The following is a 56,125-nucleotide window of genomic DNA, read 5'->3' on the forward strand; positions in this document are numbered from 1 at the left end:
GCCCAACGGATGGAATCTGTGGCGCCCCCGGGTGAGGTGATGTTGAGCGAATCCACCGCACGTCTCGTTCAGGAAGCCGCCGTGTTGGGCGCCGCCGAGGAGGTGCACATCAAGGGCAGCGATGCCCCGGTGCTGTCCCGTCGCCTGCTCGGCATGACCGGTGGTTGGCAACGAAGCCGGTCCCTGCAGGGCGCCCTGGTCGGACGAGAACTCGAAGTTGCGACGGTCGCGGGCCTCCTGGATCGGTCCTTGAGCGGGCGGGGTTGCGTTATCTGCGTTGCTGGACCACCGGGCATCGGCAAGACGCGCCTCGCTGATGAGGCCATCGCGATGGCGCGGGGGCGCGGTTTCGAGGTGTCAGCAGCCTTCTGTGAGTCGCACACCAGCGACGTCCCCTTTGTCGTGGCGGCACGGCTACTTCGCGAAGCCGCCCGAATAACCGAGCTCGACGACGAGGCGGCGCGCACACAGGTGCGCGCCAGCGTCCCCGATGCGTCCGATGAGGATTTGCTGCTGCTGTATGACTTGATGGGCATTAGAGAACCCGAGACCCTACCCCCCACGATCCGTCCCGATGCGCGGCGCCGGCGGTTGACCGCACTGATCAACTCAATCTCGTTGACGCGCACCCAACCGGTTCTCTACGTCGTCGAGGACGTGCATTGGATCGACGGGGTCAGTGAGTCGCTGCTGGCCGAATTACTCACCGTCATCCCCCGAACGCCGTCGATGGTGCTGATCACATACCGGCCCGAATACCGCGGCGTACTGTCTAATGTCCTTGGTGCACAGGCGATCTCGTTGACGCCGCTGAGTGAGTCGGAAACCGCGACGCTGCTTGACGAGTTGTTGGGCACCGATCCGTCGGTCGCCGGGATCAAGTCGCTTGTTGCCGAACGGGCGGGCGGTAACCCGTTTTTCGCACAGGAGATGGCGCGTGAGCTCGCCGAGCGCGGTGTGCTCGAGGGCGACCGTGGCGGTTTCACCTGCACGACAGACCTGGCCGACGTCACCGTTCCGGCGAGCCTGCAGGCCACCATCTCCGCGCGCATCGACCGCCTGGATCCCGATGCCAAGCAGACGTTGAACGCCGCCGCGGTAATTGGCTCGCGCTTCACGCCCGAGTTGCTCGCCGCGGTGGGCAACGCCCCTGCCCTGGACGGGCTCCTCAGCGCCGCGCTGATCGATCAGGTCCGTTTCACACCGGGGGCCGAGTTCGCGTTCCGCCACCCGCTGATCCGGGCGGTCGCCTATGAATCGCAACTGAAATCCGACCGCGCCCAGATGCACCGGCGCCTGGCAGCTGCTATCGAGGCCCGCGGGCCGGAATCCGCCGACCAGAACGCGGCGCTGATCGCCGAACATCTCGAAGCCGCAGGTGACCTTCAGGATGCTTACGGGTGGCATATGCGCGCCGCAACGTGGGCGACTTACCGCGATATCGCCGCGGCACGTCTGGGTTGGGAATCTGCAAGAAGGATCGCCGACGCATTGCCCGCCGAGGACCCGCACCGAGCAGCCATGCGGATCGCCCCGCGCACCATGCTGTGCGCGACCGCCTGGCGCGTCCGGATGAGCGTGGCCGGTGAGCGTTTTGATGAACTGCGGAGGTTGTGCACCGCCGCTGGGGACAAGGCGTCACTGGCGATCGCTATGGCAGCGCTGGTGGCTGATCACACGCACCAGGACCGCGTTGTCGAGGCTTCGCAGCTAGCTTCGGAGGCCGTGACCCTGGTCGAGTCCATCGGCGATCCCACGCTGACGGTAGCGCTGTCCTTCACGCCGATCCGCGCCAAGATGGCAAGCGGCGAGTGGTCGGAGATGCTCCGGCTGTCCCAGCGGGTCATCGACCTGGCCGCCGGTGACCCCGCCAAGGGCAACCTGCTTTTCGGGTCTCCCCTGGCCCTCGCCTACGCGCAACGGGCCATCGCCCGTTACGCACTGGGTCGCCCGGGATGGCGAGAGGACCTGCGGCGCGGGCTGACCGTGGCGCAGGGCGCCGACTCCCTGTCCTACGTCACCCTCGTGAGCTATGTGTACTCCGCGGGGATACCGGCCGGCGCGCTGCGGCCCGACGAATCCACGGTGCGGGAGATCGAGGATGCGTTAACCATCGCCGAACGATCCGGCGACAACCTCCAGTTGGGTTTCGCCTGGTTGACCCTGGGCCTTGCGCTGGTGCACCGCAACACGGATGCCGAGCGTGATCGCGGGCAGAAGTTGCTGGCGGAGGTCCACGAGGTTTTCCTGCGCGGGGGCCACTTCCTGTGCGATCTACCGCTGCTCGACGCGTATGTGGCCCGTGAGACGGCCCGCCGAGGGGATCGCGATCAAGCGATACCGCAGATGCGCGCCGCGGTCGACCATCTCGCCCGTGGCGGCCAACTCCTGTCTTGGGGAATTCCGGCGACGTCGGTTCTGGTGGAGACCTTGCTAGACCGCGGGACCGAATGTGACGTTGCCGAAGCCGGGGCCGCAATCGAGCGGTTGGCGGACGCACCGGCCGATGAGGGCCTGGCGATACGTGAAATTTGGCTGCAGCGGCTGCGCGCCCTTCTGGCGCGGGCGCGGGGCGATATGGAGGCCTACTCGCGGCTCAGAGATCGCTACCGCGACATGGCGAGAACGCTTGGCTTCGAAGGACACACCGACTGGGCCGAGGCGATGCCATAGGGCCGGCCGTCGTCAGGGGCGCGGCTGCACCTCGACGCTCGGCGGCCGTGACTGCGGCTCCTGGGGTTTCGCACGAACCGATCGCCGCACCAGGCTGAACGCGACCGCGCCGCCGGCGAGGACCACGACGGCCGCGCCCGCGAACACCAACGGACGCCTGCTCCGGCGCTGCGCCCGCCGCGCGTCCTGCAGCGCCTGAGGCAGGTTCGAAACCACCTCCTGCGCGGCGGCCAACTCTTGGGCGAGCGTCTCTTGGGCCGCGGCGAGTTCCTTGGCCAGGCGCCCCTCTTGGTATTTGCGACGGAGCTGCGCTGCGGTCGACTGAGCAGACTGGACGCTCAGGCCGACGACTCCCCTGGTGACGTCCACTGGTCCCACTGTCGAGTAAGTCAGCCCGCGAGCCAGTCGCTCACGCGGGCTCAGCCGGGATTCCGCCTTTGCGCTCATCTGCCGCCTTTCTGTGCGTGCTGAACAGACTGCCAGCATAGGGACGTCGGCGGAACCGTTGTGCGCGCGACGCAGTTTCGGCGGCGGCTCGGCTTGAGCGACACCGGGTGTGGGCATGCCCGCGCGTAATGGCAGACTCTCATGCCGTGACCAACAGCCCCCATCAGACCGCTACCGCCACGCTCCACACCAACCGCGGCGACATCAAAGTCGCCCTGTTCGGCAACCACGCGCCCAAGACCGTCGCCAACTTCGTTGGCCTGGCGCAGGGCACCAAGGAGTACTCGACCCAGAACGCATCGGGCGGGTCCTCCGGTCCGTTCTACGATGGCGCGGTCTTCCACCGGGTGATCCAGGGCTTCATGATCCAGGGCGGCGACCCGACCGGCACCGGTCGCGGCGGCCCCGGCTACAAGTTCGCCGACGAGTTCCACCCCGAACTTCAATTCGACAAGCCGTACCTGCTGGCGATGGCGAATGCGGGCCCGGGCACCAACGGCTCGCAATTCTTCATCACGGTCGGCAAGACACCCCACCTGAACCGGCGGCACACCATCTTCGGCGAAGTGACGGACCCGGAATCGCAGCGAGTGGTCGAGGCGATCGCGACGACGTCCACCGACGCCAACGACCGCCCGACCGAGCCGGTGGTCATCGAGTCGATCACCATCACGTAAGCCGGGCCACCGGCCGCTTTCGATCAGTGCGGGTGACGGCCCGCGTAACCGGCGGCGGTCAGCGCGTCGAGCACCTCGAGCGGGTCCGTCCCGAGGTCCCAGCGAGAGAACAGAACCAGCCCGCCGTCGGCGGTCTCGACCTCAAGTAGCCGGTTTTTGCGTCCGTAGCGCCGGAACTCGGTGATTCGGATGATCTTGATGTCGTCGGGTCGTAATACCTGCGTCCGGAACCATCCCCGGAGCAACAAGCCGTCGGCGGTAATTGCCAGCTTCGGCCGCGCGCGCCACGTCGCGCCCGCAAACAAGATCAGACCCACCGCGGCAATCCCCGTGAGAATCCGCCCCGGCGCGTCTGTGACCACGGTCACACTGGCGATAGCCATCAGAACACCGGCGGCCCCACAACCAGCGATTCCAGGCGTGCGCGGCTCCCACTGTGTTTGCTGCATGCGCCGTTCAGCCCCTCCCACCACGGCCTATGGAGTTATCCACAGACGCTATCAACAGTGGGGATAAATCACACGCGTGTGATTGGGGGGTGGGAATGTTGCTGGCGCGGTAACGGAGCAACCCGAAAATGAATTCATTCCGCGGCTGATGTCGCTCAGTGCCAGCGCATCGTCAGCAACAAACCCGTGATCATGAAAGCGAACGCGATGGCGTAGTTCCATGGACCGAGTTGCGCCATCCAGTTGAGGGCGGTCGGCGCCTGGCTGCCCACGGCGGCCAGCTGAAACACCATCAACCAGACGAGCCCGATCAGCATCAGGCCGACGAACAAGGCAACGAACCAGACGCTGGACGGTCCCACCTTCACCTTCACCGGCGTGCGGCTGACCGCGCCGACGGCGAAGTCGTTCTTCTTGCGGACCTTGGACTTGGGCATGATTACCTCAACAAGACGGTGAGTGGGACGGGTGCAACGATAAAGACCGCAGCTGCACGCACAGCTTGGCTACGAGACTAACTCACCCGGCACGCCGACCAGGAAATTGGAGAGCCGAATGAGCGACGGACGCCGGTCACCATGGCGCTTCGGCGTCCCGGTGGTGTGCCTGTCGGCGGGATTGCTCCTTGCGGCCACCCACGGGGTGTCCGGCGGCGCCGAGATCCGTCGCAGTGACGCCCCCCGGCTGGTCGATCTGGTTCGCGAGGCCCAAGCTTCGGTGAACCATCTCAACGCCCAACGCGACTCGCTGGCCGGCAAGATCGATGCCGCGCACGGACGGTCCTCGGATCTGGCGTTGGCGGCGATGCTGCGCCGCTCCGCCGAGCTGGCCGCCGAGGCGGACATGAACCCGGTCCACGGCCCAGGCCTCGCTGTCACGTTGGACGACGCGCCACGGGACGCCAACGGCCGCTTCCCGCGGGATGCGTCGCCCGACGACCTGGTGGTGCACCAGCAAGACATCGAGGCCGTCCTCAACGCGTTGTGGAGCGCCGGCGCGGAGGCGATCCAGATGCAGGACCAGCGCATCATCGCCACGTCCGTGCCCCGCTGCGTCGGCAACACGCTGCTGCTCAACGGGCGCACCTACAGCCCGCCCTACACGATCACCGCGATCGGCAACGCGGCCGCCATGCAAGCCGCCCTGGCCGCCGCTCCCCTGGTCACCCTGTACCGCCAGTACGTGGTCCGATTCGGGCTCGGCTACCGCGAAGAGGTCAAGCCCGACGTGCAGGTCGTCGGCCACACCGAGCCGGACCGGCTGCATTTCGCGCAGCCCATGGGAACCATCGGCTACTGATTTCCAGCGGACGGTAACCTGGCACGGTGCGGATCCTGGTCGTCGACAACTACGACAGCTTCGTGTTCAACCTGGTGCAGTACCTCGGCCAGCTGGGCGTCGAGGCCGAGGTGTGGCGCAACGACGACCCCCGGCTTACCGACGAGGCAGCCGTCGCCAAGCGGTTCGATGGTGTGCTGCTCAGCCCCGGTCCGGGCACCCCGGAACGTGCGGGCGCTTCGATCGGCCTGGTGGGCGCGTGTGCCGCCGAGCGCACCCCGCTGCTTGGGGTCTGCCTCGGACACCAAGCCATCGGCGTCGCCTTCGGCGCCACCGTGGACCGCGCGCCCGAGCTGCTGCACGGCAAGACCAGCAACGTCTTCCACACCAATACCGGTGTGCTGGAAGGGCTTCCGGATCCGTTCACGGCAACGCGCTACCACTCGCTGACCATCCTGCCGGAGTCGCTGCCCCCGGTGCTGGAGGTGACGGCGCGCACCCGCGGCGGCGTCATCATGGGGGTGCGGCACAGCGAGTTGCCAATTCACGGTGTCCAGTTCCATCCGGAGTCGATCCTGACCGAGGGCGGCCACCGGATGCTGGCGAACTGGCTCGCCTACTGCGGGTGGGCCCGCAACGACACACTGGTCCGCCGGCTCGAGAACGAGGTGCGGGCCGCGGTGCAGCCCTATTTCCCGGCCGAACCGGCGGCTACTGGCCGAACTTCAGCGTGATGATCCCGTCGCGGTTGCACCCGGTGCCGGCCGGCGGGTTCTGATACACCACCCGGTGGGACTGCGAGCCACCCGCGTCCACGTCGGGCCCCTTGTCCAGCACCCCCGTCCAACCCAGCGCCCGTAACCGCGGCTCGGCGTCCGCCCAGAACATGCCGCTCAGGTCGGGCATCACGAACTGGTTGCCTTTGGACACCTGTAGCTCGATCACCGAATCCACCGGAACCACCTGGCCCTTAGGCGGATTGGTGCCGATCACCTCACCGGCCGGCCGGTTGCTGTCCACCTGTGCCTGGGTGACCTTGGTGAAGCCGTAGACGGTGAGATTCTTCTGCGCGACGTCGACGGTTTGACCCGCTACGTCGGGCACCTGCTTGGTCTCCGGCCCAGAGCCGACGATGACGGTGATGACGTTGGTGATCGCCGACGTCTGGTTGGCCGGCGGGTTGGTGCCGATGACCTTGCCAAGCAGCTCCGGGCTCGACGGTGAATTGGCCTGCTTGAACTTGCTGAAGCCGGCGGCCTTGAGCTTGCTGACCGCGTCGGAGTAACCCAACGAGGACACGTCGGGCACTTCGCGTTGCTCGGGGCCGGTCGAGACGTTGATGGTGACCTCGTCGCCCGCGCTCACCGAGGCGTTGGCCCCGGGGTCGGTGCTGATGACGTGGTCGGGCGGGATCGTCGAATCGGGCTTTTGCAGGGTGCGCGTCTTGAAGCCGCGGTTCTGCAGCGCGGCAATGGCATCAGCGGAGACCTGGCCCCGCACGTCGGGCACCTGCACATCGCGGGTGGTGCCGCCGAGGGTGTTGAAGGCGATGACGACGACGATCGTCAACACCGCCAGCGCGGCGACCGCGACGATCCAGCGCCCGACCGAACCGCCGTTGCGGTCGTCGATGCGACGCAGGGGTTGCCGGGGCAGCGCGTCGGTGCGCGGGCCGGGCAGGTTTCCGCCCGTCGCCAGTAGCGAGCTCCGGTCGGCGTCGGTGAGGACCTTGGGCGCCTCGGGCGGTTCGCCGTTGTGCACCCGCACCAGATCGGCGCGCATCTCCGCGGCGGTCTGATAGCGGTTGTCCGGGTTCTTGGCCAGCGCCTTGAGCACGACGGCGTCGAGGTCGGCGGAGATGCCCTCGTGCCGGTGCGACGGCGGAATCGGGTCTTCCCGCACGTGCTGGTAGGCGACGGCGACCGGCGAGTCGCCGGTGAAAGGCGGTTCGCCCGTAAGGATTTCGTAGAGTACGCAACCCAGCGAGTAGACGTCGGACCGGGCGTCCACGGTATCGCCGCGGGCCTGCTCGGGCGACAGATACTGGGCCGTCCCGATCACCGCCGCGGTTTGGGTGACGCTGTTGCCGCTGTCGGCGATCGCGCGCGCGATGCCGAAGTCCATCACCTTGACCGCATTGGTGTTGCTGATCATGATGTTCGCCGGCTTGACGTCGCGGTGGATGATGCCGTTCTGGTGACTGAAGTTCAGCGCCTGGCACGCGTCGGCAATGATCTCGATGGCCCGTCGCGGGGGTAGCGGCCCGTCGGTATGGACGATGTCGCGCAGCGTGACACCGTCGACGTACTCCATGACGATGTACGGCAGGGGGCCCGTCGCTGTCTCCGCCTCGCCGGTGTCGTAGACCGCGACGATCGAGGGGTGATTGAGGGCGGCGGCGTTTTGCGCCTCGCGGCGGAACCGCAGATAGAAGCTCGGATCGCGGGCCAGGTCGGCGCGCAGCACTTTGACCGCGACATCGCGGTGCAACCGGACGTCGCGGGCCAGGTGAACCTCGGACATACCCCCGAATCCGAGGATTTCGCCCAGTTCATAGCGGTCAGACAGGTGTTGAGGGGTGGTCATCGTGGCATCTCGTGTCGGGCCGGTGATGCGCTGAGCGTCGGTGGTTCACCCCGCCCGTACTCGGCCGGCCCTCGTTGCAGTCCAGAATTACTTATCGTCCCGCGATCCGTCCAATTGAGCCGTGGTGCGGAGCCGCTCGGGGTATTGCTCGCCGGCGGCGGGGGCGGACTGCCGGTGTCGGTGACCGTCGGCGGCGGGGGTTGCTGCTGGGTGTCCGCGCGGGAGTTGATGACGATGAGCACCGCGATGATGATGGCCAGCGCTCCGAGCACCCCGGCGGCCCACAGCAATGCCCGCTGACCCGACGAGAAGGTGCGCCGCGCCGGGGGCGGCCGATGACCGCCGGTGGCCGGCCGGGATCGGCGCGGCGCCGCGCTCCGGGTGCTCGGCACGGCGGCCGCCCGGGTCGTCGGGCTGGACGGAATCGCCGCCGGCGATGCCCTACCGGGGGGCGGTGACTGGCTGGGTCGCGGCGGACGGCGGCCGGCGCGCACCGCCGCCACGGCGTCGGCGAACGGGCCGCCGCTGCGGTAGCGCATCGCGGGATTCTTGACCAGCGTGATCTCGATGAGTTCCCGCACGTTGGGCGGCAGCTCCGCGGGCAGCGGCGGCGGGGGCTCCTTGATGTGCTTCATCGCCACGGTCAAGGCGCCGTCACCGGTGAACGGCCGCTTGCCCGACACCACCTCGTAGCCGACGACGCCGAGGGAGTACACGTCGCTGGAGGGGGTCGCGTCGTGGCCGAGGGCCTGTTCGGGGGCGATGTACTGGGCGGTGCCCATCACCATCCCCGTCTGGGTGACGGGCGCGGCGTCGACCGCCTTGGCGATACCGAAGTCGGTGATCTTCACCTGGCCGGTCGGGGTGATCAGGATGTTGCCCGGCTTGACGTCGCGGTGCACCAAGCCGGCGGCGTGCGCGACCTGCAGGGCCCGGCCGGTCTGCTCGAGCATGTCCAGGGCATGCCGCAGCGACAGCCGGGCCGTGCGCTTGAGCACCGAGTTCAGCGGCTCGCCGTTCACCAACTCCATCACCAGGTAGGCGGTGCGGCCCTCCCCGTCCAGCTGGCTCTCGCCGTAGTCGTGGACCTGGGCGATGCCGGGGTGATTGAGCATCGCGGTGGTGCGGGCCTCGGCGCGGAACCGCTCGATGAACTCCGGGTCCTGGGAGAACTCCTGTTTGAGCACCTTGACCGCGACGCGCCGGCCAAGCCGGCTGTCCACCGCCTCCCAGACCTGGCCCATGCCGCCGGTGGCGATCAGGCGCTGCAGGCGGTATCTGCCAGACAGCGTCACACCAACTCGCGGGCTCATGGTCCTCCCTGTAGCGCGGCTTGGATCACAGCCCGTCCGATCGGCGCGGCGAGTGCACCTCCCGTCGCGGACAGGCGGTCGCCGCCATTCTCTACCAACACTGCCACGGCGACTCTTGGCGTCTGCGCGGGCGCGAAGGCGATGTACCACGCGTGCGGCGGCGTATTACGCGGATCGGTGCCATGCTCTGCGGTACCCGTCTTGGATGCGATCTGCACGCCGGGAATGGCCCCTTTCTGCTGTGCGACCTTCTCGGCGCCGACCATCAGCTCTGTCAGCTTAGCGGCGACCTGGGGTGACACCGCGCGGCGCTGCTGATAGGGGACGGTGGTGCTGATGTTGGCCAGGTCCGGGCCCTTGAGGCTGTCGATCAGGTAGGGCTGCATCGTGACGCCGTCGTTCGCGATGGTCGCCGCGACCTGGGCGTTCTCCAGCGGTGTCAGCGCGACGTCCTTCTGGCCGATGCTGGTCATGCCCAGCGCCGCGGCGTCGGGAATGATCCCGACGGTTGACTCGGCCACCTGTAGCGGGATGACGTTGGGGGTGGTGTCCAGGCCGAACGCGCGCGCCATGCTGCGCAGCGCGTCCGATCCGGTGTGCATGCCGAGCTGGACGAACGCGGTGTTGCACGACAGGGCGAACGCTTGCTTGAGCGACACCGTGGGCTCGTTGCCACAGGGCTGGCCGCCGTAGTTCTCCAACGTCGCGGTGCTGTCGGGCAGCACGATGGAGGACGCCGCGGTCAACTGCTCGGCGTCGGTCGCCCCGGCCTGGAGTGCGGCCGCGGTGGTGATCACCTTGAACGTGGACCCGGGCGGGTAGGTCTCCGAGATGGCGCGGTTGGTCAGCGGATTGTCGGGGTCGTCGCGAAGCCGCTGCCATGCTTGCGCCTGCACCTGGGGATCGTGCGACGCCAGCAGATTGGGGTCATAGGACGGCGATGACACCATGGCCAAGATCTTGCCGGTGGAGGGCTCGAGAGCGACGACGGCGCCCTTGCAGGGTCCACCGCACCCCTGCTGCATCGCGTCCCAGCCGGCCTGCTGGACCCGCGGTCTGATGGTGGTGTCGACGTTGCCGCCGCGCGGATCGCGACCGGTGAAGAAATCGGCCAGCCGGCGCCCGAACAGCCGCTCGTCGGAACCGTTCAACAATGGGTCCTCGGCGCGCTCCAGGCCCGTGCTGGAATAGCGCAGCGAGTAGAAGCCGGTGAGCGGCGCGTAGACGGCCGGGTTCGGGTAAACCCGCAGAAAGCGGAAGCGGCTGTCGGTGGCCACCGAATAAGCCAGCAACTGGCCGCCGGCAACGATCTGGCCGCGTTGACGCGAGTACTCGTCGAGCAGGACACGCTGATTGCGCGGGTCGGCGCGCAGCGAGTCGGCGGCGAACACCTGCGTCATCGTGGCGTTGAGCAGCAAGAGCACGATCAGCGCCATGACGGTGATCGAGATGCGGCGCAGAGAGGTGTTCATACCTTCTCGATTACCTCGGTCTTGGCCGCCGCGATCGGCGAGTCCTTGCGCTCACGGCCGCGTAAGGGATGCCGGGCGCTGTTGGAGATGCGCGCGAGGATGGCCAGCAACACATAATTCGCCAGCAACGACGATCCGCCGTAGGACATCCACGGGGTGGTCAGACCGGTCAGCGGGATGAGTTGCGTGACGCCGCCCACGACGATGAACAGCTGGATCGCCAGGGTGGAGGCCAGGCCCGCGGCCAGCAGCTTGCCGAAGCTGTCCCGCGTCGCGATCGCGGTCCGCATGCCGCGCACGATGACGATGGTGTAGAGCATCAAGATGCTGGCGAGCCCGACGAGCCCGAGTTCTTCACCGAACGCGGCGATGATGAAGTCCGTCGACGCGGCAGGCACGGTGTCGGGTTGCCCGTTTCCCAGCCCGGTGCCGAAGATGCCGCCGGTGGCGAAACTGAACAGGGACTGGACGATCTGGTAGCCGCTGCCGTCGGGGTCGGAGAACGGGTCCCACCACATCTGCACCCGGACCCGCACATGCGCGAAGACGAAATACGCGATGACGCTGCCCACCGCGAACAGCACCAGGCCGATCACCACCCAGCTAAAGCGTTGTGTCGCAAGGTAAACCACCACCAGAAAGGACGCATACAGCAGCAGCGAGGTACCGAGGTCCTTTTCGAAGACCATCACGCCGATCGAGGTCACCCAGGCGGCCAGCAGGGGTGCGAGGTCGCGCGGGCGCGGCAGGGTCAGGCCCATGAAATGCTTGCCGACGCTGGTGAACAGGCCCCGCTTGGCGATCAGCACGGCGGAGAAGAAGATGAGCAACAAGATCTTGGAGAATTCTGCGGGCTGAATCGAGAACCCGGGGAAGCGAATCCAGATTTTCGCGCCGTTCTGTTCGGACAGCGATGCCGGCAGCAGCGCGGGAATCACCAACAGCACCAGGCCGGTGATTCCGCAGATGTAGCCGTACCGCGCCAGCTGCCGATGGTCTTTGAGAAACGTGACCACAAGTGCGAACGTGACGACCCCGACCAGGGTCCACAGCATCTGCTGGGTGGCGCTGGGGTGGTGGCGGCCGCTGAGCTGGTTGTCGACCAGGTCGAGCCGATGGATCATCACCAGGCCAAGTCCGTTGAGCAACGCCACAATTGGCAACAGCAGCGGATCGGTATAGGGGGCGAATCGCCTGATGGCCAGGTGCGCCGACCCGAACACGAGCATGAACACCAGCCCGTAGCTGATTACGTTCCAACGCAATTCGCGGTCCTGGTTCGCCTCCACGATCAGCAACGCGGCGACGGTGATCGCTGCGGCGAAGCACAGCAGCAGCAGCTCGGCGTTGCGACGGGTGGGCAGCGGAGGTGTGACCGCGACGGGCGGTTGGAGTTGGGTCGTCATGCCACCGTCCGGCAGTCAATGCCCGGTTGCGGTGGAGGCGCTGGAAGCGCGGTGACCGTTTGGGAAGTGGTCGTGGGGCCCACCGGCGACGTGGTCGCGGGGCCGGCTGTGGTGCTGGTGGGGCCGGAAGAAGCGGTGGTCGGTGCGGTGGTGGGTGCTGGCGATGCCGCGACACTTGATTCGGGGGTGCCGCTCCCGGTGGGCGGGGCGCCCGGCGGCGAAGTCGCGCGCGGCGATGGACAAGTAGGAAGCAGGTATTCGGCCAGCAACTGTCGTAACTGGGACTCGGCCTGGTCCAGGCTTCCACCGGGCAGCCCGGTCTGAACCTGAACCTGTCCGGGCCGGCGAAGGTCGCGCAGCGTCATCAGCTGACAGTTCGGATGACCGGATTCGCCGTAACCGATCAGGGAGAGTTCGTTGCGGGCGCTCAGGCAGGCCACCAGGTACGGCTGCTGCAGGGGCACGCCCAACAGCGACCCCTGAATGCCGCGGACGACCGATACCTTGCCGTCGTATTCGGCGACGTAATAATTGCGCTGGATGACCCACCATCCGATGGCCATGCCCGAGAGAACAACCAACAACGCCAGTGTCACGACGAAGAACATCCGCCGCCTGGGCCATCGCGGTCGGGCGGGTGTTTCCGGTTGTGGCGCAACACGTTTGGCGGCCTCTTCGCGGGGCCTGATGGCGGAGGCGCGGCCCGCGGAGGTGTTGGGCAACGTCATCTGGTCGTCGTCGCCGGAAACCGCGCCTGCCAGAATCGGTTGGGTTTGGCCGTAGTCGTAGTCGACGACGTCGGCGACCACCACCGTCACGTTGTCCGGGCCGCCGCCGCGCAACGCCAGCTCGATGAGGCGGTAGGCGGCTTCGGCCACGTCGGGGATCTGCAGCGCCTCGAGGATGGTTTCGTCACTCACCGGATCGCTGAGCCCATCGGAGCAGAGTAGGTAGCGATCACCGGCCCGCGCCTCGCGCATGGTCAGGGTCGGCTCGACCTCGTGTCCGGTCAGCGCGCGCATGATCAGCGACCGCTGCGGGTGGCTGTGTGCCTCTTCGCGGGTGATTCGGCCCTCGTCAACGAGGGTCTGGACGAACGTGTCGTCCTTGGTGATCTGGGTGAGTTCACCGTCGCGCAGCAGATACCCGCGCGAGTCGCCGATGTGTACCAAGCCAATTCGGTCGCCCGCGAACAGGATTGCGGTGAGCGTCGTGCCCATCCCCTCGAGCTCGGGCTCGGCCTCCACCTGCGCGGCGATGGCCGCGTTACCCGAGCGCACCGCGGTGTCGAGCTTGGCGAGCAGGTCGCCGCCGGGTTCGTCGTCGTCGAGATGGGCCAGCGCGGCGATCACCAGCTGAGAGGCCACTTCGCCGGCGGCGTGACCGCCCATGCCGTCAGCCAGGGCGAGCAGCCGCGCGCCAGCGTAGACGGAGTCTTCGTTATTGGCGCGCACCAGGCCGCGATCGCTGCGCGCGGCATATCGCAGAACCAGGGTCACGGGCGCAACTCAATCGCCGTTTTGCCGATTCGAATCGGCGTTCCTATTGGAACTCGTACCGCAGTGGTCACCTTTGCCCTGTCAAGGTAAGTGCCGTTGGTCGATCCTAGATCCTCGACATACCATTCCGAACCGCGCTGAGATAGCCGGGCGTGCCGCGTCGAGGCGTAGTCGTCGGTGAGCACCAGGGTTGAGTCGTCGGCTCTTCCGATCAACACCGGCTGCCCGCTGAGTGTGATGCGCGCGCCCGCCAACGCCCCCTCGGTCACCACCAGGTAGCGCGCGGCATGGCGCCGCTGCCGCGAAGGCAGCAGGGTGCTGCGCAGCGCCAACCCGCGGCGCACCATGACGGCACCGGTGGGCGCGTAGATATCGGTCCGCAAGATCCGCAGCACGGACCAGATGAATACCCACAACAACATTAAAAATCCGGCACGCGTCAGCTGCAGTACGAGTCCCTGCATCTGGCGTCCTTTCCGTCCTGCGTCGTCCCCCTGGCGCCCGTGACCCCGAGCACATCGGCAACGTCACGATACTTGGACGGCGGTCGACGCGGGGCGAAGCACGGCAGCGTTGAGCCCAGCGCGTTTAGTGGATCCGGACGATGATCTCCGAGTGGCCCAGACGGATGACGTCGCCGTCCGCCAACTGCCACTCCTGCACCGGGGCGTTGTTCACCGTGGTGCCGTTGGTCGAGTTCAGGTCCGAAAGGAGGGCGACCTGCCCGTCCCAGCGGACCTCGAGGTGACGCCGTGACACCCCGGTGTCGGGCAACCGGAATTGCGCGTCTTGTCCACGGCCGACGATGTTGGAGCCCTCACGCAGCTGATAGGTCCGGCCGCTGCCGTCGTCGAGCTGGAGGGTGACCGTCGTTCCGGCCGCGCCATAGCCGCCGCCGTAACCGCCGTAGCCACCGGCCGGCTGCCCGTAGTCGGCCGGCTGGCCATACTCACTCGGCTGGGCGTACTCGGCCTGCTGGCCATATTCGTAGTCGCGTTGGGCGGGCTCGGCGTATCCACCTTGACCGGGGTATCCCCCGCCCGGCACGTTCTCGGCGTACTGCGTGTAATCCCCGGGGCCGTAGTCCTGCCGGCCGTATCCGCCGCCCTGCTGGTAGCCCTGCTCGTAACCGGCGCCCTGCTCGTAGCCGCCACCCTGCTCGTAGCCGCCGCCCTGCTCATACCCGGCACCCTGCTCGGGGTAGGCCGGCCGCTGCTCGGGCGGAGCGTAACCACCCTCCTCGGGGCGGGCCGGTCCGCGCCCGTATTCGCCGTACCCGCCGTAGCCCTGCTGGCCGCCGCCAGGCTGACCGCCGGCAGGAGGTGGGTACCCACCGCCCTGGCGGTAGCCCTGGTCGTACCCTTGGCCGCCGTACCCGCCGGGCGCAGGAGGACGCTGCTCGTACTGGGGCGGGTAACCGCCTTGACCGCCTTGATAGCCGCGCTGTTCGGGGTAGCCGCCTTGGCCGCCCTGGTAGCCGCGTTGCTCGGGGTAGCCGCCGCCGCCAGGGCCTGGGTAACCACCTTGCTCGGGGTAGCCGCCCTGCTGTTCGGGGTAGCCGCCCTGCTCGGGGTGGCGGGGTGGCGGATAGCCCTGCTGCGGCGGATAGCCGCCCTGCTCGGGCGGATACCCACCACGCGGATCAGGTCCCCCCTGCGGTTCCGGGCCACCCTCTTGCGGACGCCCGTAGCGGTCGTCGTAATACTCATCGCTGGGCCGCCCCGGCCCCTGAGCCCCGCGGTAGCTCGAATCGTCAGTCATTGGTGCTACTCCTCGTTCTGCGCCGAACGCACTATTTGATTGTGGCCGGACGGGATCGTTGACCGTCGGGCGGGGCTGCACATCGGGGTTGACAGCACCACGGGCGCGGTACTGGCCGGTTCGCAGGTTCGACGACTGCTCGAACCGGACGACCACCTCACCATACGTTTGCCACCCCTGTTCATGGATGTAGTCGGCCAAGTACCTAGCGAAAGCGCCCGACGTGAGATCGGGGTCGGCGCCCACCTTCTCGAAGTCGTGCCTACCGAGGGTAATGATGTATTCGTTGGGGGCCAAAAGGCGATTGCCCTGCAGCGTCTGAACACCGTCGCGGGCTTCGCGGCGCAGCAGGGCCTCGACCTCCTGCGGAACGATCGAGCCGCCGAAAACCCGGGCGAACGCGTTGTCGACGGTCGCCTCGAGCTTGCGCTCGATCCGCGCCGCCAGCCCCCGTTGGCTACTCATGCGCTGGCGTTCGCCCGCACTTGCCACGGCATGTCGCTGGCGCGCGGCAAACGATTCACGCGGTGCGTTCCCACTCCAGCATGGTATCGGGACAGCGCGATACAGCGGCACCGTCGAAACTCTGAGAACTGCGTCGGCCCTGTTCAGACGCGTTGTCCCCCAGCGCCCCACGGCGCCCAGGCCCGACCAGGCGGGTTGGGGAATGCGGCTATTAGAGTGGTATGGTCCACCGGTTGTTTTCCGGGCGAGTGGCGGAATGGCAGACGCGCTGGCTTCAGGTGCCAGTGTCCTTCGGGACGTGGGGGTTCAAGTCCCCCTTCGCCCACATTTGAGCGGCTCCCCCGAGCCGCATGCGTTGAGGTCACGGGCTCCGCAAGGGGCTCGTGGCCTTTGTGCTTTCCGGACCGTGTTCTTCAGGGCGCAACCACGTCCTCAGCGCAGCCGGCCGTCGCCGTGTTCGTCGTCGCCCTCATCGTCCCGGTAGGCCCACTCGGGAAGCGGTGTATTCGGCATAGCGCCGTGCGCCGAGGCCTCGTAGCCGGGTTGGGCGCCGCCCCCCTTCCACCGCGGATCCGATCTGTTCTCCCGGGAACGCCTAATCGCGCGGGCGATCAGAGCTCCGGTTCCTACGACGATGAAGGCGATCAACGCAACCTTGAGGACGAGCAACAACAGCGCCATATCTCTTTGGCCCCCTAAACCCGCGCCGGCGTAGTGAATTGACGGCCCCGTTCCCGTTAGTAGCGTAATTGCCAGCTCAGGAGGGGTGGCAATGGTTGTCGCGGCTATACGCTCGGGTTCGGCGCGCTCTCAGGCTTCGCGGCCCACGAGGCGAGATCGGCATAACGCCGCGCTGCCACGGGCGGTGCTATGGGCCTGCCGTACATAGACATTGATGCGCTGATCGCTGAGGCCGGCGGTGACCCATGGGCGATCAACCGCAGCCTGCAGGCCGGCGATCCGTTGCAGATCTCCAATCTGGCCGCGGCCTTTCGCGAGGCCGGTCGTTGCACTGCAGAGGCAGACCACGCGTTCGAGCAAGCCCGCAACCGTTTCGACGCCGCCTGGAACCATCAGACCGGCGACCACCCGATCAACGACACCGCCGAAGTGCAGCGGGTGACGAAAACCTTGGGAGCGCAGTCCCTTCAATTACCCAAGATCGGTGCCGACCTGGAGAACATCGCCGCCGCCCTGGCCGAAGCGCAACAAGCCGGCGCCGCACAGATCGCCAAGTTGGACTCCGAGCTGCAGGGGATCTCCAACTTGCTGTGCCAAGCCGCCGCGATGTTGCAAGACAAACACCTCAGCGCTGCGGACGTGGATGCCCTGCACGCCTTCATCAGAACCTGTGAAGAAGATGCCTTGCGGGACACGAAAGCCGCTCTCGCTCAGATGTTGTCGAGCCGCAACGGCTACTCCAATTCTCTGCAGAAATCTCTGGATGGATTGCACACCGATGGCTACGACGGGGCCCCGCTGCATGGCCTCGATAGTGACGGCGTAGCCCCGCCGTCGGAGGAACAGCGCAATGCGCTCGCCAACATTCGGCAGATCACCGACCAGGCGGTGGTGGATCAGATGGGCAAGGTGCGTGCCGCGCAGACTGCCCTGGACAAGGCTATGGCTGACCTCTACACGCACGGGCCCGGCTCTCCGGAAGGAGAAGCAGCCAGTGCCCGACTTCCCAAGCTCAAGGCCGATCTGGCCAAAGCCCTCGACGACCTGGGAAAGATCCCCAACTACAACAGCATCGATCCGGCGTCGGTGAGCACCACTCCCGACGGCCATTTCATGTTCACCTACAAAGTCGACGGCCAGCCTGTGCAGGTTTTCGGCCAGCTCAAGGACGGCACGGGCGAATTCTTCGATCAAGCGACCGGCACGTCCTATGCGTTCAGCGGCGGCAAGTTGACCGGCATGCGCACACCGGATCCCGGGAAGGTGGAAGCCACCCCCGAGCCGCTGTGGAGCGCCATCACGCTGGCCGTCGGCGGGCCTGAACTCAAGGCCGGCGGAGAGGTGGCCTGGCAGGGCCTGAAGACACTCTTCAGTCGTGAAGCGCTGCAGGGCCTTTCCGCCGACAACGTCCTCCCCCGGGCACTAAGCGCGGCCGAGATCCGCGCGGCAATTGCCGAAGCGGACCTTCCCCCGCATGGGTCGCCAATCCCGGACGTCGGCGGGCAGCCCGTGCCGGGCGCCGCCCACCCCGGTCCGCCACCTGTCGTCGAGCATGCGCCGCACCCGGGTGGTGGTGAGGTTCCCGCCGAACATGCCCCCGCGGGTCCGCATGTACCTGTGGCGCCGGACATCCCTCCGCCGCCGGCACCCCTCGAACCACCGCCGCCACTGCCCTCGGACCACGAGTTGTTCCACGGGTACAACCCAATCGATCCCGGCCCGGAGTTCAGACATCCGGACGGGAGCCTGTTCTATCCCGATGACACGCTGCCAAGCAAGCCCTACGCTGTGCCGGGCACCGTCATTCCCGACGCGGCTCTTGAACCGGGGGCCGTCCTCGGCCGTTTCGGCAGTCCTTTTGGGTCGTACTTGGCCCCGGAGGGAACGCCTTTTGCAGAACTGTCGCTTCCCCCCGAGAGCGCTCTTAAACCCTACTATGAGTACATAATCAAGGACCCGACCGCACTACCACCCGGTTACCACATTGAACAATCTCGAGCGGCGCCTTGGTTCCATCAACCCGGTGGAGGGATTCAATACCGAGTGATTGGACCAGATGGAAAAGACGCCCCAGTGCAAGCTCTAGAGGATTCCGGATTCCTAGGAGATATGCGTAGACAATGACCGATTTCTCCCGAATCTCTGCAAGCTGGATTGAGTGGTCTAGCCTCGCGGGCCTGCCCAATGCGGCAGTCTCATTGGAATGTGATGACTGCGAAATCGCCTTCACATCAAGCGATTTCTCGGTACATCTTCGCCACGATGCTGGCTGGTGGATCGTTGATACGGTCGACGATCGTGGACAACGCCGCAATGATACTGCGAAGCTTTCCCCGGTCGAACTCGCTGAAAAGTACCTGATCTGGATCTGGTCCTCGCTTGCCCGAGGAGCCATCGGTGCGCCGCCCCTGGGGCCGAAACTCTATTCTTCGGGATTCAGCCCAGATGTCCGTGCAACGCCCATAACTGAGGGCATCGCAGAACTGAGATCATCGAGTGGAAAAGCGATTCTAATGGAACCGTACGCGACCATTTTTAGCCACCTTATGTCGAAATCGTTCGACGAAATCGAACGGATGGTCAGGGCGGGACTAGCGTGACCGTCCATGAAGACTGGCGGCTCAAGGTCCGTACAAGCGGTAGCAAACTGATCAACATGCACCCGCTGCCGGTCGGCGACGCAATCGGGCTACGACGGCCGCACCCACCGCTGAATTTCCGGCGTAATGGCGTCGGTGATGTCGTCGAATTGGGGGTGCTTCTTGAGCACGGCGCCGATCATCGAGCACACGGGGACGATGCGCTTGCCTTCGCGGCGGGCCTCGTTGAGCGCCTCTTCGACGAGGATGGTCGCCAGGCCGCGCCCGCCATACGCCGGACCGATTTCGGTGTTATAGACGACGGGCTGGTCGCCGTACTTCTGCCGCCGATTGGTGGGGGACGATAATAGTGAGAACATTGCTAGAGTTCTACCCGCAGTTCTTTGACTTCCTTTACTTGGACCCGCGCTATCGTATTATTGACTCGGTGACATCCGGCGATCCGACAATCAATGCTTCGCTAACGCTGGCGGACCCATCACTCAGTTGGGACATTTCCAATGATCGTGGCCAAATTGGCGTTACGTTCGCCCCAACTAAGTCGGCCGCAGTACCCGACAACTGGTTCCGCGCCTCGCTTATTCGTCAGTATGTGGATAACTACGATGAGACAAACACCGTCTCTCCTGGGGCAATCGTGGCTTGGATTCGCGAGAACCTAGAACGCATCGAGGACCTCTTCAGCGATGCGAAGGCAGACGGGTCGTGCGATGAAGTCCTCAACCTTGCAAAGCTGCTCGCAGACAAGTATTTCGGTCCGTCGCAAGGCTAGCCACGAGGTTTGTTGTGGTGAACAGATTGTCCTGCGACATTGGTTCGTTAGATTGAGGTCCCGTCGATGAAGACACTACTAGAGTTCTACCTGAAGTACTTCGATTTCTTGTACCTAGACCCGCGCTACAGGATCACCGATTCGCATGTGGCTGAGTACGCACCCAGCGCTTCCTTAACAATCAGTGGGCCGTGCTCGACATTTTCTCTGATCAACGAGCGAGGCCAGATGGGAATCTCCGTTGCACCGACGCTGCTATTGACATCAGAAAACCATTTCTGGCCTTCGCTAATTAAACAATATATCGACAATGATGCAACCATTTTTTATCTCCCCGCTGCCGATGAAGCGCTCTGGGTGCGTGAGAATCTCGGCCGCATCGAAAAACTGTTTTCCGACACTTCGACACTAGAAGCCACCTGTGACGAGCTGAGGGCGCTGCGCCGTGCAGATGCGGAGCGCTACTGGTCAAGCTGGCGAGAGCAACAGGGGCTTACTTGAGCCGAAGTCCGGCGAGGGCCGACGGGCGGACCGCGGACTGGATTCGAATCCGCACTACGATTCTGCGATCGTGCGGAGCCGGCCGCGTCAACTACCGGCTATGACGACCGCACCCACCGCTGAATCTCCGGCGTGACGGCGTCGGTGATGTCGTCGTATTCGGGGTGCTTCTTGAGCACGGTGCCGATCATCGAGCACACGGGGACAATCCGCTTGCCTTCGCCGCGAGCCTCGTTGAGCGCCTCCTCGACGAGGATGGTCGCCAGGCCGCGTCCGCCATACGCTGGGTCGATTTCGGTGTGGTAGAAGACGCGCTGGTCGCCGCGGTCGGCGAAGTCGGCGAGGCCGACCTGCTTGCCTTCCACGGCAATGGTGTACCGGCCCTCCTCGAGGCTGACGGTCGCTTCTGCTCCGGTCTTATCGGCGGTCATGGTTGCTTTCCTTTCGTTGCGGTACTTGTCGAGGCCGCAGCCGAGTGGTCGGCAACGGCGGGGCGGGCAATCGGGTGAGCGAACCCCGATAGCCGTGGACGGCGCCGAAGCGTTCGTCGCCGTCCTCCCATAGTTCGCGGTAACCCACGATGTCGTCGTGGCTTCGCCCGACGAAGTTCCACCACATCACTATGTCTTCAGTGAACGGTGTGCCGCCGAGCAGGAGTACCCGGGCGGCCCGATCCCCCACGTTGCGCAGATGCAGCGACGAAGCGCCGGGGCTCAGGTAGGCGAGCTCGGCAACCGCCAGCGCGGTCTCCTCCACACGCACGGCGCCCAGATCGCAGAGCACACCGTGCTCGTATGCCGGGTCGACACCGATGTCGAGGCGAGCGGCGGCGTCGAGATCGATCTGCGCGCCCAGTACCGGTGTGAAGGTATGCACCGGCGACCGGCTGCCGGCCAGTCCGCCGAGGAACACCCGCGCCGTCGCGCCGGCCAACGACACCGGCTCGGGCACGTAGTGGGCGAAATCGCGGCCGGTGTCGCGATCGGAATCGGGAAGCGCCACCCAGAGCTGGACACCGTGCAAGGCTGACGGCGACGTCACCGACACCTCGGAATGACAGATACCGGCACCCGCAGTCATGAGGTTGAGCTCGCCTGGCCGCACTGCCGCATGCACCCCGGCGCTGTCGTTGTGCTCCACTTCCCCACTGAACAACCAACTGACCGTTTGTAATCCGGTGTGCGGATGAGGTGGAACGTCCATGCGCGCCGACGTCGGGCCGTAATGGTCGATGAAACACCATGCCCCGATCAGCGAACGGTTCCGTTGCGGAAGCGTGCGCTGCACCCGCATGGCCCGCGGGCCGCCCAGTGGGACCTCCCTGGGCGCCAGCACCTCGGTGCCCGCGCCTGGCGAGGTAGCGCCGGCGAGTTCGACGGGTGTCGACTCAAGGTTGCTCATGGTCCACTCGACCGTACCCAGACCCCGTTACTTGCTTGGCGGTCGGAGCACCTTCATGGCCAGCCGCATGACGGGTTCGGGCACCCGGTCCTGCATGGAAAGCGCTGTATCGGCGACACGGGAGCGTAGCGGGGTGCCGCGACCGAAAACCCGGTTCAGCGGGCCGCCGGACGGCTCGAGCACCACATGCAGTGGCGGCGTGCCGACGGCGGCACCCAGCGCGTTCGCGATCACCATCCGCTGAATCTCGCTCGTGCCCTCAAAAATGGTGTATAGCTTGGCATCTCGATACCACTTCTCCACGGGGTGATCGGTGATGTAGCCCCAGCCGCCCATGGTTTGAATGGCGCGCTCGGTGGCTTTGACGGCGACCTCGCTTGCGGCCATCTTCGACATCGAGCCTTCCCCGCGCTCGAAGGGAACGTTGTTGGCCGCCATCCACGACGCCCGCCAGGTCAAGAGCCGCGCCGCGTCGATCTGGGTGGCCAACTCCGCCAGCGGGAAGGCGATGCCCTGGTTGTCGATGATCGGTCCGCCGAACGCCTCGCGCTCCGTGGCGTACGCCGTCGCGTACTCGAGCGCCGCGCGCGCGATCCCGATGGCCTGGGCGGCAACCATCGGCCGCGTCTGCTCGAACGTGCCCAATGTCGCTGAGCCGGATCGCTTTGCGCCCGCCACCACTTCGCGCGCTTTGGCGAGCTTGTGCTCTAACTTCTCCTGTCCCCCAAGCAAATTGGCGCCCGGTACGCGGACGCCTTCGAATAGCAACTCCGCGGTGTGTGACGCACGGCAGCCGAGCTTGTCCAGCTTGCGCACGAGCTTAAGCCCCGGGGTGCCACCGGGCACCACAAACAGCGCCTGACCACGATGGCCTAGTTCCTCGTCGACCACCGCGTTGACCACGTGCACGTTGGCGATCCCGCCATTGCCGATCCACATCTTGTGGCCGTCGATGATCCAGTCGTCACCGTCGCGGCGCGCGTGAGTGCGCAGATTTCGTACGTCGCTGCCGCCCTCGGGTTCCGAGATTGCCAGTGCGGCAAGCTTGAGATCGCCTGGGGTGCCGAAGCATTCGGGCGCCCATTCCAACATCTGCTCCGGAGATGCTGCCTGTCCGATCGCCGAAAGAGCCAGCGCCGGCATCACGATCGCCAGCCCGATGCCCGCGCAGCCCCAAAACAGCTCCTCCATGAACATCGGCAACGAGAGGCCGGTCGGATCGCCGATCAGGTCGCGGTAGAACAGGGGGCTGTAAAAGCCGCGCTGTGCCGCCTCCTCCAGGACCGGCCACGGAAACTCCTGCCGTTGGTCGTAGTGGAGCGCCACCGGGCGGATCACTTCTTCGGCGAACTCGTGCGTCCGCCGGGCGAGGTCGTGCTGCGCCGCCGTCGGGGTCAGGTCGAACGTCATGGATCCCGCCTCTGGGTCGAATGACTCGTTCGTGCCGAAGCTCTACCCCGTTGGGTGAGTCAGCAAACGGCCATACCCAGGACGGAGCGTCAGGCCGCGGAGCGAGGCCCCACTTGCGCCAGGGGCAGGTGCAAAACCACCGCGGTCACCGGAACGGCCTCATGCTCGTGGTTGGCGAGCAGGGCCGCATTCTCCGGTAGCTGGCGTGAGTTGATCTCGCCGGACGCGATGCGCCGCAGGACGTCGTGGGCCTGGGCGAGCTGCTCGCGCTTGCGGTATTGACCCCCGGGAAGTTTGACGCCGGCCCACACGCCGTACTCCTCGCGGTGCGCGATGGCATGTTGGGCGCACCGACGCTGCTGCGCGAGCGGGCAGCGCCGCAGACACTGAATGCGCGCCTCGACGGCCGACCGCTCGTACGCACGGGCCTTCGCCGCGCCGTCGCCACCGTCGTCGTCGGGGTAGCCGAACCACAGTTCCGGGTTGGTAGCGCAGGGGTGTCCCATGTCGGTCTCCTTGTCGAGCTTGAAACGTAGGCAAAAGCGTATACAGACACAGCGCCCGAGCGCAAGAGAAACGAGACGAAAACGTATATACATAGGGATACGCTGCGGCCTGTGTACTATCCGGCCTATGGCCGGAGCCTGCGGTGAGCCGTGAATCGGCAGGTGCGGCAATCCGCGCTCTGCGAGAGTCGCGCGACTGGTCGCTAGCCGACCTCGCGGCCGCGACCGGTGTCAGCATCATGGGCCTGAGCTTTCTGGAACGCGGGGCCCGTAAGCCGCACAAAAGCACAGTTCAGAAGGTCGAGAATGGCCTAGGCCTCCCGCCGGGCACCTATTCTCGGTTGTTGGTGGCGGCCGATCCGGACGCGGAACTGGCCCGGCTGATGGCCGCGCAACCGCCTGCCGCCGTCCCCGCCCGGCGCACCGGGCCCGTCGTCGTGGACCGTCACAGCGACACAGAAGTGCTGGAAGGATATGCCGAAGCCCAACTGGAAGCCCTCAAATCCGTCATCGATCGCTTGCCTGCGACAACATCAAACGAATATGAGACGTATATTCTGTCTGTGATCGCTCAGTGCGTGAAGGCAGAGATGCTGGCCGCCGGCTCCTGGCGGGTCGCCGTGAACGCTGGCGCGGACTCGACGGACCGGCTGATGACGCACCTCCAAGCCCTCGAGGCGACGCGCACGGCCCTGCTGAAACGAATGCCGACCAGCCTGAGCGCCCGATTCGACGGGGCATGCGCACAGTCGTCGCTGCCCGAGACGGTCATCGCCGCACTGGTGGGTGTCGACGTCGAGGAGCTCTGGGACATCCGCAACGGGGGGGTGATCCCGCCGGGGGCGCTCCCCCGCGTGCGCGCCTTCACCGACGCCGTGGAGTCGGGAGGCCAGCTGGGCGAGGGGGCGCCGTGACCAACAGCGAGATCGAGGTGCTGAGCCGCGCTCATGACATGTTCGCCGGCGGCATCCGTCCGCCGTCGGTAGACGCGGGCACCGGGCATTACCGCAATCTGCTGCAGAGAGCGGCCGGGCTGAACGACGTGGCACGCGGCAGCTATCGGCTCACCGTGGACCACAGCCGGCAACGGCTCGCTGCCGCCGCCGCCACGGACGCCGCCGCGACGGGCATCATCGCCCGCGCCCACCGCGATCGGGCCGAGGCTCGCGACCTGACCGGGGGCGTTCTTGACGAAGCCCGCGCTGACGCCGCGGAGGTTCCGGCGACACCGATGGCGCAGCGCGAGGCGATGCGTCGTCGGGCGGCGCGACTGCGGGCGCAGCGCGCGCACGTCCTGTCAGCCCGTTTCCGGGCGCGTCGACGCCTCGCCGAACTGCGGGCGCTGCGCTACCAACTCCTGCGCCACCGCTCCGCCGGGTTGAACGGGCGCGCCGCGATCGCGGTCCGTGCCGCACTGTCGCGTCTGGGCCGACCCTACGTGTGGGGCGCGACGGGGCCCGACCAGTTCGATTGTTCGGGGCTCGTCCAGTGGAGTTATGCGCAAGCGGGAATTCGCTTGGACCGCACCACTTATCAGCAGATCAACGACGGGATCCCGGTGCCCCGTTCGCAAGTCCGGCCGGGCGACCTCGTCTTCCCGCACGCCGGGCATGTCCAGCTGGCCATCGGGAACAATCTGGTAGTCGAGGCGCCCTACTCGGGCGCTTCGGTGCGGATCAGCCCACTAGGCCCCAACGTTGCGATCCGCCGACCGCTATGACAAACAGGGTGAGCCGATGACGGAACAAGCAGGACCTTCGGTAGCCGCCATGCAGGCGCGGCAGTCGGCTCTGGCCGGCCAGCACGGCACGGCGGCCGATGCCGACCGCGTGCTGGCCGAGGTGCTCACCAGCGCACATGCCGCGATGCGAGAGGGCGCCAGGCGTCTGGATGCCATCGGTGAGCAGATCGAGCACGCCACCGTGCACCAAGCGCACCTCGCAATCGATACGCCCATGGGCGCCCGCGAGTTTCAGCGATTCCTGCTGGCCAAACAACGCGAGATCACCGCGGTCGTCGAGGGCGCCCGCGAACTCACCCGAGCGAAAAAGGCTGTGCTGGAAGGCCTCCGGGACCGGTACGCCGCTGGAAATGCCTAGCAAGGCGGCGATTTCGGTGTCATCCACAACCGCCCGGCATGGTGAATTGTTGGCGGCGATACGCCTGGGTACTGTCGCCGAGCATGGAGGGGTCGCAACGCATCCCGCAAGGACTTGCGGGCACTGCAGCACCGGTGGGATAGCTGATGTCGGCGCACGAGGAGCTGCTTGCCGCGGTGAAACATGTCCGAGACCGTACCGGTGACCCGAACGCGTGGGTGGCGGGTCTGTCGCCAGCTGAGCTGGTCGCGGTGATCACCCCGACGACGCGCCCCGAACAGCTGCAGGCGATCGCGGGCAAGATCCGCCAACGAGATGCGGCCGCACCGGATCGGGAGCAGGGCGAGGCGGCGGAAGCGATCGCACACGCTGAAATTGCTCTTTCACACCAGAATTCGGCGAGTTCTCAACTGGACATGCAGGTGATCACGGCTATCTTGAACGCCCACCTCAACGCTGTCGAAGGCCGTCAAGCGCTGACCAAGCTGCAGCAAGACACCGAGGCCGCGGTGCGAACACGATCGGACCTGGACACTCCGGCCGGAGCGCGCGACTTCCAGCGATTCCTGATCGGCAAGCTCAGAGACATTCGTGCGGTGGTACTCAACGCGAGCCTCGACGACACGTCGAAGTCCGCGCTGATGGCCGCTTGGACATCGCTATATGACGCATCCAAGGGCCAACCGAGCAGTCCCGATGAACGGCCGCCGGCCCAGACGGTCGGCGCCGATGCGGCCACGACAGAGGATTCCGAGTGGGATCCGCTGCTGGATTCGTTGTTCGCGGACGATCCGGGCGCAACCGATGATCCGTCTGGAGGCGCTGTGCCGGAGGTAGCGAGCGCTCCGGCGGCGCCCATGGCTCCTGTGCTGCCGCCCATGCCCAACTTTGGTTCGGGACTGCCGAGCTTCGGCGCGACGCCGGCCGGGCTGCCACTTCCCAACCTGCAGGGCGACGACACAGCGGATCCGGCGCTGCAGGGCCTCGACGACGAAGGAGTGCCGGACTCCGAGGACGATTCGGATCCGAAGACCGAGGCTTCATCCGATCAACCCGGCGACACCGACGGGGACGCTGCGACGCTCGAGGGCGAATCACCACCGGCGGGCCCGACCACGGTGACTTTGCCCGACGGGGAAACGTTTACGGCGGCCAGCCCCCAGCTGGCGGCGGCAATCAAAGCCGCGGTCGGCGGAGTGGCGATACCAGATGCCTTCCAACAGCAGGGAATAACGATCCCACCGCCGGGCACCGCGGTGACCAACCCGATCGACGCCTCGCACGTCGCTCCGGCCGATATCGGAATGTTCATCGACCGGCACGCGCTTGCCCTCGGCGCAGGAAAAGCCCTACTCGATGGCCAAATTCAAGACATCGCCACCGTGAGCGGCCCAAGCTTTCTAGGCTGGGAACATCCGCCGGCCGCAGCCGCAGCCGCGACCGCGCCGGCGACGCCCGACACACCGACACCCACGCGGCCGGCGACCTCGTCGACCACCTGACAATAGTTATCTCGCCGGTCTGGCCGGCGGCCGTGAACAGGAGACAGCGGATGGCAGATTCGATCCATGTGGTCCCCGCGCACTTGCGTCAAGCCGCTGCGCGCCACCAGGAAACCTCCGATTACTTGCGCACGGTCCCGTCGTCGCACGAGGCGATCCAGGAAAGCCTGGATTCGCTGGGCCCGATCTTCGGTGAACTTCGCGACGCCGGGCGGGAACTGCTTGAGCGCAGACGACAGTGCTACGAGCAGCAAGCGGCGGACCACGCCGACCTGGCAGACAAATTGGCGGCGTCGGCGACGATGTGGGAACAGCACGAGCAGGATGCGGCGCGCAGCCTCGGCGGCATCGCTGACCGCGGTCGATGACGGACGCGAATCCCGCTTTTGACACCGTTCACCCGAGTGGGCACATCCTGGTCCGCTCCTGCCGCGGCGGGTATATGCACAGCGTTGCGCTGAGCGAAGAGGCGATGGAGACCGACGCCCAGACGCTGGCACGAGGCATTTTGCTGACCGCCGACGTGTCTTGCCTGAAGGCATTGCTCGAGATTCGCGACGAGATCGTGGCGGCCGGTCACACCCCCTCGGCCGAGGTTCCAACCCCGCGAGACCTCGATGCGGCGATCGAGAAGTTACTCGCGCACAAACTGCGCCGCCGTCACAGCGCCATCTAGCGGCCTACAACAGCCAGGTCTTGGCCGCCTCGGGATCTGGAGCGATGTCGGTGGGCGGCTCTACGGGGTTGGGGCCGAACAACTCTCGTGCGCGGGCGAGTAAGGCACGCACCTCATCGAGTTGCTGCTGCAGGGCAGATTCAGCCATATCTGCACGGTACTCAGGCCGTCAAAGCTGCACAATTCACTGATCGAATAAGCCATCCGGCAGATGCCGGTACGCTGAGCCGGTGGCGATCTTCGGTCGGATGACGGCGCGTCAGCGCCTCCGGAGAGCTACCCGGGAATCACTGGCGATGCCGGCCTTCAGCTCTCCCATCGATTGCACCCCGTGGGTGGTCGGTGGGCTTTGGCCTGCCGAGCTGTCAACGATCACCGCCGAAAATGCCACGCTCGCAGACTATCTAAAGACGGACCTGCAGCGGATCGCCGACAGCGCCAACGAGCAGCTGAAAATGGTCAAGCGGGCGGGTCTGGCCGATCTTGCGCGTCAGGCGCAGGAGGCCCGGGTCATCGACGAGGCGCGGGGCCGCGCCGTCCGCCGAGTCGAATCGACGATTCGCCAGCTGCACGCGGCGAAGGCCGGGGTGATTGCTGGATATCTCCGCCCGGAGGCCACCGAGCCGCAGTCATCGGACATGGACCAGACCCAGGTCATCCCTGCTGTCCCGAACTCGCGACCTTCCGAAGCGCCCACCAGGGACGTGCGCCGGCCGCGCTGGCGGGTTGCGGACAAGCCGGCCCCTTCCATGCCGCAAGGCGGGGACGAGGCCGAGGCACCTGTCCATGACACCGCCGTCGAAAAGAAGGCCGCGGCGCCGGATATGGAGGAGACGCAGGTCATTCCCTTTGTCACGGAGCTGGAGCCCGTCGTCGAGCCAACCGCGAATGCCGAGCCCGATTGGGGGCCCGTCGCCAACGGCCGTCACCACCTGGAGGTGGAGGAGCCGGCAACCGAGCAGGACCAGCCCGAATGGGGGTCCGACATCGATGCCGCGGACGGTGTCGCGGGGGCGCCGATGGAGGAGACGCAGGTCATCCCCGCGATCACCGAGCCCGAGGCGGTGGTTGACGAGCCGGACAGCCACCAGATCGCCGAGGACGACATCCCGGCGACCTCGATGGAGGCGACGCAGGTCATTCCCGCCATCACCGAGGCGGAACCCGTCGTCGACGAAGCCGTCGCCAACGGTCGTCACCACGCCGTGCCCGAAGAGCCGGCACCGGCCCAGGACGAGGCGCAACAGCCGGCACAGCAGCCAGAACCCGCCGAGGACTCGGTGGCTTCGATGGAGGAGACACAGGTCATCCCCGTCATCACGGAGCCCGCCCCCGTGGTTGACGAGCCGGCCGAGGGCCCGGCGAGCCAGGACGAGCCGGATGCACCGCAGGAGCCCGCCGCTCGGCCCCTCCGGCAAAAGGACATCGCCGCAACGAGTTTCGACACGGACCGGCTGAATCGGCTCCTCGAATTCGTGGTCCGCCAAGAGTCGCGGCTCAACTGGGCGGTCGGCGACCTTTTGGACGGCACGACCGTCCTGGTCACCGACCTCGCGCACGGCTGGATACCGGCAGGGATCAATCTCCCAGCTGGCGTTCGGTTGCTGGAACCCGAGCGACGTACCGGCCGGGTGTCCGCCTTGATCGGCGACGCGGCGCGCGTCGTGACCTACGCTCCTGGTGATTCGCTGCGCCGCTCGCCCGACTTCACCGCCACGAAATCGTCGCTGGAACCGCGCGAGCTGCCGCCCATAAGCGATCTGGCCAGGGTGCTGAGTGAGACCACGCGCCGGTTTGACGGACTCCCCCGCATCGTGCAGAGGCTGGCGGACGCGGCCGCCGCGGAAGCGGTTGTCATCGACCAAGAGGTCGACGTGCTGCGCGTGCACCTCGATACGGCGCGCTACCAACTTTTGGTCCAGTACCCGACCGTGAACCCGGCTCTCCTGCTCAAGTGTCTGTTGATGGCCGCCACCGAAGGCATCGCGAGCGGAGACACGGTATCGGCGAACTATCACCTCGCCTGGTACCAGAAACTCGCCACCGAGGCGCCCGCCCCGTAGCCGCCATGGGGTGCACCGGTCACCCGCGAGTTTGAATTGACGCTGGTTGGAGGGGGCGACGATACTGTGATCGTGTCGGATTCGGGCGGTCGCGCGGATCTCAGCGACAAGAATCTCGTCGAATCAGTTCTCCGCGAACTGAGCGAGGCGGCCGACAAGTGGGAAGCCCTGGTGGCCCAGGCCGAGGCCGTCACCTACAGCGTCGACCTCGGTGACATCTATGCCGTGGCGAATTCCGATGGCCGATTGCTCAAGCTGACTCTGCACCCCGGCGTGATGACCGGATACGCCCACGGCGAGCTTGCCGACAGGCTGAACCTCGCGATCTCAGCGCTGCGCGAGGAGGCGGAAGCCGAGAACCGGGCAAGTTACGGCGGCCCGCTGCAGTAACCGCGCGCTCATCGACCGGCGAGTGCGTCGGATGGGCGCCGGCTCTCTTCGCGCGCTCGCGCGCTCATCGACCGGCGCCGGGAGGGCCGGCGAAGGCTTGCGCAATCTCCAGCCAGCGCTGCGCGTCGGGCCCATCGGCGGTGATGTCGAGGGCGCTGAGCGGCCGCCGCTGGGTGACCAGAAAGCAGAAGTCTTCGGCGGAACCGGTGACCCGTTGCGCCGCGTCCGGCGATCCCCAGCTCCAGGTGTCACCACCGGGTCCGCGCAGCTCGACCAGGAACGGCTCGGCCGGAGCCGGGAGATTGTTGACGAAAAAGGCGTAGTCGCGCGTACGCACCCCCAAGTGGGCGATCGAGCGCAGCCGGTCGGTGGCCACCCGTTTCACGCCCAGCGCATCGGCGACGTCCAAGCCATGCGCCCAGGTCTCCATCAACCGCGCGGTGGCCATCGACGCCGCACTCATCGGCGGCCCGAACCACGGGAGCTTGCGCCCGGCGGGAACCATCAGCAGCTCTTCGTGCAACCGGGAACGGGTCGAGCGCCAGTCGGCGAGCAGCTCGGCCGGCGCTATAGCCGCCAATTCTTCGGCGCCCGCGTCGACGAAGCCCGTCGGGTTCGCGGCGGCGGCCTTGAGCTGTTCGGCGAAGCCGGCCTCGTCGGTGACCGAGGTCAGCGCGACACGGTCGGTCCACAGCAGGTGCCCGATCTGATGCGCGATGGTCCAACCCGGCGCGGGCGTCGGTTCGGCCCAGCGTTCGGCTGGCAGCGGCGCTACCAGGGCGTCAAGCTCGTCGCTTTCGGCGCGTAGGTCGGCCACAATCGGTTCCGGACCCGCCATCATTGCCTCCGATCGTCGGTTGCGCCCGCCGGGTAGCGATTATTCGCCTGGTCGCCGCGCCGGCCCAGGATGCCGTGCATGGCCAGGCCGGCCAGGTAGAGCCCGGAAGCGACCAGGACGACTGCGGGCGCATGCCCATCCGCGGGAATCAACGCCGCGGCCGCCGTGATCGCGGCGATGAACGCCACCCAGAACAGCGCGTCTTGGACGGCGAACACGTGTCCGCGAAGGGCGTCGTCGACGTCCATCTGCATTGCCGAGTCGGCGCACAGCTTGACCATCTGCCCGGTCACACCGAGGAAAAAGCCGCACCCCACCATGACCGGTAGCAGCAACCCCGCTCCGGCGACCTCGATGATCGCCGAGGCCGCGAGCGCACCGTTGACCGTCGCGTAGCGCCCCCAGCGACGAACCGCCGGCGGCGTCAGCACGTTGGCCAGAAACGCGCCCAGGCCGGCGGCGCCGAAAAACACCAGAGCTGTGCCCAGTCCCCCGACTGCGGGGTCGGTCAGGTGGTGCACCAGCAACAAGACCAGCAGGGAGTTGATGCCGATCACCATCCGGTGCGCGGCCAGGCCCGACAGCGTGGCGGCGACCGTCGGCCGTTGCGCCACGGTACGTGCACCGTGCAGCCAGCCGGTGACCACGGCGTAGAGGACCGGTCCGTGGATCGCCCGCTTGGTGTCGTCGGGGCCCAGCACGCGGGACCCGAACCGTAGCGACAGCAGCAATGCGATCGACACGGGTGCCGCGGTGAGGAAGATGATCGCCGAGGCGCCCTTGTCGCCCGCGCCGACCAGGAACCGCGGAACGAGCATGAAGTTGGCACCGATGAAGGCGGCGATGGCCCCGGACGCATTGGCCAACGCGTTCATGGTCACGACCTGTTCGCGGGGCACGACGTGCGGCAGCGACGCCGACAGCCCGGACGCGACGAACCGGGCCAAGCCGTTGGCGAAGAGCGCGCCCAACAACAGCGGCAGGTCGCCGGCTCTGACGGCGAGGATCGTGCCGATCGCGGCGATCAGGATGAGGCGGCCGACGTTGGCGCCGACGAGCACCAGCCGCCGGTCCCAGCGGTCCATCAGCGCGCCGGCGAACGGCCCCAGCAGCGAGTACGGCAGGAACAGCACGGTGAACGCCCGGGCGATTGCCATCGGATCGGCGGCCCGGTCCGGATTGAACAGCAACGCTCCGGCCAGACCGGCCTGGAACAGCCCGTCACCGAATTGACTTGCCATGCGCACCTGCAGCAGGCGCCAGAAGTCTGGCAAACTGCGCACCGACCGCCATATTTCGACGGGTGCGCTTGAGTGCATCCGGGATTGGATCACTAAACCGACTTCCAAAGTTGGGGCTAGCAAGCTCGTCACCGTCCGAGCCGACTTACCAACAGTACAAATCTTCACGCCCCGCGCTTGATTCCCCCGGGTCCCAGGCACCGGATGCGATGATGGTTGGGTGCCGCCGCCCGAGGACCCAGAGGACTATGTCGCGCCGGCCGCGCAGCGGGTGCGCGCGGGGACGTTGCTGCTTGCCAACACCGATCTTTTCGAACCGACGTTTCGGCGCAGCGTGATCTACATCGTCGAGCACAACGACGGCGGCACGTTGGGGGTCGTGCTGAACCGGGCCAGCGAGACCGCGGTTTACAACGTGCTGCCGCAGTGGACCAAGTTGGCGGCCAAGCCGAAGACGATGTTCATCGGCGGCCCGGTGAAGCGGGACGCGGCGCTATGCCTGGCGGCATTGCGCGTTGGCGCCGATCCGCAGGGGGTGGCCGGGCTGCGGCATGTGGATGGCCGGGTGGTGATGGTCGATCTCGACGCCGACCCCGACACGATCGCTCCCCTGGTGGAGGGAGTGCGCATTTTCGCGGGCTACTCAGGCTGGACCATTGGCCAGCTGGAAGGTGAAATCGAACGCGACGACTGGATCGTCTTGTCCGCGTTGCCATCTGACGTCTTGGCGGGGTCGAGGTCCGACCTGTGGGCGCACGTGCTGCGCCGCCAGCCGTTGCCCTTGTCGTTGCTTGCTACCCACCCGATAGATTTGAGCCGCAACTAGGGGCACTCCCCCGGGTCCGCTCGGGCTTCAGTGGCAAGACTGGGTGCAGCCGGCGCAGGTCCCCCCGCAGCCGGGGGCCGCCGCTTCTTGCTGTAGCGCGAAGCGCGCACTCTGCCATGACCCGGCGGCCACCGTTCCGAAGGCGCCGGCGACACAGACGATCAATACCACCAGCGCGGTGTGCGGGGAGGCTGCCAGCGCCACCACACCGCCGGCGGCCAGCATGATTGCCGCCGCCAGTTGCGCCGGAGCCATGGATCGCAGCGCGAGCGCGGTGGGGTCGACGGTCTGGGTGCGTGCCAACGACCAAGTTCCGAACCCGGCGGAGGCCACCGCCGCACACATGCACAGCACTCCCGCAATAAGCATGGGCTCACAATACGAGCCTGGACACCGGTCCGCTCAGTGGGCTCCAGGGGAGTCGCGGCACCGCTCAGTGCTGCAGGAACGTGAAATTGGGTAGCGGGGGAAGGCCGGGGACAAGGGCCAACAGGTTCGGTGTGGGCTGACGGCTGGGCATCGGCGCCGGGGGCAAGCCCACCGGGGGAGCGGTGGCCGAGGTTTGCCGGAGCGGAGCCACGGCGGGAGCCTGGGCGACCGGAGCTGTGGCGGGCGCCTGCCCGACCGGAGCGGTGGCCGGTATCTGCCCGACGGGAGCCGCGGCAGGCACTTGGGGGACCGGAGCAGCGGCGGGAACCTGCGGCACGGGAGCCGCGGCAGGAACCTGCGGGGCGGGGGCCTGGGCGGGGGTCAGCCCGACCGGCGAGGCGGCCGGGGTCTGGACCGGCGCGGGCGCCGGGGACCCGGGAACGGTAACGCGGAAGCCGTTGACGATGGCGTCGGTGGCGGGTGCGTCGGCGACGGCCACCGCACGATCGGTGGTCACCGCGAGCGACACCAGGTACTTGTCGCGCCCCGAGGTGGCGATGACGTGGCGCCGCGAGGTGTTCAGCGTCATGTCGCCGTCGCGGTACGTGCCTTCGACGATCGACGACGGGAAGCCGCCGAAATCGGCCATCGAGGCGTTGGTGGGCTGCCAGGCCAGCAGCTTCTGGCTGTCGACGTAGCCGTGGCTGATGGCCTCGCGGGGGTCGAAATCACCGACGAGCTTGTACACCACCACCTGTGCATTCGAGGAGTAGATGCTGCTGCCCTGCCGGTCGGCGATCACCGCGAACGCGTCGGGAACGTTGGGATCGGGCACCTGAGTCCAGCGGGCCGGCACCGGCAAAGTGATGTCAAGTGCCTTGAGGCCCTGGGGTTTTTGCGCCTCAAGCTTGACGCCCTTCGACTGGAGGTACTCACGGATCGTCCCGGAAGTGGCCGGGGCTGGAGTGACCGCCGGGGCGACCGGCGCGGCGGGCGCGGCCGCCGCCGGCACCGTTGCACCCGGGGTCGTCGGCGATGCGACCGGATTCGCCGCCGGGGGGGCGGCGAGGAACCGGTTGGCGGGCGCCTGTCCGGGCGCGGCCGCGACGTTCTGCGGCCCCGGGATGGCAGGAGCGGGTGCTGGCGCGGGAAGTAAGGGGTCCGCCAATGCCTGGGCGCTCGTGACAACCGCCATGCCGATCAGGCCGGCGACCATACCCCCGAGGAGCGCACGGCGGGCGGGGACGATCTCAATCATCTGCCTCGGTCCTTCCAATGGCGCACTGCCAGGTCATCAGAGGCCGACTGTAACTACAGGTCAAAGGCCATGGATAGGCTCGAAATACAGCTGGGATGAACCCCTGATCCGTGCGCAACGGAACCGAGATCATCCTGTGGCCGGCGCTAGGCCCGACGTGACCCTTATACCCTGTTCAGGTGACCGAATCCCCGACCACCGCCGAGAGCAACTCCGGTGCCGTTCAGACGGACCCCGATGCGCCGACGTATCGCTACACCGCGGCGCTGGCGGGCCGTATCGAGAGCACCTGGCAGGAGAACTGGGCGAAGCTCGGGACGTTCAACGTGCCCAACCCGGTCGGCTCGTTGGCCCCGACGGATGGCAGCCCGGTCCCCGCTGACAAGTTGTTCGTGCAGGACATGTTTCCCTACCCGTCGGGCGAGGGGCTGCACGTCGGTCATCCGCTGGGCTACATCGCCACCGACGTCTACGCCCGCTACTTCCGGATGACCGGACATAACGTCCTGCACGCGTTGGGGTTCGATTCCTTCGGGCTGCCCGCCGAGCAATACGCCGTGCAAACCGGCACTCACCCGCGCACCCGCACCGAGGCCAACGTCGTGAACTTCCGCCGTCAGCTTGGCCGGTTGGGTCTCGGCCATGACAGCCGGCGCAGCTTTTCCACCACCGACGTCGAGTTCTACAAGTGGACGCAGTGGATCTTCCTGCAGATCTATAACGCCTGGTTCGACACCGCGGCCCGCAAGGCCCGCCCGATCGCCGAGCTGATCGCGGAATTCGATTCCGGCGCAAGGCAGCTCGAAGACGGCCGTGATTGGTCTGCGCTGTCGGCGGGGGAGCGGGCCGACGTGATCGACGGCCATCGATTGGTCTACCGCGCCGACTCGATGGTCAACTGGTGTCCGGGTCTGGGCACGGTGCTGGCCAACGAAGAGGTGACCGCCGACGGTCGCAGTGATCGCGGCAACTTCCCGGTATTCCGGAAACGCTTGCGGCAGTGGATGATGCGGATCACCGCCTACGCCGACCGGCTTCTCGACGACCTGGAGTTGCTGGATTGGCCGGAGCCGGTCAAAACCATGCAGCGCAACTGGATTGGCCGTTCCACCGGCACCCGGGCGCTGTTCTCGGCGAACAACGCCGGCGGCGAGACGGTCGACATCGAGGTGTTCACCACCCGGCCGGACACCATGTTCGGTGCCACCTACCTGGTGCTCGCCCCGGAGCACGACCTGGTCGACGGGCTGGTCGCAACGAGCTGGCCCGAGGGGACCGACGCCCGTTGGACTTACGGCGCCGCAACGCCGGGGGAGGCCGTCGCCGCGTACCGGCAGGCGATCGCGGCGAAGTCGGACCTCGAGCGCCAGGAGAGCAGGGAGAAGACGGGCGTCTTCCTGGGCAGCTACGCGACCAATCCCGCCAACGGCAAGCCGGTGCCGATCTTCATCGCCGACTACGTACTGGCCGGATACGGCACAGGCGCCATCATGGCGGTTCCCGGCCACGACCAGCGCGACTGGGATTTCGCCCATGAGTTCGGCCTTCCCATCGTGGAAGTCATTGCCGGGGGCGATATTTCGGAGGCCGCTTACCCCGGCGACGGCGTGCTGGTGAACTCCGGCTACCTGGACGGAATGAATGTGCCGGCCGCCAAGGAAGCGATCACTGCCCGCTTGGAGGCGGACGGCCGCGGCTGGGCGCGGATCGAATTCAAGCTGCGGGACTGGCTTTTCGCCCGGCAGCGCTACTGGGGCGAGCCGTTCCCGATCGTCTACGACAGCGACGGGCGCGCCCATGCTCTCGACGAGGCCGCGCTGCCTGTCGAGCTGCCCGATGTGCCCGACTATTCACCGGTGCTGTTCGACCCCGACGATGCCGACAGCGAGCCTTCGCCACCATTGGCGAAGGCGACCGAGTGGGTGCACGTCGAACTTGACTTGGGCGACGGTCTGCAGCCCTACACCCGCGACACCAACGTGATGCCGCAGTGGGCCGGTAGCTCCTGGTATGAACTGCGATACACCGATCCGCACAATTCGGAAAGGTTGTGCGCCAAGGAGAACGAGGCCTATTGGATGGGGCCGCGGCCGGCCGAGCACGGCCCGCAGGACCCCGGCGGTGTCGACCTGTATGTCGGCGGCGCCGAACACGCGGTGCTGCACCTGTTGTATGCCCGGTTCTGGCACAAGGTGTTGTACGACCTGGGCCACGTGAGTTCCCGGGAGCCGTACCGCCGCTTGGTCAACCAGGGCTACATCCAGGCTTTCGCCTACACCGACTCGCGCGGGTCGTATGTCCCGGCCGACGAGGTGGTGGAGCGCGGTGGCGGATTCTTCTATCCGGGCCCGGGCGGTGAGATCGAGGTCTTCCAGGAATTCGGCAAAATCGGTAAGAGCCTGAAGAATTCGATTTCACCCGACGAGATCTGCGACGAGTACGGTGCGGACACTCTGCGGGTGTACGAGATGTCGATGGGCCCGCTGGAGGCCTCCCGCCCGTGGGCCACCAAGGATGTCGTCGGGGCGCACCGCTTTTTGCAGCGTGTGTGGCGGCTGGTGGTCGACGAACAGACCGGCCGGACCCGGGTGCTCGACGTGGCCGGACAACAGGAGCTCGACTCCGACACCCTGCGAGCGCTGCACCGCACCGTCGCGGGGGTATCGGAAGACTATGCCGCACTGAGGAATAACACCGCAGCGGCCAAGCTGATCGAGTACACCAACCACCTCACCAAGGAGCACCGCGACGCCGTTCCCCGGGCCGCGGTCGAGCCGCTGGTGCTGATGTTGGCGCCGCTGGCTCCCCATATGGCTGAGGAGCTATGGCTGCGGCTGGGCCACTCCACGTCGCTGGCGCACGGCCCGTTCCCGCAGGCCGATCCGGCCTACCTGGTTGACGACAGCGTCGAATACCCGGTCCAGGTCAACGGCAAGGTGCGTGGACGGGTGGTGGTGGCCGCCGACGCTGATCAGGACACCCTGAAGGCCGCGGCATTGTCGGACGAGAAGGTCCAGGCATTCTTGGCGGGCGCCAATCCCCGCAAGGTGATCGTGGTCCCCGGCCGGCTGGTGAACCTGGTCGTCTAGCGGGTCGCGAGTCACCGGCCCGCGGGCCGCAGCACCACCTCGTGGACGTGGCCGTCGGGCGGCGTCGCCAGCACGTTGGCGACCGCTGCCGCGACGGTTTCCGGCTTGAGAAACTTCGCCGCGTCGTACGTCCCGCCCTCGAATGCGACGAGTTCGCGCTGCATTTCAGTGTCGGTGCGGCCCGGGTAGACCGTCGTCACCCGCAGCTGCGGTTCGTCGGCGCGGAGCGAGTCCGCGAAGGCGCGCAACGCGAACTTACTGGCCGAGTAGGAGGCCATGCCGGGCGAAACGTTGCGCCCCGCACCGGAGTTGATGAAGACCACCTGCCCTCGGGCACGCCGCAGCGCCGGTAGTAGCGCCAGTGTAAGTCCCACCGGTCCAAGCACATTGACGGCGAAGGTGGCGCGCCACTCATCGACGTCGGAATCCGCGACATGACCGGGGATCGACACCCCGGCGTTGTGCACCAGCACATCGAGTTCGTCCACGATCTCGCAGGCGGCCTCGATCTCCGCGGTGTCGGTGAGGTCCACTGGGAACGTCGTCGCGTCCAGCCTCCGGGCAACGGCGTCGAGCCGGTCGGAGGGCCGACCGGCCAGCAGCAGAGTGTGGGTGGGGGCCAGCGCGGTGGCGATCGCGGAACCGATGCCGCCGCCGGCGCCGGTGATGAGTGCAGTTGGCATGCACCGTAGTCTACGGGCACCGCCAAACTCGTTGAAAGGCAGTTATTTTCAAGCCTCTTTACGGGCGGGCGGCGCACCCGCGGGCGCGGGCGCCGGTTCGCCGCAGGCCAGCCGCTCGAGCGGAGCCAGCGCCTGCATCAGGGTGCCGAGGTCGGACGCGGGCAGCTGACTGAGCATCGCGGCCAGCGAGGCGCGCCGGTTGGCCAGGGACTCGCCGTGGACGGCACGCCCGCGCGGGGTGATGTCGACCAGCACGGCACGCAGGTCGGACGGGTCGCGCGAGCGTTTCACCAGCCCCAGCTTTTCCAGCCGGCGGATCGCCACGGTGGTGGTGGGAGTGCGGACCCGCTCATGGGCAGCCAGGTCGGTCATCCGAATCGGCCCCTGATCCAGCAAGGTGACCAGAATCGACAGTTGCGCCAACGTTAATTCGCCCGCGGCCGCGGTGCCGCTCGGGTCCCCGCGCCGCAGAATCGAAAACAATTTGGACAGCGCACGGTGCAAACCTTCCGCAAGCTCGGTGACGTCGGCCGCGGGGGATTCGCTGTCCGCCATAAACGGGGAGTCTAACGCTATATCAGGCACGTACAAGCTAGCTAAGCCGACTAATTAGTAGCAGTGGGGTAGTCAAAGTACTTGGGACAGGAATCGCTGTAGCCGTTCGGTCTGCGCGGCTTCGAAAATCTGCTCCGGAGGCCCGGATTCCACCACCTTGCCGCGATCCATGAACACAACGGCGTTGGATGCCGAGCGGGCGAAGCCCATTTCATGGGTGACGACGATCATCGTCATGCCGTCGGCGCCGAGGTCGGCGATGAGTTGCAGAATCCCTTTGACCGTTTCCGGATCCAGCGCCGAAGTCGCCTCGTCGAAGAACATCACCTGGGGAGCCATGGCCAGCGCGCGGGCGATGGCGACCCGTTGTTGTTGCCCTCCGGACAGCATGCCGGGCCGGGCATCGGCCTTGTGCTTCAGGCCAACTCGCTCCAATTGGTTCAGCGCCAGGTCGCGGGCCTCGCCGGGCGGCAGGTGGCGCAACTTGCGCGGGGCCATCGCAACGTTCTTCAGCACGCTCAGATGGGGGAAGAGGTTGAAATGCTGAAACACCATGCCGATGCGCTGTCGTAGCTCGTTGGGATCGTCGCGTAACACCGATCGACCGTCCAGCAGGATGTCGCCGCTATCGGGTTCGTACAACCGGTTCAAGGTGCGCAGCAGCGTCGACTTGCCCGAGCCGGACGGTCCGATGACGGCGACGGTGGTGCCCGCCGGAGCCTCGAAATCGACGCCACGCAGCACCTTGTTCCCGCCCAGGGTCTGGTGAAGATCCTTGGCGGCCAAAGAAACCGACCGACGGCTCGGGACACTCACGTGATCTCCTGGCCGAACTTCGTGGCCAGCATCTCCGCATTGTCGTCGAGGTCGGGGGCGCCCCGGCCGCGGCGCAGGCGCGCGTCGATGTAATTCACCAAATGCGTTAACGGGATGGTCAGTATCAGATAGAAGAGGCCGGCGGCCACCAACGGTGAGAGGCTTCCGGTCTGGGCATTCAAATCCCGGCCCACCTGAAAGAGCTCCCGTTGATCGGCGATCAGGCCGAGGAAGTACACCAACGCGGATGCCTTCAACAACCCGATGAACTGGTTGACCAGTGCCGGCAATACCCGCCGTATTCCCTGCGGCACCACCACCAGTCGCATCGCGGTCGTGTAGCTGAAGCCCAGCGCGCGGGAGGCCTCCAACTGGCCGGGGTCCACGCTTTGTATTCCGGAGCGCAGGATTTCGCCGATGTAGGCGGCGGCCATCAACCCAAGCGCTGCAATTCCCAAGGGGTAAGGGTTCTTGTTCGTCAGTCCGCCGACCAATGGACCGACGCCCATTCCGATCAGCAGGATGATCACCACTTCGGGCAGGCCGCGGAAGATATCGGTGTATACCCGTGCCGGCCAGCGCAGCCAGCGCCGATGTGAGATGCCCGCCATTGCCAGCACCATCCCCAACGCCAACCCGATCACGATGGCGCAGTTGGTCAGGATCAAGGTGTTCGGCAGCCCCGTCGTGAACAGAACGGGGATGGCTCGGCGGTACATGTCCCAGTCAAAGAACGAATCGCGCAACTGGGCCAGCGCCGATTTGGGCGCGGCCGGGCCTGTCGGCGCGCGGTGCTGGCTTGCGACCATCGCGGCGAAATCCGGCAGGCTCGGGGCCGGCGCCGCTTTCGATCCAGGCTTCCATCCGGGTGGGAGCGTGCGCGGTACCCAGTCGCAGTACAGCTTGGCCCACGTGCCGTCGGCGATCACCGCGTCCAGCCCGGAATTCAGCGCATCGATTAGCGGCTTGTTCTCCTTGGCGACGGCGTAAGCCACGAAATTGCCTGGGCTGAAAGTGTTCGCGACGGTCACCGCGGGATCACCCGGCCGAACGACGGTCGAGGCAAGCGTTCCGGGCGCCACCCACGCATCAATCTGGCGGGTCTTGAGGCTGGCGTACAGGGTGGCGAAGCCGGGATACTTCACTGGCTGCAGATGCAGGGTGTCGACGACGTACGACTCCTCGACAGTGCCCTGGACTACGCCGATGCGCTGACCGGCGGCCAGGTCGCCGAACTTGTGGATCGGCGAGCCGGGCGGCACCACCAAAGAGTAGAAGCCGAAGTCGTAGCCGTTGGTGAAAGCGACGGTGTGACGGCGTTGGTCGGTGGCTTTCACCGACGCCGATCCGACGTCGAAGCGCCGGGACGCCACCTGGGCCAGCAACGCGGAGAAGTCGGTGCTGACGAAGCGCAACTGCAGGTGCAGCTTGTCGGCGATGGCGCGCAGCAGGAGGTTGTCGAAGCCGCTGAATTCGCCGGTGGGATTGATGCAGATGTTGGGCGGGGCGTCCGACAGCGTGCCCACCGTCAGCACACCCGGCGTGCCGAGCCCGAGCGCTCCGACGTCAACCGCGGTGAGCGGTTCGACCGATGGTGTCGTGTCCCGATCTTCCTGGGGGGTGGGCTGGCTCTCGGTCAGATCCTTAGGCAGGGCCCTTGCGCTCTCCAAGCCGGCCGGCGCGCATTGATTCCAGTCGGCGGCCGCGGGCGCGGCCGGCCCGCCTAATGCCATGCCGCACACCAGCACCGTCGTCGCGGCCAGTCCGAACAGCCTTGCGCGGCGCTGGGTGCGCCGGTCCACGCGCGCATTCATCCCTGCCACCGTATCGACAGGGCGGCGGCTTCGTGGGGTGAGCGTGCCCTACAGCGCCAGCGACGGCTCGACGCCCACGGCTTCGGCGTCGACGAGCACCTCGAGCGGTGCGGGCACGACCGGGCTCACGTCGTCGGGAGCGGTGAACACCCTGCGCCGGGAAAGTTCGGCCAGCATGGTCTGGGCCATCAGGTAGGAGCGGCCCACGCACGCGGCCCGTGCGGCCTCGGGGTCGCGCCGGTTGATCGCGGAAGTCTCGTCTTCGTAGAACGGAAGCATCTCTTCGCGGCTGCCCTGATAAATCAGCCAGAACACCCGGGGAACCAGGTTTTGCGAGGCGCGGATCGTCGCGTGCAGGCGCGGCCCGGCGTATTCGTCGTTGATGGTGCGCCGGTACTCGGCGGCGATGTCGCAGAAGGCCCGCGAATCCTTCGCGGTGCGTAGCGATCGCATGAAGGCGTCGAGTTGCCCCAGGATCCGCGGCGTCGGACTGGTGGCCGCGCGCGCGGACGCGATGCCGTTGAGCAGACCCTCGAGCTCATGATGCTCGAGGACGGTAGCTTCGTCGAACCGCTCCACGAACGCGCCGCGGTGATAGCGGGTGGAGACGATGCCGTCGTGTTCGAGTTGCACCAGCGCCTCTTGAATTGGGACGCGGCTTACACCCAGTCCCAGCGCGATCTCATTGCGATCGACGCGGTCGCCGGTGCGCAACTTCCCCGTGAGCAAGAGGTGAAGGATGTGCGAAACAACCAGGTCCTTTTCTTTGACCCCGTATTTCTTCGGCATTTCGTCCTTGAGTCTCTTTCAAACCCGGTGCGGCCATCAGCGCGAGAAGTTTCTCACGAGTGGGCTCGTATTTTCCGGTGTTTCACCAATAAATGGTCGGGGACGGGTTTAACGACTATCCCGCCACCGGCACAGCGCTTCCGCGGCGCCCAGGTTGTACTCCGGTCCGTCGCACGCGACGGTCAGCAGCGTGACTCCGAGGCCGAAGAGTTTTTCGGCATTGTCGATCAGGCCGCCGCGGTCCTGCACGGCGGCCGAGCGTTCGATGCTCGCCGGGTCGCGGCCGACGTCGGCGCAATGCCGGGCCAGGACGTCCGCCTTGGCCGGGAACTCGTCGGCGGAGGTGAAGCTGTGCCATAGGTCGGCGTATTCGGCAACCAGCCGCAGCGTCTTGCGCTCACCGCCCCCGCCGATCAGGACCGGGATGTCGCGGGTCGGCGAGGGGTTCAGTTTCGCCAGTCGCGCCTTGATCCGGGGGAGCGCGCCCGCGAGGTCGTCGAGGCGGCTGCCTGCGGTGCCGAACTCGTAGCCGTACTCGTCGTAGTCCTTCTGCTTCCACCCCGAGCCGATCCCGAGCACGAGCCGGCCGCCGGAAATGTGATCGACCGTGCGGGCCATGTCGGCCAGCAGCTCGGGATTCCGGTACGAGTTACACGTGACCAGCGCGCCGATCTGGATGCGCGATGTCTGCTCGGCCCACGCCCCGAGCATTGTCCAGCATTCGAAATGCGCACCGTCGGGATCACCGTAGAGGGGGAAGAAGTGGTCCCAGTTGAAGGCGATGTCGACGCCGACGTCCTCGCAGCGACGCACGGCGTCCCGGATTTGGCGATACTGCGGCGCGTGCTGAGGCTGCAGTTGCACGCCGATGCGGATGGGGAGATCAGGGGTCATGAGACCACCGTAGGCTCAGCCCGCGTCGAGCACCCCGCGCAGCAGATCGATCAGGGCGAGGGGCTGGTCGCTTTGCACGGAATGGCCGGAATCCTCGACGACGTGCGCCGCGCGGAAATGCTTTGTGCGACGGCTGAGTTCGGCCGCGTCGTCGTCGCTGACGAAACCCGACTTGCCGCCGCGGATAAGGGTGATCGGCGCGGACAGCCGGTCCACGTCCTCCCACAGGACGTCGAAGTCGGGGAACTTGCGGATGGCGTCGTAGCGCCACGTCCAGTTGCCGTTGTCCAGCCTGCGCGAGTTGTGAAACACGCCGCGGCGGAGCGCCTTTACCTCGCGGTGTGGCGCCGCCGCGATCGTCAGGTCCAGCATGGCCTGGAAGCTGGGGAATTCGCGTTCCCCGTGCATCAACGCGACCGTGCCCTGCTGTTCCTTGGTCATCTCCGAGTGCCGCTGCAGCGCCGACGGGGTGACGTCGATCAAGACGAGTTCGTTGACGAGTTCGGGCGCCACGGCGGCCAGCCGTAACGCGGTCAGCCCGCCCAGCGACATGCCCACGACGAGATCGGCGCTCGCTGCGTGCTCACGTACCGCCGGCAACAGGGCGTCGGCGTTGATCTGCGGCGAATAGTCGCCGTCCTCGCGCCATGCCGAATGGCCGTGCCCGGGGAGGTCCACCGCCAGCGCGGGCTCGCCGAGGCCGACGATGACGGTGTCCCAGGTGTGCGCGTTCTGCCCGCCGCCGTGCAGAAAAACGATCCGCGGGGCAGTGCCGCCCCAGCGCAGGGCGCTGATCTTGGCCTCGCCGGCGCCCGCCTCCACGCGTCGCACGTCCGGCAGCGGGCCAGTGACGCCGGCTTGCTCGGCATTCTCGGATAGCAGCGAGAACTCGTTCAGCCCGTCGAATGCGTCTTCGGAGATATCGGCCACGGTCTAGACACTAGCGGCGCCGCCCTAGAACCAGCGTCGTCGCCATGACTAGAGGACGTAGCGACGGCGAATGCCGTGGAATCGTTCCCACATCGCGGCGGTGCGCTCGGCGGGGCTCACAATGGCTGTGTCCTCCGGTAGGGCGGCGAGCAGTTCGCCATGCTTGACGACCTGGGTGCTCAGCGCGGCGGGTTCGCCCTCGAGCATGTGCCGATAGGTCAGGTTGCCGCAGGCAAAGCCCTGGGTGTCGAGCCAGTTGTGCACGCCCGGATCACGATGAGCCATGACGAGACGAACGCGGCCGTCGGCGTCGGTCTTGGTGCGGCTCGGCGTGTAGCTCACCGGCCGGTACAGGTAATCCATGCTGTTGAAAAAGACGCCCATATTGGTCAGCATCCACAACCCGTCGTGGGCGCCGAATTCGACGATCAGCGCCTCGTCGTCCGCGAGTTCCCAGTACATGTTGGCGGCGGCCCGGCCGCGCCTGGCGTCGGCGTCGGTCGCGTCGACTTGGGGGAACGCGTTGGGGTGGTTGGCGTCGACGCCGCCGTAGGTGAAGGGGAACTCGGGCCAGTCGGCCATCAGGCCCGTGACGAACTCACCGGCCCAGCGCATCGCCTCGACCATCTCGGGAGGCGAGGGCAACGGTTTCGGGGATTCCATGTCGATTCGTTCGATGCGAAGCTGCGCGGGCAGCTCCTCCCAGCGGTCGAAACCCTGGCGGATGAACAGCTTCCGTGACCCCGTGGTGGTGGGCAGCCAATTGGGCCCGCGCTCGGGCCCGCCGATGTAGAGCTCGAATTCCCCGTCATCGCCGACCTGGAGCTGATGACCGAGCAGGTTGGTCTCCGGTGTGTCCCCGAACGGTTCGTGCAGCACGCCCGGGCCCGGCGTACGTGGACCCTGCACCGTGACGTTGAAAAACCTTGCGGTGCCGCGTGTCCCGGTGAGCCGATACGTCGACTGTCCGTCGATCCAGGCCTGCTGGTAGGTGAAGTCGGCACAGTCGCCGCCCAGCTTGCGGGTCGGACCACAGAAGGTGTGCAGCGCCGGGTAGCGGGTGTTGCGAGTCTCGAGCGCGAGATCGAAGGCCTGGCCGAGGTTTTGGGTCAGGAACCGGTAGGCGTCGACCCGATGGACGCCCGACGCCGGGTTGGCCTGCTTGAAGGCCTGTTCGCCCGCTTGCTGCAGTCGCTCACAGAAGTCCGTCCAGGCCTGCTGCAGCGCCGCGTCGTCGGGCCCGTCGCCGAAGGCCATGCTCACGCACCGAGCCTGTCGAGCATCGCGCTGACGACGTCACATGCGCGCTGGGCGGCTTCCAGGTGTCCCTCCCGGTCGATGCGGAGACCGATCAGTTCCAGGTCGAAACCGTGGCGGTAGCCGCCGGCGAGCGCTTGGGCGACGAAGCTTTCGAGCGGGATCGTGCCGTCGCCGGGCACCGCCCTGGCCGGCAGCGCCCGGTCGCCGAGCACATAGTCGCTGAGCTGGATCAGCGCGGTCCTCGGTAGCGCCCGCTGCACCATCGCCTCCAAATCCCCCTCCGCCCAACAGTGAAACACGTCGATGCACAGACTGAGGTCGCCCATCTCGGCCAGCACGACCGCGTCGCGCAGGGTGTGGGCCAGGTGGATGTCGGCGTACAGGCTGGATGCGTTCTCGACGGCCAGCGCCACCCCGGCCGCCTTGGCCTGCGCCGCGCAGGGAGCGATCATCGTGCAGAATCGGTCCGCGGCCTGCGCCCAGGCGAGGTCACCGCGCCCGCCGGTCAACAAGTAAACGGTGCGGGCTCCGACGGCGGCGGAGGCGTCGATCACGGTGGACAGCGCTTCGCGGGCGGCGTGCGGGTCGCTGGACAGCCTGCCGCCGGCGAACAGGTGGTAGACGGCCTCCACAGAATAAGCGTTGCCGTGCAACAGCATTGGGAAGCACGGCTCGAGAAGTTGGCTGTCCAGGATGCTCAGCCGGGAGACCCCGAGCGCTGCCCAATGAGCTTCCAGTTCGGCCAGCGACTCACCTTGGAAGGTGACGTTGTGCACCGACAGACGCTGGTGTGGGCCGGTCATGTCAGGCGCGGTTCTCGATGGCGACACCGAATCGTTCTCGGAATGGCCGGAATTCCGCGTGCAGCGCATCCAGGTCCTCGCCGATGTCGGTCAGCAGTTGGGTGGAGTAGGTGAATTTGCCGTAGCGGTCGCCACGATTGTTGGCCAGGTACGCGCGCATCGCCGATGCGGCGTCGTCCGACAGTTCGCGACCGCAGAACTCGTAGTAGCGCCGGACGGTGCCGATGTGGTCGGCGACGAAGTCGGCGTAGCGCACGTGCAGGATACGGGGATCGTCGACCAACGGATTGCTCATCGTGTTGGCGATGCTGGCGCGGGTCATCTCGAGGTGCTTCTTCGCTTCGGCGTGCAGGTCGACCGGACCGACGATGCCTTCGGCGATGTCGGCCATCATCATGGTGCGCGACGCGGCGACTTGGACGGGGTCGCGGTGCAGCCACACCAGGTGCGCGTCGGGATAGGTGTCGAAGAGTTCCTTGAGGCGGAAACCGTGAAATCCCTTAAGCACCCAGTACTTTCGGGGACGGCAATATTGCAGCTGCTGCAGCATGGCCTTGTGCAGCCGGTATTGCGCCGCGGGATCGGTGGCCAGGCCGCCGACCAGAGACTGCATCGGCACGCGCCACCAGGCGGTGGGCGTCATCACCCGGAAGTCGAACGCCCAGGTGCGCTCGTCCTCAGGCAGACCGTCGCCCAGCATGTCGTTGTACGGGTGGCTGTGCAGCCACTTGGGCATCTTCGCGTTGATCTCGCGCCAGTCCGCGTCGGCCCACTCTCTGCGGTCGTCATCGGGATCTGCCAGACCCGGCGGCGGTGACGGATACATCACCTCCCAGAAGCGCAGCGCCCGAGCACGCGGATCAACGGACATCAGCGCGTGCATGAGCGTTGTGCCCGACCGGGGTTCGCCTGTGACGAACATCGGACCGACGATCACCTCGTCGGCGATCGGGTAGCGGTTGCGGTCTTCGATGAACTCCAGCCGCGACGTCAGCAACCATCGACACACCTGCGCCGCCTGGCGGTGGCCCTCGGTGTTCATGCCGAGGCCGTTGAGATGGTCGACCGCGACGGTGAAGCGTTGCGGCAAGGTGGGATCGCCGTAGTCGCACAGTCCGGTTTCGGCCTCCGCGTCGGCGAGCAGCCTGGCGGCGTCCAGGGGCGCCGTCACGACCGCTCCCCGCACAGCCGCATCAGCTCGTCTTCGGCGGCGCGCACGTTGGCGGCCGAAGCCGCGGCGTGGCTCAGGCCGGCCATCGCGCCGTAGTCCAGGATCTTGGGGACGCGCAGTCCCGCGTCGACGTATGTCTTCACGATCTTGGCAACCTGCGTCGGCGTCCCGTGCGGGACGGCGGCGAGCACCATCTCCGGCCGAGCCTTGTCGAGGAAGTCCAGAATCCTTTCGCGGGTGAGCACCGCGGGGTCGATGTCTTGGAATCCGCGCCACCGATCACCCATCGGGTGTTCGAATCCGAAGCCGCGCAACGTATCCGCCGATACCTGCAGCAGGAACGCCTTCACCAGCGGTGCTTGCAGGATCTCGGCGAGGGCGTCCTCGTCCGCGCCGATCAGACACACCTGGATGAAGCATGGTGTGATCGACTGTGGATCGCGGCTGGCGCGTTCGGCGGATTCCCTTACCGCGGCGAGCATTTCGGCGTATTGCTCCGGTGTCCAGGCGCCGGCCGGCCACCACCCGTCCGCGTGCCGGCCAGCGATATCCAGCATCCGTGGGCCGCTTGCGCCGATCCAGATCTGCGGTGGCCGGCCTGCGTAGGGTTCGGTGTCCAGCCGGGCATGGCGCAGCGAGTAGAACTGTCCGTCGAAATCGACCGGGCCGTCGCTCTCCCAGAGCAGCCGGATCACCCTAAGGGCTTCCTCGAAGCGGCTGACCGGCCGGGAGAAATCGAAGCCGTAGGGCAGGGTGTTCTCGCTCTCGCCGCTGCCAAGGCCGAGGATGAAACGCCCCTTGGCGAGGTGGTCGATCGTGAGCGCCGTCTGGGCCAGCATGCTGGGGTGGCGGCGCACGGTGTCGACGACTGCGCTGACGAGCGGGACCTTCTCCGTCAGGACGGCGGCCGCGGCGGCTACCGCCAGGCCGTCCAGGTGGCGGTGCGGCGACGGGGAGGCGGTGGCCAGGTCGGTGAACTCGGGGGTCCAGATGGAATCGGGCCAGAAGCTGACCATGTGGTCGGGCAGCCAGATCGAGTGGTACCGGCCGCTGTCCAACTCCTTCAGCCGGGACAGGTCCAGGGGGAGGGTGGTGCGTAGGAACGCGGCGGGTTGCACGGTCATCGAGAGATGATGCTAAGCACTCGCACAGCGCCGCGGGGATGAATTCGCTCTAGCGGCCACGGCACCGACCGTCACGCCAGCGTGGCTGCGGTCGCCGAGCGTCACGCTGGGGTGACAACGAGACCCGCAGGCACGAATGTGCGGTGAGGTCACCGGAGCGACCTCACCGCACGATCTGTGGAAGGGGGTCAGCCCTCGATGAACTCTTCGAGCTGCGTACGCGCTACGTCGTCGGGCAGCTGTTGCGGCGGGCTCTTCATCAGGTAGGCCGACGCCGGGATCACCGGACCGCCAATGCCGCGGTCCTTGGCGATCTTGGCCGCCCGCACCGCGTCGATGATGACACCCGCCGAGTTCGGCGAGTCCCACACCTCGAGCTTGTACTCCAGGTTCAGCGGCACGTCGCCGAAGGCGCGGCCCTCCAGTCGCACGTACGCCCACTTGCGGTCGTCGAGCCAGCCGACGTGGTCGGAGGGGCCGATGTGCACGTCTTTGGTCTTGAACTCGCGTTGCAGGTTGGAGGTGACGGCCTGCGTCTTGGAGATCTTCTTGGACTCCAGCCGCTCGCGCTCGAGCATGTTGAGGAAGTCCATGTTGCCGCCGACGTTGAGCTGCATGGTGCGGTCCAGTTGCACACCGCGGTCCTCGAACAGCTTGGCCATCACCCGGTGGGTGATGGTGGCGCCGACCTGGCTCTTGATGTCGTCGCCCACGATCGGCACACCCGCGTCGGCGAACTTCTTGGCCCACACCGGGTCCGAGGCGATGAACACCGGCAGCGCGTTGACGAACGCCACGCCGGCGTCGATGGCGCACTGGGCGTAGAACTTGTCGGCCTCCTCGGAGCCCACCGGCAGGTAGGACACCAGCACGTCGACGTTGTTCTCCTTGAGCGCCTTGACCACGTCGACCGGCTCGGCGTCGGACACCTCGATGGTGTCGGCGTAGTACTTGCCGATGCCGTCGAGTGTCGGGCCCCGCTGCACCGTCACGTTGGTCGGCGGCACGTCGGCGATCTTGATCGTGTTGTTCTCCGAGGCGAAGATCGCGTCGGACAGGTCGAAGCCGACCTTCTTGGCGTCCACGTCGAAGGCCGCGACGAACTTGACGTCGCGCACGTGGTACTGGCCGAACTTCACGTGCATCAGGCCGGGCACGGTGCTGTTCTCGTCGGCGTTCTGGTAGTACTCGACGCCCTGTACCAGGGAAGACGCGCAGTTACCGACGCCGACAATGGCGACTCGTACCTCGGTCGACGCCTGTGGCGCGTTCTGGTCACTCATTGGGCGTTCTCCTAACTCCATAACTTGTGTCGCAGCTGATCGAATTCGTGCAGGGGTTTTACGTCTGCTCGGAGAGGCCGGGCATCGCCCGCTCCGCAGCAATGAGCTCGTTGAGCCACTTCACTTCCCGCTCACTGGACTCGAGCCCCAGTTGGTGAAGTTGGCGGGTGTAGCGGTCGAACGAGTTACTGGCCCGCGCCACGGCTTCGCGCAGGCCTTCCCGCCGCTCCTCGACCTGACGGCGGCGACCTTCCAGGATGCGCATGCGCGCCTCCGCCGGAGTCCGGTTGAAGAACGCCAAATGCACCCCGAAGCCGTCGTCGGTGTAGTTGTGCGGGCCGGTGTCGGCCACCAGCTCACCGAAGCGCCGACGGCCCTCGTCAGTTAGCTGGTAGACGCGCCGGGCACGCCGAACCGGCGTTCCGGTCGGGGCGGCGTCCTCGGCGATCAACCCTTCGGCCTGCATCCGCCGGAGGGCGGGGTACAGCGAACCGTACGAGAACGCACGAAACGCGCCGAGGAGGCCGGTCAGCCGTTTGCGCAACTCGTAACCATGCATCGGCGATTCGATGAGAAGACCCAGGATGGCGAGCTCGAGCATCGAATCACCCCCTTTGCATGGTTGGTTACGACGGTTCGACGCCTCGCGTAATCGTATCGTCTCGATATATTCGCCACAACACCACCGAATGTTCGTCCGCTATTTGTTCGGGTGCGCCGAATCGAATCGCGCCCGGCTACGACGGCAAGCTGAGCTGCTTGACGGTGCCGTCACCTGCGAAGACGATGTAGCCACCACCGTAGTCGCTGGAGACATACAGCGATAGCGAGAGCGCGCCCGGGGTCGTCGGGTCCGTCGCCGGTTCGATGTTCAGGTACTCGGTTTTGACGTCCGACGGCTTCATGTGGAGGGTCTGCGGGGCGCCGCGCATGATGCCCACGGTCGCCGTGACGTCGAACTTGCTCAGGTCAACCGCAAGGGGAGCATCCGCGGAGCTTTTGGCCGAGCTGCTCGGGTCGCCCCAGCCCCCGCGGTAGGTGTAGGCCAGCACCCGGCGATCGTCTGAGGGGTCCGGCCGGTCGAGGACCGCGTAGGTCGGGTAGATCACGAGTCGATATCCCACGGCGTCGCCGAACCGTTTGCGTGTTTGCTCGATCAGGCCGGTCAGCCCGCCCACCGAATGCAGTTGGGTGGGCGGTGTCAGCACCACGGGGCCGACGCCGTCGGGCTTGGCTCCGGGGTCGGTGGTGAAGTCCAGCGGCGATTTGGTGTTGCCGTACATGCCCCACCCGATGCCGACGCCCAATAGCACCGAGACGACTAATGCGGCGGCGAGCGTCCCCCAACCGCGGAGCTTCGGCGGCACCGGCCGGGCCTTGGCGACAGGCGTCGGAAGCGCGCTGCTGTCGGTTTGCAGGTCGGTCACCAGGGCCTGCAGATCGCCGAGCGTGACCGCGTTGGTGGCCGCGCTGACCCGTTCCCGATGCTCCTCCATGGAGAGCTCGCCGTCGGTCAGGGCGTTGTCGAGAATCCTGCAGGCGTCCTGCCGATTGATGTCTTTGGCGCGGGTGCTTGCCGCCACCCCGCCGCCCAGCGACGTCCCGAGCCATCTCGCCACGGGGATGATCGTAGAGTCCGGGCCTGGTCCGGCACAGAATGCGCCCGCCTTTACTCGGCTCGGGCCGCCACAGCTTTGGTTGCGTATCGGTGGTCCGGATGGCGACGTACTCTGGTGGGCGTGCGACTGCAGCGACAAGTGGTGGACTACGCGCTCCGGCGGCGAGCACTGCTGGCCGAGGTGTACTCGGGCCGCACGGGCGTGTCCGAAGTGTGTGACGCGAACCCTTATCTGCTGCGCGCCGCCAAGTTTCACGGGAAACCGAGTCAGGTCATGTGCCCGATCTGCCGTAAGGAGCAGCTGACACTGGTGTCGTGGGTGTTCGGCGAACACCTCGGCCCGGTATCGGGCTCGGCACGTACGGCCGAAGAGTTGGTTTTGCTGGCGAGTCGCTTCGAGGAGTTCGCTGTCCACGTGGTGGAGGTATGCCGGACCTGCGAGTGGAATCATCTGGTCAAGTCGTACGTGCTCGGAGCGGCGCGCCCACCCAAGGGCACCCGCGGTACGCGGACGGCGCGAAACGGCGCGCGCACGGCCATTGAATAACGACGGACCCCACAACCAGTCGTCCGGCGACGCGGATGGGTCGGCGACTGAGCGGGTGGGAAAACATGGAAGCGGCGAGCGCCCGCGTGGCGCGCCGTCGGCGGCCGGCCAACGCCGTGGCGTTCCGCCCGATGACCGGCTGACCACGATTCTTCCGCCGGTTGTCGATGACCGGTCGCCCCGGCGGCCCGATCCCCGCATCGAGGAAGTCAAAGCCGCGCTGGACAGCCCTTCGTCGACTCCCATGCAGCGTGATGCGCTCGAGGAGGTCAAGGCGGCGCTGGATAGCCGAACGTCGCCGCGCCGGGACCGGCCGAAGGCGGGAGGCCGTCCGCCGGAAGGGCCGCCACCGCCGCCCGGGCCGGGGGGTCGCCGCGGTGGACCGGACGGCTTCGGGCCCCGGCCGCCGCGTGACGTCCACTGGACCCAGCAGATCAACTGGTTGTGGGTGCGGCGAGCGGCCTACCTGTCGGCGGCGGTGCTCGTGCTGTTGCCGATCGTCACGTTCACCATGGCGTATTTCATCGTCGATATCCCGAAGCCGGGCGATTTGCGCACCAACCAGGTCTCCACCATCCTGGCCAGCGACGGGTCAGAGATCGCCAAAATCATTCCGCCCGAAGGCAATCGGGTTGACGTCAACATCAACCAGGTGCCGGTTCACGTGCGCCAGGCGGTGATCGCCGCCGAAGACCGCAATTTCTACTCGAACCCGGGGTTCGACTTCAGCGGCTTCGCCCGGGCGGTGAACAACAACCTCTTCGGCAACGGTGACCTGCAGGGCGGGTCGACCATCACCCAGCAATACGTGAAGAACGCGCTGGTCGGCTCGGCTCAACACGGCGTCAGCGGCCTGATGCGCAAGGCCAAGGAACTGGTGATCGCCACCAAGATGTCGGGGGAGTGGTCGAAAGACGATGTGCTGCAGGCCTACCTGAACATCATCTACTTCGGCCGGGGTGCCTACGGCATCTCCGCCGCCGCCAAGGCCTACTTCAACAAGCCCGTCGAGCAGTTGACCGTTTCGGAGGGAGCGTTGCTGGCGGCGCTGATCCGGCGGCCGTCGTCGCTGGACCCGGCCGTCGATCCGCAGGGCGCCCGGGCCCGCTGGAGCTGGGTGCTCGACGGCATGGTGGAGACCAAGGCGCTGTCGCCCGGTGACCGTGCCGCGCAGGAGTTCCCGCAGACGGTGCCGCCCGACCAAGCCCGCGCGGAGAACCAGACGACGGGACCCGAGGGGCTGATCGAGCGCCAGGTGACCAAAGAGTTGATGGAGCTCTTCAACATCGACGAGCGGACTCTGAACACCCAGGGCCTCCAGGTCACCACCACCATTGACCCGAAAGCCCAGCAGGCCGCCGAGAAGGCGGTATCGAAATACCTTGACGGGCAAGACCCCGACATGCGGTCGGCCGTGGTGTCGATCGACCCGCACGACGGCGCGATACGCGCGTACTACGGCGGTACGGACGCCAACGGTTTCGACTTCGCGCAGGCCGGGCTGCAAACGGGTTCGTCGTTCAAGGTGTTCGCACTCGTGGCCGCGCTCGAGCAGGGGATCGGTCTGGGTTACCAGGTCGACAGTTCGCCGCTGACCGTCGACGGCATCAAGATCACGAACGTCGAGGGCGAGGGCTGCGGGACGTGCAATATCGCCCAGGCGCTCAAGCAATCGCTGAACACCTCTTACTACCGGCTGATGCTCAAGCTCAAGGGCGGCCCGCAGGCCGTCGCCGACGCCGCGCACCAGGCCGGCATCGCGACCAGCTTCCCCGGGGTGGACCACACGCTGTCCGAGGACGGCAAAGGCGGGCCGCCCAACAACGGAGTTGTGCTGGGGCAGTATCAGACCCGGGTGATCGACATGGCCTCGGCCTACGCCACGCTGGCCGCCTCCGGCATCTACCACCGGCCGCATTTCGTGCAGAAGGTCGTCAACTCCGAGGGCCAGGTGCTCTTCGACGCGAGCAAGTCCGACAACAATGGCGAGCAGCGCATCCCCAAGGCCGTGGCCGATAACGTCACCGCGGCCATGGAGCCGATCGCCAGCTATTCGCGCGGCCACTCCTTGTCCGGCGGCAGGCCGTCTGCGGCCAAGACGGGCACCACGCAGCTGGGTGACACCACCGCCGACAAGGATGCCTGGATGGTCGGATACACGCCGTCGCTGTCTACGGCCGTGTGGGTGGGCACCGCGAAAGGCGACGTACCACTCGTAACCGCCTCGGGCGCACCGGTTTACGGCTCGGGGCTGCCATCGGACATCTGGAAGTCCACCATGGACGGCGCCTTGAAGGGCACCTCCAGTGAATCGTTCCCCAAGCCGACGGAGATCGGTGGCTATGCCGGCGTCCCGGCGCCCCCGCCCCCACCGCCGCCCTCCGTGACGGTCATTCAGCCCACCGTCGAAGTGGCGCCCGGCATCACCATCCCGATCGGCCCGCCCACGACGGTCACTGTTGGGCCGGCACCGCCGGGCGGCGGCCCCGGCGGTCAAGAGCCGGGTGTGCCGCCGGGCGGCGCCCAAGCTCCCCCGCCGCCTGGCCAGCCGCCGCCGTGACCGAGGCTGAGCAACGCAGCACCGCCATTTCTCCGGAGCCGCTGGCCGGCGATCTGCGTAGCGTCGACAACCGCGACTGCCCAAGCCGCAACGACTCGTTGGGCGCCGCCCTGGCGGAAGCCGCCGGTGGGCCGGTGGGCAGACACGCGCTGATCGGGCGCGCCCGGGTGATGACGCCACTGCGGGTGATGTTCCTGATGGGGCTGGTATTCCTGGCGCTCGGCTGGTCGACGAAGGCGGCCTGCCTGCAGAGCACCGGCACCGGCACCGGGGATCAGCGGGTAGCCAACTGGGAGAACCAACGCGCGTACTACGAGTTGTGCTACTCCGATACCGTTCCGCTATACGGCGCGGAGTTGTTGAGCCAGGGCAAGTTTCCGTACAAGTCGAGCTGGGTCGAGACCGACGGCAGCGGCACCCCGCAGACGCGCTACGACGGCCGGCCGGCGGTGCGCTACATGGAGTATCCGGTGCTGACCGGGATGTATCAGTACGTGTCGATGGCGCTGGCGAAAACTTATACCGCGCTGAGCAAGCTGGGTCCGCTGCCGGTGGTCGCCGAGGTGGTGATGTTCTTCAACGTCGCGGCGTTCGGTCTGGCGCTGGCCTGGCTCGGCACCGTCTGGGCGACCGCCGGGCTGGCAGGGCGCCGGATATGGGATGCGGCGCTGGTGGCCGCGTCGCCGCTGCTGATCTTCCAGATCTTTACCAATTTCGACGCGCTGGCAACGGCATTCGCGATGGCCGGGCTGCTGGCATGGGCGCGGCGCAAACCGGTGCTGGCCGGCGTGCTGATCGGATTGGGCGCCGCCGCCAAGCTGTATCCGTTGTTGTTCCTCGGTCCCATGGTGGTCCTGGCGATCCGGGCCGGGCGCTTTCGCGCTCTGGCTCGCACCGCGGGAACTACCGCGGTGACATGGCTGCTGGTGAACCTGCCGGTGTTGGTGCTGTTTCCGCGCGGGTGGTCGGAATTCTTCCGGCTCAACACCCGACGCGGCGACGACATGGATTCGCTCTATAACGTGGTGAA

General features: G+C 66.7%; 54 protein-coding genes, 1 tRNA gene and 2 pseudogenes (2 of these 57 cut by a window edge). 22 read left to right on the top strand and 35 right to left on the bottom strand.

The features are described 5' to 3' along the window. Positions 1–2,673, top strand: partial view of an adenylate/guanylate cyclase domain-containing protein gene (locus tag A5750_RS24505; RefSeq protein WP_067266408.1) — the 3' portion only. It extends 501 nt beyond the left edge of the window; the window shows 2,673 of its 3,174 coding nt (coding positions 502–3,174); the start codon falls outside the window, past its left edge; its stop codon occupies positions 2,671–2,673. 12 nt (positions 2,674–2,685) lie between these two features. Here A5750_RS24505 and cwsA read toward each other — a convergent pair whose 3' ends face one another. Continuing rightward, on the bottom strand, positions 2,686–3,120 hold the full coding sequence (gene cwsA / locus A5750_RS24510) for a cell wall synthesis protein CwsA (protein WP_067266412.1): 435 nt from the start codon (positions 3,118–3,120) through the stop codon (positions 2,686–2,688). A gap of 128 nt (positions 3,121–3,248) precedes the next feature. Here cwsA and A5750_RS24515 point away from each other — a divergent pair, with 128 nt between their 5' ends. Further along, positions 3,249–3,797 (top strand): peptidylprolyl isomerase, encoded by a 549-nt coding sequence (locus A5750_RS24515; protein ID WP_066951018.1) that lies wholly within the window; start codon positions 3,249–3,251, stop codon positions 3,795–3,797. A gap of 23 nt (positions 3,798–3,820) precedes the next feature. Here A5750_RS24515 and A5750_RS24520 read toward each other — a convergent pair whose 3' ends face one another. Both A5750_RS24520 and crgA read right to left on the bottom strand, forming a co-directional pair. Then, a complete protein-coding gene (locus A5750_RS24520; RefSeq protein WP_066951015.1) occupies positions 3,821–4,246 on the bottom strand; it encodes a PH domain-containing protein in 426 nt (141 codons plus the stop codon). Between the two features lie 155 nt (positions 4,247–4,401). Continuing rightward, positions 4,402–4,683, bottom strand: coding sequence for a cell division protein CrgA (crgA, locus tag A5750_RS24525; RefSeq protein ID WP_066951011.1), 282 nt, complete (start codon positions 4,681–4,683; stop codon positions 4,402–4,404). 118 nt (positions 4,684–4,801) lie between these two features. Between crgA and A5750_RS24530 the strand changes: the two genes are divergently transcribed. Further along, the gene (locus tag A5750_RS24530) at positions 4,802–5,545 is read left to right on the top strand and encodes a DUF881 domain-containing protein (RefSeq protein ID WP_066951008.1); all 744 of its coding nucleotides are present in this window, start codon (positions 4,802–4,804) and stop codon (positions 5,543–5,545) included. 26 nt (positions 5,546–5,571) lie between these two features. Continuing rightward, positions 5,572–6,258 (top strand): aminodeoxychorismate/anthranilate synthase component II, encoded by a 687-nt coding sequence (locus tag A5750_RS24535; RefSeq protein WP_066951003.1) that lies wholly within the window; start codon positions 5,572–5,574, stop codon positions 6,256–6,258. On the opposite strand, the gene pknB is transcribed toward A5750_RS24535, so the two are convergent. From pknB to A5750_RS24570, 7 genes are all read right to left on the bottom strand, one after another. Next, positions 6,236–8,110: a Stk1 family PASTA domain-containing Ser/Thr kinase gene (gene pknB / locus A5750_RS24540; RefSeq protein ID WP_066950999.1), complete on the bottom strand. Its 1,875-nt coding sequence runs from the start codon at positions 8,108–8,110 to the stop codon at positions 6,236–6,238. The two genes, A5750_RS24535 and pknB, sit on opposite strands and share 23 nt — an antisense overlap. Further along, positions 8,107–9,423, bottom strand: coding sequence for a serine/threonine-protein kinase (locus tag A5750_RS24545; RefSeq protein WP_067266414.1), 1,317 nt, complete (start codon positions 9,421–9,423; stop codon positions 8,107–8,109). Before A5750_RS24545 ends, pknB begins: the two co-directional genes overlap by 4 nt. Further along, positions 9,420–10,895, bottom strand: coding sequence for a D,D-transpeptidase PbpA (pbpA, locus tag A5750_RS24550; RefSeq protein WP_067266417.1), 1,476 nt, complete (start codon positions 10,893–10,895; stop codon positions 9,420–9,422). The genes A5750_RS24545 and pbpA overlap by 4 nt, the downstream gene beginning before the upstream one ends. Then, positions 10,892–12,301 (bottom strand): FtsW/RodA/SpoVE family cell cycle protein, encoded by a 1,410-nt coding sequence (locus A5750_RS24555; RefSeq protein WP_067266421.1) that lies wholly within the window; start codon positions 12,299–12,301, stop codon positions 10,892–10,894. Before A5750_RS24555 ends, pbpA begins: the two co-directional genes overlap by 4 nt. After that, positions 12,298–13,800, bottom strand: a complete 1,503-nt coding sequence (locus tag A5750_RS24560; protein ID WP_067266424.1) for a PP2C family serine/threonine-protein phosphatase — start codon at positions 13,798–13,800, stop codon at positions 12,298–12,300. Before A5750_RS24560 ends, A5750_RS24555 begins: the two co-directional genes overlap by 4 nt. Next, complete coding sequence (locus tag A5750_RS24565; RefSeq protein ID WP_046183038.1) at positions 13,797–14,264, bottom strand: FHA domain-containing protein; 468 nt, start codon at positions 14,262–14,264, stop codon at positions 13,797–13,799. The genes A5750_RS24560 and A5750_RS24565 overlap by 4 nt, the downstream gene beginning before the upstream one ends. A gap of 124 nt (positions 14,265–14,388) precedes the next feature. Then, entirely contained in the window at positions 14,389–16,026 is a 1,638-nt protein-coding gene (locus A5750_RS24570) for a DUF3662 and FHA domain-containing protein (RefSeq protein ID WP_067266430.1), read from the bottom strand. A 242-nt stretch (positions 16,027–16,268) separates the two neighbouring features. Here A5750_RS24570 and A5750_RS24575 point away from each other — a divergent pair. Continuing rightward, positions 16,269–16,351 (top strand) — tRNA-Leu (locus tag A5750_RS24575). A gap of 107 nt (positions 16,352–16,458) precedes the next feature. Here the strand turns inward: A5750_RS24575 and A5750_RS24580 are convergent. Next, positions 16,459–16,707: a hypothetical protein gene (locus A5750_RS24580; protein WP_066950975.1), complete on the bottom strand. Its 249-nt coding sequence runs from the start codon at positions 16,705–16,707 to the stop codon at positions 16,459–16,461. A gap of 189 nt (positions 16,708–16,896) precedes the next feature. Between A5750_RS24580 and A5750_RS24585 the strand changes: the two genes are divergently transcribed. Together A5750_RS24585 and A5750_RS26015 are read left to right on the top strand one after the other, a co-directional pair. Continuing rightward, positions 16,897–18,831, top strand: coding sequence for a TNT domain-containing protein (locus tag A5750_RS24585; protein WP_067266433.1), 1,935 nt, complete (start codon positions 16,897–16,899; stop codon positions 18,829–18,831). Then, positions 18,828–19,307 carry a hypothetical protein gene (locus tag A5750_RS26015; protein ID WP_156664403.1) on the top strand — a complete coding sequence of 160 codons (480 nt, stop codon included), beginning with the start codon at positions 18,828–18,830 and terminating at the stop codon, positions 19,305–19,307. Before A5750_RS24585 ends, A5750_RS26015 begins: the two co-directional genes overlap by 4 nt. An 89-nt stretch (positions 19,308–19,396) precedes the next feature. On the opposite strand, the pseudogene A5750_RS24590 reads toward A5750_RS26015, so the two are convergent. Next, positions 19,397–19,621, bottom strand: a pseudogene (locus tag A5750_RS24590) (GNAT family N-acetyltransferase); the annotation flags it as partial. A gap of 113 nt (positions 19,622–19,734) precedes the next feature. On the opposite strand from A5750_RS24590, the gene A5750_RS24595 reads away from it, so the two are divergent. Beyond that, positions 19,735–20,079, top strand: coding sequence for a hypothetical protein (locus A5750_RS24595; RefSeq protein WP_231989300.1), 345 nt, complete (start codon positions 19,735–19,737; stop codon positions 20,077–20,079). A gap of 66 nt (positions 20,080–20,145) precedes the next feature. Next, the gene (locus A5750_RS25655; RefSeq protein ID WP_082959200.1) at positions 20,146–20,580 is read left to right on the top strand and encodes a hypothetical protein; all 435 of its coding nucleotides are present in this window, start codon (positions 20,146–20,148) and stop codon (positions 20,578–20,580) included. A gap of 98 nt (positions 20,581–20,678) precedes the next feature. Here the strand turns inward: A5750_RS25655 and A5750_RS24600 are convergent, their stop codons facing one another. From A5750_RS24600 to A5750_RS24615, 4 genes are all read right to left on the bottom strand, one after another. After that, positions 20,679–21,011 carry a GNAT family N-acetyltransferase gene (locus A5750_RS24600; RefSeq protein WP_067266440.1) on the bottom strand — a complete coding sequence of 111 codons (333 nt, stop codon included), beginning with the start codon at positions 21,009–21,011 and terminating at the stop codon, positions 20,679–20,681. Continuing rightward, positions 20,998–21,981 (bottom strand): pirin family protein, encoded by a 984-nt coding sequence (locus A5750_RS24605; protein WP_067266444.1) that lies wholly within the window; start codon positions 21,979–21,981, stop codon positions 20,998–21,000. Before A5750_RS24605 ends, A5750_RS24600 begins: the two co-directional genes overlap by 14 nt. A gap of 27 nt (positions 21,982–22,008) precedes the next feature. Further along, a complete protein-coding gene (locus tag A5750_RS24610) occupies positions 22,009–23,391 on the bottom strand; it encodes an acyl-CoA dehydrogenase family protein (protein ID WP_067266446.1) in 1,383 nt (460 codons plus the stop codon). A gap of 89 nt (positions 23,392–23,480) precedes the next feature. Continuing rightward, positions 23,481–23,897: a WhiB family transcriptional regulator gene (locus A5750_RS24615; protein WP_066950950.1), complete on the bottom strand. Its 417-nt coding sequence runs from the start codon at positions 23,895–23,897 to the stop codon at positions 23,481–23,483. A gap of 143 nt (positions 23,898–24,040) precedes the next feature. Here A5750_RS24615 and A5750_RS24620 point away from each other — a divergent pair, with 143 nt between their 5' ends. The 6 genes from A5750_RS24620 (at position 24,041) to A5750_RS24645 (ending at position 28,174) form a co-directional block, all read left to right on the top strand. Further along, positions 24,041–24,811: a helix-turn-helix domain-containing protein gene (locus A5750_RS24620; RefSeq protein WP_067266449.1), complete on the top strand. Its 771-nt coding sequence runs from the start codon at positions 24,041–24,043 to the stop codon at positions 24,809–24,811. Next, complete coding sequence (locus tag A5750_RS24625; RefSeq protein ID WP_067266454.1) at positions 24,808–25,617, top strand: C40 family peptidase; 810 nt, start codon at positions 24,808–24,810, stop codon at positions 25,615–25,617. The genes A5750_RS24620 and A5750_RS24625 overlap by 4 nt, the downstream gene beginning before the upstream one ends. 16 nt (positions 25,618–25,633) lie before the next feature. After that, the gene (locus A5750_RS24630) at positions 25,634–25,996 is read left to right on the top strand and encodes a DUF4226 domain-containing protein (RefSeq protein ID WP_067266536.1); all 363 of its coding nucleotides are present in this window, start codon (positions 25,634–25,636) and stop codon (positions 25,994–25,996) included. A 146-nt stretch (positions 25,997–26,142) separates the two neighbouring features. Then, entirely contained in the window at positions 26,143–27,498 is a 1,356-nt protein-coding gene (locus tag A5750_RS24635; protein WP_067266457.1) for a DUF4226 domain-containing protein, read from the top strand. A gap of 50 nt (positions 27,499–27,548) precedes the next feature. Then, positions 27,549–27,866, top strand: coding sequence for an ESX-1 secretion-associated protein (locus tag A5750_RS24640; RefSeq protein WP_067266462.1), 318 nt, complete (start codon positions 27,549–27,551; stop codon positions 27,864–27,866). Then, positions 27,863–28,174: a DUF2694 family protein gene (locus tag A5750_RS24645; RefSeq protein ID WP_066950931.1), complete on the top strand. Its 312-nt coding sequence runs from the start codon at positions 27,863–27,865 to the stop codon at positions 28,172–28,174. Before A5750_RS24640 ends, A5750_RS24645 begins: the two co-directional genes overlap by 4 nt. Before the next feature lie 4 nt (positions 28,175–28,178). On the opposite strand, the gene A5750_RS26205 is transcribed toward A5750_RS24645, so the two are convergent. Then, complete coding sequence (locus tag A5750_RS26205) at positions 28,179–28,322, bottom strand: hypothetical protein (protein WP_167374087.1); 144 nt, start codon at positions 28,320–28,322, stop codon at positions 28,179–28,181. 82 nt (positions 28,323–28,404) lie between these two features. On the opposite strand from A5750_RS26205, the gene A5750_RS24650 reads away from it, so the two are divergent. After that, positions 28,405–30,237, top strand: a complete 1,833-nt coding sequence (locus A5750_RS24650) for a DUF5631 domain-containing protein (RefSeq protein ID WP_066950927.1) — start codon at positions 28,405–28,407, stop codon at positions 30,235–30,237. A 66-nt stretch (positions 30,238–30,303) separates the two neighbouring features. After that, positions 30,304–30,627: a DUF2710 family protein gene (locus A5750_RS24655; RefSeq protein ID WP_369817354.1), complete on the top strand. Its 324-nt coding sequence runs from the start codon at positions 30,304–30,306 to the stop codon at positions 30,625–30,627. Between the two features lie 64 nt (positions 30,628–30,691). On the opposite strand, the gene A5750_RS24660 is transcribed toward A5750_RS24655, so the two are convergent. Both A5750_RS24660 and A5750_RS24665 read right to left on the bottom strand, forming a co-directional pair. Continuing rightward, entirely contained in the window at positions 30,692–31,465 is a 774-nt protein-coding gene (locus tag A5750_RS24660; protein ID WP_066951357.1) for a TIGR03084 family metal-binding protein, read from the bottom strand. Then, positions 31,465–32,784: an MFS transporter gene (locus A5750_RS24665; RefSeq protein WP_067266470.1), complete on the bottom strand. Its 1,320-nt coding sequence runs from the start codon at positions 32,782–32,784 to the stop codon at positions 31,465–31,467. Before A5750_RS24665 ends, A5750_RS24660 begins: the two co-directional genes overlap by 1 nt. 142 nt (positions 32,785–32,926) lie before the next feature. Here A5750_RS24665 and A5750_RS24670 point away from each other — a divergent pair, with 142 nt between their 5' ends. Next, entirely contained in the window at positions 32,927–33,532 is a 606-nt protein-coding gene (locus tag A5750_RS24670) for a YqgE/AlgH family protein (protein WP_066950921.1), read from the top strand. A gap of 27 nt (positions 33,533–33,559) precedes the next feature. Here A5750_RS24670 and A5750_RS24675 read toward each other — a convergent pair whose 3' ends face one another. Together A5750_RS24675 and A5750_RS24680 are read right to left on the bottom strand one after the other, a co-directional pair. After that, a complete protein-coding gene (locus tag A5750_RS24675) occupies positions 33,560–33,901 on the bottom strand; it encodes a hypothetical protein (RefSeq protein ID WP_067266473.1) in 342 nt (113 codons plus the stop codon). A 64-nt stretch (positions 33,902–33,965) separates the two neighbouring features. Beyond that, complete coding sequence (locus tag A5750_RS24680) at positions 33,966–35,159, bottom strand: LpqN/LpqT family lipoprotein (RefSeq protein WP_067266475.1); 1,194 nt, start codon at positions 35,157–35,159, stop codon at positions 33,966–33,968. A gap of 179 nt (positions 35,160–35,338) precedes the next feature. Between A5750_RS24680 and leuS the strand changes: the two genes are divergently transcribed. After that, the gene (gene leuS, locus A5750_RS24685) at positions 35,339–38,248 is read left to right on the top strand and encodes a leucine--tRNA ligase (RefSeq protein ID WP_066950910.1); all 2,910 of its coding nucleotides are present in this window, start codon (positions 35,339–35,341) and stop codon (positions 38,246–38,248) included. Positions 38,249–38,259: 11 nt separating this feature from the next. Here leuS and A5750_RS24690 read toward each other — a convergent pair whose 3' ends face one another. The 14 genes from A5750_RS24690 to A5750_RS24755 form a co-directional block, all read right to left on the bottom strand. Then, complete coding sequence (locus A5750_RS24690; RefSeq protein ID WP_066950906.1) at positions 38,260–38,931, bottom strand: SDR family oxidoreductase; 672 nt, start codon at positions 38,929–38,931, stop codon at positions 38,260–38,262. A 48-nt stretch (positions 38,932–38,979) separates the two neighbouring features. Next, the gene (locus A5750_RS24695; RefSeq protein WP_066950902.1) at positions 38,980–39,486 is read right to left on the bottom strand and encodes a MarR family winged helix-turn-helix transcriptional regulator; all 507 of its coding nucleotides are present in this window, start codon (positions 39,484–39,486) and stop codon (positions 38,980–38,982) included. 72 nt (positions 39,487–39,558) lie between these two features. Next, positions 39,559–40,302, bottom strand: a complete 744-nt coding sequence (locus A5750_RS24700; protein ID WP_067266477.1) for an amino acid ABC transporter ATP-binding protein — start codon at positions 40,300–40,302, stop codon at positions 39,559–39,561. Then, entirely contained in the window at positions 40,299–42,116 is a 1,818-nt protein-coding gene (locus A5750_RS24705) for an ABC transporter substrate-binding protein/permease (RefSeq protein ID WP_066950894.1), read from the bottom strand. The genes A5750_RS24700 and A5750_RS24705 overlap by 4 nt, the downstream gene beginning before the upstream one ends. 48 nt (positions 42,117–42,164) lie before the next feature. Next, positions 42,165–42,905, bottom strand: coding sequence for a GntR family transcriptional regulator (locus A5750_RS24710; RefSeq protein WP_066950891.1), 741 nt, complete (start codon positions 42,903–42,905; stop codon positions 42,165–42,167). Positions 42,906–43,013: 108 nt separating this feature from the next. Beyond that, positions 43,014–43,799, bottom strand: coding sequence for an LLM class F420-dependent oxidoreductase (locus tag A5750_RS24715; protein WP_066950887.1), 786 nt, complete (start codon positions 43,797–43,799; stop codon positions 43,014–43,016). A gap of 15 nt (positions 43,800–43,814) precedes the next feature. Further along, positions 43,815–44,729: an alpha/beta fold hydrolase gene (locus tag A5750_RS24720; protein ID WP_067266478.1), complete on the bottom strand. Its 915-nt coding sequence runs from the start codon at positions 44,727–44,729 to the stop codon at positions 43,815–43,817. A 48-nt stretch (positions 44,730–44,777) separates the two neighbouring features. Next, complete coding sequence (locus tag A5750_RS24725; protein WP_066950881.1) at positions 44,778–45,986, bottom strand: DUF1214 domain-containing protein; 1,209 nt, start codon at positions 45,984–45,986, stop codon at positions 44,778–44,780. Positions 45,987–45,988: 2 nt separating this feature from the next. Beyond that, entirely contained in the window at positions 45,989–46,792 is an 804-nt protein-coding gene (locus A5750_RS24730; RefSeq protein ID WP_066950878.1) for a sugar phosphate isomerase/epimerase, read from the bottom strand. Position 46,793: 1 nt separating this feature from the next. Next, positions 46,794–47,963, bottom strand: a complete 1,170-nt coding sequence (locus A5750_RS24735; RefSeq protein WP_066951353.1) for a sulfotransferase — start codon at positions 47,961–47,963, stop codon at positions 46,794–46,796. After that, the gene (locus tag A5750_RS24740; RefSeq protein WP_066950875.1) at positions 47,960–49,087 is read right to left on the bottom strand and encodes an LLM class flavin-dependent oxidoreductase; all 1,128 of its coding nucleotides are present in this window, start codon (positions 49,085–49,087) and stop codon (positions 47,960–47,962) included. Before A5750_RS24740 ends, A5750_RS24735 begins: the two co-directional genes overlap by 4 nt. A 188-nt stretch (positions 49,088–49,275) precedes the next feature. Further along, a complete protein-coding gene (locus tag A5750_RS24745) occupies positions 49,276–50,370 on the bottom strand; it encodes an inositol-3-phosphate synthase (RefSeq protein ID WP_066950872.1) in 1,095 nt (364 codons plus the stop codon). Positions 50,371–50,428: 58 nt separating this feature from the next. Continuing rightward, positions 50,429–50,971, bottom strand: coding sequence for a PadR family transcriptional regulator (locus A5750_RS24750; RefSeq protein WP_066950869.1), 543 nt, complete (start codon positions 50,969–50,971; stop codon positions 50,429–50,431). A gap of 136 nt (positions 50,972–51,107) precedes the next feature. After that, a complete protein-coding gene (locus A5750_RS24755; RefSeq protein WP_067266480.1) occupies positions 51,108–51,989 on the bottom strand; it encodes a DUF1707 domain-containing protein in 882 nt (293 codons plus the stop codon). Between the two features lie 120 nt (positions 51,990–52,109). On the opposite strand from A5750_RS24755, the gene A5750_RS24760 reads away from it, so the two are divergent. The 3 genes and pseudogenes from A5750_RS24760 to A5750_RS24770 form a co-directional block, all read left to right on the top strand. Continuing rightward, entirely contained in the window at positions 52,110–52,535 is a 426-nt protein-coding gene (locus tag A5750_RS24760; RefSeq protein ID WP_066951343.1) for a DUF5318 family protein, read from the top strand. Continuing rightward, positions 52,528–55,095 (top strand): transglycosylase domain-containing protein, encoded by a 2,568-nt coding sequence (locus A5750_RS24765; RefSeq protein ID WP_369829498.1) that lies wholly within the window; start codon positions 52,528–52,530, stop codon positions 55,093–55,095. Before A5750_RS24760 ends, A5750_RS24765 begins: the two co-directional genes overlap by 8 nt. Further along, a pseudogene (locus tag A5750_RS24770) lies at positions 55,092–56,125 on the top strand (glycosyltransferase family 87 protein); its annotated part runs 597 nt beyond the window's last position; the annotation flags it as partial. The gene A5750_RS24765 and the pseudogene A5750_RS24770, both read left to right, overlap by 4 nt.

Source organism: Mycobacterium sp. 852002-51613_SCH5001154, assembly GCF_001667425.1.
In the GTDB taxonomy this organism is placed as follows: domain Bacteria; phylum Actinomycetota; class Actinomycetes; order Mycobacteriales; family Mycobacteriaceae; genus Mycobacterium.

What these genes read in the sequence shown, in the direction of transcription:
- cwsA (WP_067266412.1), bottom strand. Translation starts at nt 3,120, where the DNA reads ATGAGCGCAAAGGCGGAATCCCGGCTGAGCCCGCGTGAGCGACTGGCT.
- A5750_RS24705 (WP_066950894.1), bottom strand. Translation starts at nt 42,116, where the DNA reads ATGAATGCGCGCGTGGACCGGCGCACCCAGCGCCGCGCAAGGCTGTTC.
- A5750_RS24615 (WP_066950950.1), bottom strand. Translation starts at nt 23,897, where the DNA reads ATGGGACACCCCTGCGCTACCAACCCGGAACTGTGGTTCGGCTACCCC.
- A5750_RS24690 (WP_066950906.1), bottom strand. Translation starts at nt 38,931, where the DNA reads ATGCCAACTGCACTCATCACCGGCGCCGGCGGCGGCATCGGTTCCGCG.
- A5750_RS24520 (WP_066951015.1), bottom strand. Translation starts at nt 4,246, where the DNA reads ATGCAGCAAACACAGTGGGAGCCGCGCACGCCTGGAATCGCTGGTTGT.
- crgA (WP_066951011.1), bottom strand. Translation starts at nt 4,683, where the DNA reads ATGCCCAAGTCCAAGGTCCGCAAGAAGAACGACTTCGCCGTCGGCGCG.
- A5750_RS24640 (WP_067266462.1), top strand. Translation starts at nt 27,549, where the DNA reads ATGGCAGATTCGATCCATGTGGTCCCCGCGCACTTGCGTCAAGCCGCT.
- A5750_RS24645 (WP_066950931.1), top strand. Translation starts at nt 27,863, where the DNA reads ATGACGGACGCGAATCCCGCTTTTGACACCGTTCACCCGAGTGGGCAC.
- A5750_RS26205 (WP_167374087.1), bottom strand. Translation starts at nt 28,322, where the DNA reads ATGGCTGAATCTGCCCTGCAGCAGCAACTCGATGAGGTGCGTGCCTTA.
- A5750_RS24680 (WP_067266475.1), bottom strand. Translation starts at nt 35,159, where the DNA reads ATGATTGAGATCGTCCCCGCCCGCCGTGCGCTCCTCGGGGGTATGGTC.
- A5750_RS24580 (WP_066950975.1), bottom strand. Translation starts at nt 16,707, where the DNA reads ATGGCGCTGTTGTTGCTCGTCCTCAAGGTTGCGTTGATCGCCTTCATC.
- A5750_RS24545 (WP_067266414.1), bottom strand. Translation starts at nt 9,423, where the DNA reads ATGAGCCCGCGAGTTGGTGTGACGCTGTCTGGCAGATACCGCCTGCAG.
- A5750_RS24605 (WP_067266444.1), bottom strand. Translation starts at nt 21,981, where the DNA reads ATGAGCAACCTTGAGTCGACACCCGTCGAACTCGCCGGCGCTACCTCG.
- A5750_RS24570 (WP_067266430.1), bottom strand. Translation starts at nt 16,026, where the DNA reads ATGAGTAGCCAACGGGGGCTGGCGGCGCGGATCGAGCGCAAGCTCGAG.
- A5750_RS24555 (WP_067266421.1), bottom strand. Translation starts at nt 12,301, where the DNA reads ATGACGACCCAACTCCAACCGCCCGTCGCGGTCACACCTCCGCTGCCC.
- A5750_RS24600 (WP_067266440.1), bottom strand. Translation starts at nt 21,011, where the DNA reads ATGACCGCCGATAAGACCGGAGCAGAAGCGACCGTCAGCCTCGAGGAG.
- A5750_RS24695 (WP_066950902.1), bottom strand. Translation starts at nt 39,486, where the DNA reads ATGGCGGACAGCGAATCCCCCGCGGCCGACGTCACCGAGCTTGCGGAA.
- A5750_RS24675 (WP_067266473.1), bottom strand. Translation starts at nt 33,901, where the DNA reads ATGCTTATTGCGGGAGTGCTGTGCATGTGTGCGGCGGTGGCCTCCGCC.
- A5750_RS24635 (WP_067266457.1), top strand. Translation starts at nt 26,143, where the DNA reads ATGTCGGCGCACGAGGAGCTGCTTGCCGCGGTGAAACATGTCCGAGAC.
- A5750_RS24665 (WP_067266470.1), bottom strand. Translation starts at nt 32,784, where the DNA reads ATGCACTCAAGCGCACCCGTCGAAATATGGCGGTCGGTGCGCAGTTTG.
- A5750_RS24630 (WP_067266536.1), top strand. Translation starts at nt 25,634, where the DNA reads ATGACGGAACAAGCAGGACCTTCGGTAGCCGCCATGCAGGCGCGGCAG.
- A5750_RS24515 (WP_066951018.1), top strand. Translation starts at nt 3,249, where the DNA reads ATGGCAGACTCTCATGCCGTGACCAACAGCCCCCATCAGACCGCTACC.
- A5750_RS24715 (WP_066950887.1), bottom strand. Translation starts at nt 43,799, where the DNA reads ATGACCCCTGATCTCCCCATCCGCATCGGCGTGCAACTGCAGCCTCAG.
- A5750_RS24730 (WP_066950878.1), bottom strand. Translation starts at nt 46,792, where the DNA reads ATGACCGGCCCACACCAGCGTCTGTCGGTGCACAACGTCACCTTCCAA.
- A5750_RS26015 (WP_156664403.1), top strand. Translation starts at nt 18,828, where the DNA reads ATGACCGATTTCTCCCGAATCTCTGCAAGCTGGATTGAGTGGTCTAGC.
- A5750_RS25655 (WP_082959200.1), top strand. Translation starts at nt 20,146, where the DNA reads ATGAAGACACTACTAGAGTTCTACCTGAAGTACTTCGATTTCTTGTAC.
- A5750_RS24585 (WP_067266433.1), top strand. Translation starts at nt 16,897, where the DNA reads ATGGGCCTGCCGTACATAGACATTGATGCGCTGATCGCTGAGGCCGGC.
- A5750_RS24725 (WP_066950881.1), bottom strand. Translation starts at nt 45,986, where the DNA reads ATGGCCTTCGGCGACGGGCCCGACGACGCGGCGCTGCAGCAGGCCTGG.
- pbpA (WP_067266417.1), bottom strand. Translation starts at nt 10,895, where the DNA reads ATGAACACCTCTCTGCGCCGCATCTCGATCACCGTCATGGCGCTGATC.
- A5750_RS24740 (WP_066950875.1), bottom strand. Translation starts at nt 49,087, where the DNA reads ATGACCGTGCAACCCGCCGCGTTCCTACGCACCACCCTCCCCCTGGAC.
- A5750_RS24565 (WP_046183038.1), bottom strand. Translation starts at nt 14,264, where the DNA reads ATGCAGGGACTCGTACTGCAGCTGACGCGTGCCGGATTTTTAATGTTG.
- A5750_RS24750 (WP_066950869.1), bottom strand. Translation starts at nt 50,971, where the DNA reads ATGCTCGAGCTCGCCATCCTGGGTCTTCTCATCGAATCGCCGATGCAT.
- A5750_RS24610 (WP_067266446.1), bottom strand. Translation starts at nt 23,391, where the DNA reads ATGACGTTCGACCTGACCCCGACGGCGGCGCAGCACGACCTCGCCCGG.
- A5750_RS24530 (WP_066951008.1), top strand. Translation starts at nt 4,802, where the DNA reads ATGAGCGACGGACGCCGGTCACCATGGCGCTTCGGCGTCCCGGTGGTG.
- A5750_RS24710 (WP_066950891.1), bottom strand. Translation starts at nt 42,905, where the DNA reads ATGCCGAAGAAATACGGGGTCAAAGAAAAGGACCTGGTTGTTTCGCAC.
- A5750_RS24745 (WP_066950872.1), bottom strand. Translation starts at nt 50,370, where the DNA reads ATGAGTGACCAGAACGCGCCACAGGCGTCGACCGAGGTACGAGTCGCC.
- A5750_RS24660 (WP_066951357.1), bottom strand. Translation starts at nt 31,465, where the DNA reads ATGGCGGGTCCGGAACCGATTGTGGCCGACCTACGCGCCGAAAGCGAC.
- pknB (WP_066950999.1), bottom strand. Translation starts at nt 8,110, where the DNA reads ATGACCACCCCTCAACACCTGTCTGACCGCTATGAACTGGGCGAAATC.